We start from the raw sequence: 57199 nt of genomic DNA on the forward strand, positions 1-57199 counted from the left end.
GCTGGAGGTTATTGAAACGGTTGCTCACCGCACAATTGACAGGCCGAAGGGGAAGACGATGGGCGGCAAGGTGTGGTGGAAAGCCATCGAGAAAAAAGGCGAGTTCCGCTTGCAGCAGCATTTGATTTCCCATCATTACCGCATCCTTGATTCCTATGATGATCTGTGGTTCAGCAGTTTTGAAAAGGCAGAGGCTTTGGAGCGGCTTGATGAGCTGTTTTTGGAGGTGGAAGAAGCGAAGCGCTGACGCACCTCCGGTTGATGTATTTTCTGACAAGTGGGAAAATATATATAAATTCCAGCCAAAGGAGAGATTCGAATGAAGCCTGAAGATATCGTCCGAAGCGGCCCGAATCAGTACATATGCAAGGAAGGAATCGCAAAAGAACTTCCGGGGCTGCTGGAGACATTCAGAAAACCCGTTATTGTGACCGGAATCAAATCCTATCAGGCGTTCTCCGATTACAGCGGCGGTTCTTCCTGGGATGTGATTCAGCATAAAGGATACTGTTCACCTGAGGCGGTGCGTAAGGTCTGTGAGCAGGCGGAAGACGCGGATGTGATCATCGGTATCGGAGGCGGCACGATTTTGGATTTGGCAAAAGCGGCGGCAGACCGGCTTGATATTGAAGCTGTGATGGTTCCTTCTATTGCGGGGACGTGTGCGGCAAGTACGCCGTTGAGTGCCATATATGATGAGAGCGGCAATTTTATCAGAGTTGATTATCATAAGCGTTCAAGCTATTTGACGCTTGTTGATCCGCTGTTTTTGCTTTCCTCTCCCATTGAATATATGAAAAGCGGGATCGGTGATACGCTGGCGAAATGGTATGAGGCTGAGGCGGTCATCAGAAATACGGAGGAGGCGGCGCCGCTGATGGCGCAGGCGGGGCTGAGACAGGCGGAATATATCCGTAATCTGTTATTGCGTTACAGTGAAGCGGCCGTCGGAAGCATGGAGAAAGGCGAGCTGTCCGTACCGTTTATCCATACGGCGGAAACGATCATTATGCTTGCGGGAACGGTCGGCGGGTATGGCGGCCGTTTGTGCAGGATGGCAGGGGCGCATGCGGTCCACAACGGACTCAGTTTTCTTCAGGAGACACATCAGGTGCTGCATGGCCAGAAGGTTGCTTACGGCATATTGGTGCAGCTCGCGCTTGAGAATCGGAGACCTGAGATTGAAGAGCTGCTTCCGTTTTACCGCCGGCTCGGTTTCCCCGTCAGTCTCTGTGATCTCGGCATCCTTGACAATCATGAGGAAGCCAAGCGCTGTATTGCTTCTCACGCCTGCCGGGCGGAAGAATCGTTATGCTTAATGGGACAATATCGCGAAAAGGACGTGTCAGCTGCGATTGAATCGCTCGAATCAGCGCAAAAGACAGGATAGAGCTTGTCATCTATCTTGTCTTTATTTTTTGAATATTTCCGTTATAATGAGTGGGGTATAGAAAGGGAGGGGCCAAAGGACATGTATCAGGCGAAGAAGATGTTGTTATTAGGATCAGGCGAGCTGGGGAAAGAAGTCGTCATTGAAGCGCAGCGGCTCGGGGTTGTCACTGTAGCCGTTGACAGCTATGAGCATGCTCCCGCCATGCAGGCCGCGCACAAAAGCTATGTGATTGATATGCTTGATAAAGCGCAGGTCAGAGAAGTCATTGAGAAAGAAAAACCGGACTTGATCGTGCCGGAAGTGGAAGCCATTGCGACGGATGAGCTGCTGAAGCTTGAGGAAGAAGGTTTTCACGTCATTCCGAATGCCCGTGCGGCAAAGCTGACGATGGACCGTGAAGGCATCAGACGGCTTGCGGCAGAGACGCTTCATCTTCCGACTGCCGGCTATGAATTCGCGAATACATATGAAGAATTTAAAGAAGCGGCGGAAACAATCGGCTTTCCGTGCGTGGTAAAACCGCTGATGAGCTCTTCCGGAAAAGGGCAAAGCGTGTGCCGCTCGGCTTCCGGGCTGAAAAGCTGCTGGGACATGGCGATGGAAGGCGGCCGGGTGAAAAACGGCCGGGTCATCGTTGAGGAATTCATTCCGTTTGAATCAGAAATCACGCTTCTGACAGTGCGCGCGGCGAACGGTACGTCCTTTTGCGCGCCGATCGGACATGAACAAAAAGACGGTGACTATATTGAATCATGGCAGCCTCATCATATGACGGAACAGCAGATCAAAGAGGCGAAACACATTGCGAAAAGCATAACGGACGAGCTCGGCGGATACGGTTTGTTCGGGGTGGAGCTTTTCCTTACTGAAGATAAAGTATATTTCAGCGAGGTGTCTCCCCGTCCGCACGATACGGGACTCGTTACGCTTGTGACGCAAAATTTGTCAGAGTTTGCGCTGCATGTCCGCGCGGTCTTGGGATTCCCGATTCCGGAAATCACTCAGCTGTCGCCGGGAGCAAGCCGTCCGCTGAAGGCGCCAAAAGAGCTTGCTGATTATGCGCTTGAAGGTTTGGAGAAGGCTTTGGCGGTAAAAAGCACTCAGGTCCGCGTATTCGGTAAACCCGTCACGAAAGTAGGACGCCGTATGGCGGTTGCGCTTTCTGCAGCTGAGACCGTTGAAGAAGCCAGAGAAAGAGCGGCCGAAGCACTCAGTCATTTATCAATTACATAAAATGATCTTAAAAGGCGTTTTTACCGTAATGGTAAGGCGCCTTTTTTGTTTGGACAGACTATATACTGGAAAACGGGGTTGTGAGATAATGTATGAGGCCGTTTTGTGCCGGCTTTTTAATTATTGAAACTTTTTATGTCCGCAATCGTTATATGTAATGTTCTCATTTCACGGAGAAGGAAATAACAATACATCATACGGCTTTTCATTCATCAAGAACGGACAATCCGGATCGCAGCATGGAATATTTAAGCAGGGCAATCCGGAATAGAGGAAACCATGATTGCTTACCTTAATATGAACGGCGAAAAAACAAAAATCACCAGATTAGATTGTTCAAATAACACCAAATGCTGTATAATAAAAGAATTTGAATGATAGCATTGAAAGAATTTCATTTTATGTTTCCGTAAAATGGAGTCTTTATGCATACGCAGTCCGATTTGATATGGTTTTAATTGGAGGTTTGTGTAAACTGTGAATTATATACCTAGTATGATTACAATTGGAAATTTCATTTGCGGGCTCTTATCGATTCATTCCCTTTTGTATCATAATATACACTCTGCGGTGATCTTTATTTTCACCGGGATGTTTCTTGATTTCTTTGACGGTTTGGCCGCCCGTAAGCTGAACGCGGTATCGGAGATGGGAAGGGAGCTTGACTCTTTTGCTGATCTCGTGACGTTCGGCGTAGCGCCGTCAATGCTCGCTTACAGTGTTTCACTATATACGATTCCGTTCATCGGAATTTTAATCGCGCTTTCCTACAGTATCTGCGGGATGATCCGTCTTTCCAGATTTAATATTGAACAAAGCAAGCTGCCGACGTTTATCGGGATGCCGATTCCGTTTGCGGGTATGTGTCTTGTCATTTTGAGCTTTATCAATAACGCTTTTCTTCTGGGGGCGGGAACGATCGCGCTCGGTTATTTAATGGTCAGCAACATTAAATTTCCGCACTTTAAAAAACAGGCGCCTGAAAACCTGGAGAGCAGAAGATGGAATTAGTTCAGCAATTAATATCCGATTACGGATATATCGCGATTTTTCTTATGCTGACACTCGGTATTATCGGATTGCCTATTCCGGATGAAGTCATGATGACGCTTGTGGGCTACTTCGCTCATTTAAACGTGCTGAATTACGGGCTCTCCATTCTGATCAGCTTTATCGGAGCGCTCCTTGGGATGATTATCAGCTACTTCATCGGCAGAAAAGCCGGCCGGCCGTTTATTAATAAGTTCGGAAAATGGGTCGGCCTGAAGGAAAAGAGGATGGAGAAAGTAGACAGGTGGATGAAGAAGTACGGGCCGTACACCATTATTTTAGGTTATTTCATTCCCGGCATCAGACACGTGACCTGCTACTTTTCCGGAATCGGCAGAATGGAATTCAAAACCTACTTATGCTTCGCCGCCATCGGAGCGTTTTTATGGTGTTTTATTTTTATTACTATAGGAAAATTCATAGGAGTAATCAATGTTTAATACTGCCGCTAAAGTTCTTTACCGTTCATTGATTGAACTGACTAATAATCGATTGACGTCTTATCTCATTAAAAACTTCTGTGAATCGAAACTGAGCAAGCCGATGATTCCGCTGTTTTCCAAACACTATCGCATCAACTGGAATGAAACGGAACGTACGGCTTCTGACTTTGATTCACTGGCGTCATTTTTCATTCGTGATATTAATTTGAATCTCCGCCCCGTGGCAAAAGAGAAGAACGCCATCGTCAGCCCGGTGGACGGCGTCGTTCAGACGGTTGGCATGATTAAACCCAATCAAACTTTCATGGTAAAAGGGAAGGATTATTCGTTCGCCGAACTGACGGGGTTTAAAAGCGCCGATCACAAGTATAACGGCGGGTGTTTTGCCGTGCTTTATCTGAGCCCGAGACATTACCACCGCTTCCATTCTCCCGTCAGCTGCACGTATCAGAAGCTGGCCGAGCTAGGGAAACGCTCCTATCCCGTTAATACGATGGGATTGAAGTACGGGAAAGATGTGCTCTCAAAAAATTACCGTTATGTGTACGAGCTGACCCGTGCTGACCAGCAGATGCTCATGATTCCGGTAGGTGCGATGAATATTAACTCGATCGTTCAGACAAACACCGGAAACAGGCTTGAGACGGGGGAAGAGCTGGGCTATTTTTCATTTGGATCGACCGTTATTTTAGTATTCGAGAAAGATATGTTTACCCCTTCGGATAACCTGACTGAAGGCCGTGAATTACAGGTCGGTCAGATCATCGGTTATGCGGAGTCACAGGAGGAGGCGTCCGCTTTATAAAAGCTGCTCCTCTTTTTTATATGGTGTAAGGAAGTGAACATTATGGAAGAAAAGGATTTGGCAAAGCTGATAGAGCAGTACCAGCATACAGGGGATCAGCAAATTCTTGAAGCCGTGCGGGACGCATGCCGGCCTGTCGTTGAGGCGCTTATCTCAGAAATGGCTGAAGACAGCGCCGATCTTCTGCGGGCAAAAGGCCGTGACCGTTTTCCGTTTATTATCGGCAAGTATCAGACCGCGGCCGGCCTTTCGCTTGAGACCTTTTTGCGCAACACGTATCGGTTTTATTTTCAGCAGGTTTTAAAAGGCGAAGCGTGACTGGAAGAAAGAGTCCGGACGGAAATGTTCATCTTTCGCCCGTTTTCCTGTATGATATAGTAGAGTGTGCGATCATTAATTTAATTGAACAGGGTGTATAAATCATGGAAAAACAATATAGAGTTTTACTTTATTATAAATATGTAAAGATTGATGAGCCTGAGGAGTTCACGGCTCAGCATTTGAAGTTTTGTAAGGAGCTCGGTCTGTTAGGCCGTATTTTGATTTCTGAGGAAGGCATTAACGGTACGGTGTCCGGAACGGTTGAACAGACGGAACAATACATGAATGCGCTGAAAGCTGATCCGCGCTTTGCCGACATGCCGATCAAAATTGACGAGGCTGACGGACATGCATTCCGCAAAATGTTTGTGCGCCATAAAAAAGAATTGGTGACGCTTCGTCTCGAAGATGATGTTGATCCGAATGTCACGACGGGCAAGCATTTGAAACCGAAAGACTTTTATGAGCAAATGCAGGATCCTGACACGATCGTGATCGACGCCAGAAACGACTATGAGTATGACCTCGGTCATTTCCGCGGAGCGGTCAGACCTGATATTGAGGCGTTCCGTGAGCTGCCGGACTGGATTGAAGAGCACAAAGACATGCTTGAAGGCAAAAAAATCCTCACGTACTGCACAGGCGGCGTACGCTGTGAGAAATTTTCCGGCTGGCTGCTGAAGAAGGGCTTTGAAGACGTGTCCCAGCTTGACGGCGGTATCGTCACTTACGGTAAAGATCCTGAAGTGAAAGGGCAGCTGTGGGACGGACAGTGCTACGTGTTTGACGAAAGAATCAGCGTACCGGTCAACCGCGTAGAGCACGTTATCATCGGAAAAGATTATTTCACGGGCGAGCCGTGCGAGCGTTATGTGAACTGCGCAAATCCGGCATGTAATAAAAAAATGATCTGCACACCTGAGAATGAATACAAATACATGCGCAGCTGCAGTCACGAATGCCGTACGAACGAACGCAACATGTATGTGAAAGAGCACGAAATGACTCAGGAAGAAATCAATGAACGCCTTGCTTTGATTGAAAAAGAGGATCATGCGGCGATTGATTAATAGAAAAGACCACCAATGAGGTGGTCTTTTTTGTGTTTACATACTTTCTGTCCGGGCGGTCTGGTCTGCCGTGACGGGTCCTTTATATTTGAATGCTTTTTCCCACTTGGACACGACGATGCAGGCGACCGCATGGCCGGGCACGTTGACGCCGGTTCTCGCCATGTCCATGACGCGGTCGACACCGGCAATGATGGCGACGCCTTCCGCGGGGAGACCGACGGCGTTCGCTGTCGCCAGAAGCACGACGAGTGAGCCTGACGGGACGGCGGCAATGCCTTTGCTTGTCATGACGAGCACAAGCATCATCAGAAGCTGCTGAGAAAGCGGCATCTCCACATGAAACGCCTGCGCCAGAAAAATACAGGACACCGATAAATAGAGGCTTGAGCCGTCACAGTTCAGCGATAAACCTGACGGAACCACAAAGGAGACCACCCGCTTCGGACAGCCGTATTTCTCCATCCGATCCATCAGCTGAGGCAGAATGGTTTCTGTGCTTGTCGTGGAGAAAGCGATCAAAAACAGATCCCAAATCATTTTCAGCACTTCAAAGTACTTGATTTTAAAGATAAGCCCCACGATCGGAAACAGAACGAAGAGTATCAGGAACAGCCCGAGGAACACAGTGCCGATCAGCTTCAGCATCGGAAGCAAAAGCGCGATTCCGAATTGCCCGACGGAGGCGGCCATAAGGGCGAGAACGCCGATCGGAGCGGTGACCATCACCATCTGCGTCAGCTTGAACATAATATTTGCCGTGGATTCGAAGAAACTCATGACAGGTGCGGAGGCTTTGCCGATGCCGGCTGCGGCAACACCGAATAAAATCGCGAAAAAAATGACGGCGAGAAGATCGTTTTTCGCCATAACGTCAATGATATTAACGGGGATAATATCAAGAAGCATTTGTTTCAGGTCGACAACTTTTTCCGTATAGCCGGAAAGCTCGTGAATATCTTTTTTAGCAAGATGAGAAAGGTTAAGTCCGACTCCCGGCTTCAGCACGTTCGCCAATAACAGACCGAGCGCCAGAACAAGCGTCGTAATCACTTCGAACCAAATAATCGTTTTGATGCCGAGACTGCCCATTTTTTTCATACTGCCGCTGCCGGCGGCTCCGATGACAATGGTTGAAAACACGATCGGCACAACAATCATTTTAATCAGGCGGATAAATCCGTCTCCGACGGGCCGCAGCGCCATCCCGAAATCCGGGAAGAAATGGCCGATCAATGCTCCGATGGCTAAAGCGATCAAAATCTGGAATGCGATAAATTTTTTCAAGCGAATCCCCCTTTTACTTGCGCATTTCATACGTAATTCGTGAAGCAGGCGGCAACCACCTTCCTATCCGCCATAAATTTGTCACATTATTGACTGTGCGATAGAAAGGATTGTTTTACATTATGTAAGCGCAATCATTCAATATGACAGAAAGTCCTCATTGGAAAAAATGAAGGAGCATAAGAATAAAGAAAGATTTCCGATGAAAATATTAAAAATTTTGATAATTATCCTCTTATAAGTGGTATATTTGATATGATATGGTCAACTGCATTCTCATATATCTGTGCATACAAGATTCGGGACAGAAAAAACATGCAGCCTAGAAAAGACTGAAAATTTAAACAATTATAAGAAAGGTGTGCTTTTGTTGAATCAACTGATTGAAAGACGTAAGGTCACAGCAAGAAAAGAAAAACCGGATTCCGCTTCATTGGGATTTGGCAAGTACTTCACAGATTACATGTTTGTTATGGATTACGAAGAGGAGAGAGGGTGGCATGATCCGAGAATCACCCCTTATGAACCGGTCCATCTTGATCCGTCCGCATCCGTTTTCCATTACGGGCAGGCCGTATTTGAAGGGCTGAAGGCTTACAGGTCAGAAGACGGCCGGGTGTTGATGTTCCGTCCAGACCAAAATATAAAACGGCTGAATAAATCGTTACGGCGGATGAGCATGCCGCCTCTTGACGAGAAGCTGGCGCTGGAAGCATTGATACAATTGGTGGAGCTGGAGCAGGAATGGATACCGATAGAAAAAGGAACCTCTTTATATATCCGTCCGTTTGTAATTGCGACTGAGCCTTCTTTAGGCGTCCGGCCTTCAAAGCGTTACAAGTTCATGGTTGTTCTGACGCCTGTCGGTTCGTATTACGGCGATCAGCTGAAACCGATCCGTATTTATGTGGAGGATGAGTATGTGCGTGCCGTCACCGGCGGAGTGGGCGACGTCAAAACGTCCGGAAATTATGCGGCCAGCTTACAGGCTCAGCGGAAAGCCGAAGAACTGGGGTATGATCAGGTGCTTTGGCTTGACGGGGTGGAAAAGAAATATGCCGAAGAGGTAGGGAGTATGAATATCTTTTTCATCATAAACGGAGAGGCCGTAACACCGGCATTAAACGGAAGCATTCTCGGGGGCATCACACGCGCATCTGTGATAGAGCTGTTAAAAAGCTGGGGCATCCGCGTCAGGGAAGAACAGGTCGCCATTGATGATATCTATGAGGCTGCGATGAGAGGCGAGGTGTCAGAGGTATTCGGTACAGGAACCGCGGCCGTCATCTCGCCGGTCGGCGCGCTGCACATTCACGGAGAAACAATTGAACTGAATAACGGTTTGATCGGTGAAGTGTCAGAAAGGCTCTATGAAACGATTGCCGGCATCCAAGTCGGGAAGGTGCGGGATTCGTTCAGATGGGTGGTTGAAGTATAAATGAAAAAAGAACCCTTGCGCTGCAGGGTTCTTTTTTCGGTTATTGGGATTTTACGGCTTGCACGCGGGCTCTGCTTTTCCGGTTTTTCAAGTAATAAGCGCTGTAGCAAACGGCCATAAATGCAATTCCGCAATAAAGGGCGATGGCCTGGTTCGGATCAAAAGCGATGCCGATACAGGAGGCGAGGCATAGGAGAAAGGCCGCTATCGGTACGGCCGGATATCCCGGTGTCCTGTATTTCAAGTCTGAAAGCTGGTGCCCTTCTGTAAGAAACCGTCTTCGGAACAAAAATTGCGATGCGGCGATGCTCATCCACACAGCCACTACCGCAAATCCTGAGACGGAGACGAGAACAAGATAGACTGTATCCGCTGCAAATACGCTTGACAATAACGACAGAATGCCGCCGATCATACTGAAGATCAGAGCGTTAAAAGGAATGCCTTTAGAGGTCAGCCTGGCAAAGGCGGGATGAAGCTCCCCTTCTTTAGACAGGGACCACAGCATACGTGATGACGCGTACAGCCCTGAATTGGCCGCAGACAGAAGCGCCGTTAAAATGACGAAATTCATCAGATCGGCCGCATAAGGCACGCCGATTCTGTCAAATACCGTGACAAACGGGCTTTCAATCACACCGGCTTCCTTGATGGAGATCATCCCTGACAGCACAAAAATCGTTCCGATAAAGAAAAGCGCCAGCCGCCAGACTGTGGTCTTAATGGCGCGCGGAACGGTTTTTTCCGGATCGGCGCTTTCTCCTGCGGCGATTCCGATCAATTCCGTCCCTGAAAAAGCGAAGTTTACTGAAAGCATCGTCATTAGTATCGGGAAAAAGCCATTTGGAAAAAGGCTGCCGCCATCCGTAAAGTTCGACAGCATAGGTGCGGCCTCACCGCTTTTCATCGGGACGAGGCCGAACATCGCCGCTCCGCCCAATAAAATAAACAGTAAGATGGCTAAGACTTTAATGCTTGAGAACCAAAACTCCGATTCAGCAAAAAATTTCACGGAGAAGGCGTTTAATAAAAAGATGAAAAGAGCGAATACCGCACTCCACATCCAAACTGAAGTATGCGGGAACCAACGCTGCATGAAAAGCCCGGCCGCCGTGAATTCAGAGCCCAGCGCCACCGCCCACGTCAGCCAGTACAGCCATGCGACCGTAAAGCCCGTCGCGGGCCCGATATAGGTCTTCGCATAGGTGTGGAATGCGCCCGTCACCGGCATGGCCACTGACAGTTCGCCGAGGCAAAGCATGACAAGATAGACGATGCCCGCGCCCAAAAGGTAAGCGAAAATGGTGCCCGCCGGACCCGCCTGATGAATGGTATACCCAGAGCTTAAAAACAGCCCCGTTCCGATCACACCTCCGAGTGATAGCATAAAGAGGTGTCTGCTTTTCATACTTCTCTGAAAATTCGTCTCGTTCTTGTTGTTCATTGTTTTCCAACTTTCTGCGAGGGCCGTCTTAATAAAAAATCTCATGCCGGCGAACGGCACGAGATTCCGGCGAACCGGCTTTTTGAATAGAATATACAAACTATTCCGATTAGTCAAGTTGTTTTTAAGGTCTTGGCCCAATCGGCAATGGCTTGGATGTCCGCAGGTTTCGTCCGGCAGCAGCCTCCGATCAGGCTCACGCCGTTTTCGTACCAGCTTTGCGCGCTTTTTCCGAAATGGTTTTCGCACGCTGCGCCTTTCCAGGTTTTTGTCACTGGGTCATATTGTTCGCCGGAGTTCGGATAGGCGATAATCGGTTTGGACGTTGCCCGTTTGATTTCTTGTACCAGCTGCGGAATATGTTCGATCGGTGTGCAGTTGATGCCGATCGCTGCGATTTGGCTGCCGGAGCCGAGCAGGGCCGCGCATTCGGAAATAGGCGTGCCTTCGCTGATATGCCGTCCGTCTTTGGCGCTGAAGCTGATCCATGCATAAGTGCCGGGGAATTCCTCCAGCAGCCTTGTGATCGCTTTTGCTTCTGACAGGCACGGAATGGTCTCACAGGCCAAAAGATCGGCGCCGGATTCTATGAGGGCTTTCATCCGGGGGCGGTGAAAGCTGATCAGCTCATCCTCCGTCACTTCGTAATGCCCGCGATATTCTGAGCCGTCAGCGAGGCTCGCGCCGTAAGGTCCGATAGAAGCGGCGACCAAAGGTTTGGGCCGGTGTAAACGGTTTTCTTCATGCGCCCAAAATTCATCGCGTGCTTGCGCGGCAAGTTCAACAGATGTCTGAATGAGACGTATCGCATCGGTTTCAGGGATACCGCGCGCTGCAAATCCTTCGATTGTCGATTGATAACTGGCGGTGATCGCGCAATCAGCGCCGGCGGCAAAATATTCTGCATGCACCTGTTTGATCAGTTCCGGCCTCTCCAAAAGAATTTTGGCCGACCACAGATCGTCATGTAAATCACAGCCCATCCGCTCAAGCTCGGTTGCCATCGCGCCGTCTATGATCATCACCGGGTATTCATTTAATATTTGTGTAATGGGATTCATAGGCCTTCCTTTCTGACTTTACTGAAAATATATAAAAAGGGTAATGGACGCTATTCTCTTTGTCAATGAACCGGCAGAAAAAAGGTGTTCAGGACGCTGCCCGAACACCTTTTGTTTAGGAAATGTGTTTGCCTTTCGCACTTTTCGCGATGTCTGAATACTCCCAGCAGTCGATCCCGTCATCATCAGGGAGCACATCTCTGTAAAAGACGGGGTCCTTTCCGGCTTTCTTTTGCCGGACATAATCGCTCAAAGCGGCAAACGCTTTTTTCGACAGAAGGAAAATCGCGATTAAGTTCACGACCACCATTAAGCCCATGAACAAGTCAGCCATATCCCACACAAGCTGGACTTTGGAAATACAGCCGAACAGTACCATTCCGAGCACACAGATACGGTAAATGAACAGCCATTTTTTGTTCTGGCTTAAAAATCCGATATTGGTTTCTCCGTAATAATAGTTGCCCATCAGAGCGCTGAAGCCGAACAAAAGCATTAAGACGGCAAGGAAACCTGACGCCCACGCGCCGACATGGTCGCTCAAGGCGGCCTGAGAAAGCGCGATGCCGCTCAGTCCCGGCTGGTGATAAGCGTCTGAAAATAAAATGATAAGCGCCGTGCTTGTGCAAATGACGAGCGTATCCGTCAGGACGCCGAATGCCTGAATGAGCCCCTGTTTCACCGGGTGGCTCGTCGTAGCTGTCGCCGCCGCGTTCGGAGCGCTTCCCATACCCGCTTCATTTGAGAAAATCCCGCGTCTTACACCTTGCATCAAGGCCGCACCTAAAGCACCGCCCGCTGCCTGATCAATGCCGAACGCATTTTTTACGATTAGCGACAGAACGCCGGGCAATTGGGTGATGTTCGTCAGAATGACAAAGAAAGCGACACCGATATATAAAACGGCCAAAACGACTACGATGTATTCCGCCATTTTCGCAATCCGTTTGACGCCGCCGAAGATTACGCCGCCGAAAACCAAGATTAAAATAATGCCCAATGTAAGCCGGCTGGTGCCGAATGCGTTTTGAAAGGCGACGCTGATCGTATTGGATTGAACGGAATTAAAAACAACCCCGAATGACAGTGTGATTAATACGGCGAACAGCGCGCCCATCCAGCGTTTCTTCAGGCCCTTTTCCATGTAATAGGCCGGGCCCCCGCGGAATCCGTTTTGATCTTTTACTTTATAAATTTGGGCCAGCGTGCTTTCAACAAAGCTTGAAGCCGAACCGATGACTGCGATAATCCACATCCAGAAAATAGCGCCCGGACCGCCGAGTGAGATCGCAATGGCGATTCCGGTAATATTCCCGGTTCCGACACGCGCCGCCATACTGATGCAAAATGCCTGAAACGGGGAAATGCTGTTTTTTGTCCGGGCGGCCGCGCCTTCCTTCAAAACCCGGATCATTTCCTTCAGCATGCGGACTTGCAGACCCTTTGATCTGAACGTAAAAAACAGTCCCAGAGAAAGAAGCAGTACGATTAACAGTTTTGACCATAAAAAATCATTTGCCGAGCCGATTACATTTTCAAGGAATTCCTGCATCCAATCACCTCTTGGTTCGTTTGATTAAAAAATACTGAGCTCCCACTCCTGTGCGATATGTTTCAGCAGCATGCCGCCGGTCAGGCTGTTGCCGTATTCATCAATGGCCGGACCGTAAATGCCGATGCCGCAGCCGTTATGAAAAGGCTGTTCTCTTCTGGCGCTTGGGGGAACCAATGCCATAATGCCGCCGGATACCCCGCTTTTGGCAGGGACGCCGACGAAAGCCGCATATTTGCCTGACGCATTGTACATCCCGCACGTCAGCATCAGGGCTTTGGCGAGTTTCGCGACATCTTTCGGAATGACCTGTTCCCGTCGGATCGGATGGTAGCCGTCATGCGCAAGTATCAATCCGATTAAAGCGATGTCCTCGGTTGTACCCTCCATGGCGCACTGCTTTAAATACACTTCAAGTGTTTCTTCCACATCCGCCTCGAGAAAGTTCGTTTCTTTTAAATAGTAGGCGAGCGCTCGGTTCCGATGCGCGGTCTGCCATTCAGAACGGAAGACCTCCTCGTGAATGTGAGGCCGTTTTCCTATTAATTTTTCAAAAACGGAAAAGAGATATTCTAATTTATCATGCGCCGTTTCACCCGGAAGCAGCGAGGCGACGGTAATGGCGCCGGCATTGATCATCGGGTTGAAGGGCTTCCCGGGTTTATGGATTTCAAGCCGGATGATAGAATTAAACGCATCACCCGTCGGCTCCACATCCACACGATCCAGCACGTAAGAAATGCCTCTGTTCATACAGGCGGCAATAAAGCTGATGACTTTTGAGATGCTCTGCAATGTGAAAGGGACATTCCATTCACCGGCATGAATCATTGAGCCATCCGGCTCTAATATGCAAATGCCCAGCTGAGAGTCGTTGATTTCTCCGAGGGCGGGTATATAATTTGCGCTTTTTCCATTGACGGAAAACGGTCGGTAATGCTCCACCCAATCTTGTAAAAGTGAAGCCAGTTCCTCTTTTTCAAGGCGCTCTCTGACCATATCTTTCATAACATTCCTCCTCTATTGCAAGCCTGTCCGAAGCGGAACCCGGTCTTGGAAAACGTTTTCAAAAATAGCGTGTTCCATGTTAATGTATAATGACATCTACAGAATCATACAAAATACGACAAAATCATTCTTAAAATAAGCCGATAGATTTATAAATCAGCCGGAGTGTCCCGCCATTCGGGTCTAAAGAAATTTGCGGACTGTATCGGTCTTGTTCAAAATAGACAGAAGAAGGAAGTGATTATGATCAGGCTCGACTATTTACTGAAAAAAGACGGCTACCTTTTCGCCCTTATGCTGATCACCGTGCCGCTGGCGGGGGAACTGAAATTTTACCCCCTGAATGAGGTATATCGGATCAGCTTCGGCGCCCCGGCTTTTTTCTTTTTTCTGCTGCTGCTTCGGCATGTGCCGGCAGTATTGTCAGGGCTGTTGACAGGTGCAGCCGTTGTGGCATTCCGGATCGGCCTGGCGTGCTGGGGAGGAGAGCATGCCGGCTTTACGGAGGCTTTTTTCAGCCAATATCCCAGTTTCTTTTTTTACTTTACATATGCCTGCTTGTTTTATGTGCTGAAGGTCAGGCTTTTTTGGGATCGGCCGCTGATGATCGGGTTTCTCGGTTTTCTCATTGAAATTGCGTCCGATGCAGTTGAAATGACGGTTCAGTTTTCCGGCGGCCGGCAGATTGTGATGCCGGACAAGCTGGCGGATATCGCAGTTATCGCTGTTTCTCACACATTTATTGTGCTGAGTTTTTTCAATGTGATGAAGCTGCACGAATCTCAGGTCAGGGAAAAACAAACGAGAAAGCAGCATGAGCACATGCTGATGATTGTGTCTAACTTATATGAAGAAACGATTCATTTGAAAAAAACGCTGAAAACGACAGAGCATGTGACGAAAGAATCCTATCAGCTGTATCGGGAAATGAGCGGGAACGACCGGGAGCTCGGGAGCCGAATGCTGCGCCTTGCGGGAGAAATTCATGAAGTGAAAAAAGACAATCAGCGAATATTCGCCGGCCTGTCGAAGCTGATTTCCAATGAGAGATTCCGGGATTACATGAATGCCGCCGCTCTGGTCGGCATCGTCATCCGAATCAATGAAAAATACGCCGAATCTTTAGGCAAGGACATTCAATTCCGGAGCGTGATTGAAGGAGAACATCCCGATTATCACGTCTTTACCGTCCTGTCGATCTTAAATAATCTGACCGCCAATGCCGTCGAAGCCATGGGAGACAGGGGTGAGATCCGCCTCGCACTGCGCAGGGCTGAGGGGGAGATGGCCGAATTTCAGGCTGAAGATGACGGTCCCGGCATTCCGGAAAAAATCGGAGAGGTCGTTTATGATCCCGGGTTTACATCCAAATACGATGAATTCGGCACACCTTCAACGGGCATCGGGCTTACTTACGTGAAGGAAATCGTAACTGAACTTGACGGAGACATTTCCTTTCACAACAAGCCAAAAGGCGTCATATTTACGATTAGACTGCCGGTGAAGCATTTGATTGCAGAAAGGATGAACTCATAATATGCGTTTTTTTATAGCTGATGATGACCGGGCGATCCGTTCCATTTTAAAACAGATGATCGAGGACGAGGACTTAGGCGAAGTCGTCGGTGAGGCAGAGGACGGAAGCCAGATTGAAGGGCATTATCTCCATTTTAAGCAAGTCGATATTTTATTAATTGATCTGCTGATGCCGGGGCGGGACGGGATTGAGACGATCCGGCATCTTCAGGGCTCGTACAACGGAAAAGCGGTGATGATATCGCAGGTGGAGGCAAAGGAAATGGTGGGAGAAGCTTATTCTCTCGGCATCGAATACTTTATCCACAAACCGATCAACAAAATCGAGATCGTCACCGTTTTGCGAAAAGTAAAAGAGCGGATTGAACTGGAAACCTCGATCGGCGACATCCAACACTCGTTAAGCCGCCTTATTCAGCGGAATGAGCCGAAAAAAAACGGGCCGGGGGGGATGCACGAGAAATCAATCAAAGAAACAGGAAAATTTCTTTTATCGGAATTAGGCATCGTGGGAGAAAGCGGGGCGCATGACCTCATGGCCGTCCTTCACTATTTATTTGAGGATGAACAGGCGGAAAGAAACATCCCGTCTTTAAAGCAGATGTTTACAAACACCGCCATCCGGAAGCTGGGGCCTGCGGCGGCACAAGCCGAGGTTAACAGGGAAATCAAAGCCTCGGAACAGCGGATCAGAAGGGCCGTCATTCATTCGTTAAACCATTTTGCTTCATTGGGCACAACGGATTTTTCAAACCCCAAATTTGAATATTACGCCTCGAAATTCTTTGATTTCCCCGCTGTCAGCAAGAGAATGAAAGAAATGCAGGCTAAGGAAACCGTGCCGCTTTCTCCGGTTAAAGTGAATATGAAAAAATTCATTCACGTCTTTTTTTTGGAGGCGAAAGATTTACGCGAAGGATCAAAATTTGTCAGCGGAGGCAGCCGGTAAGCTGGCTTTGGAATAGATGGCAAACGTGGATAAATGACAGTTCGTACTGGCCTGATTTTTCCGCGCTGATCCATGGCTTGCACCCTCCGCATATTTTTGTAAACGAAAATCAGCATGTGACAGAATGGCAGGCCGCTTACCCTGTGGAAACGGCGAAGTTCGCGCTTCAGACGGGGCAAGAGGAGCATATGCAAATGGCGCGGGACATGCTCGGCCTGTCCGATCCGAAAGGTTATTGACTTCCGCCGGATGACAGCGTATGATACATTTTAAAATAAAAGAACGGATGAACAATGCTGAGGAAGAGTAAGTACGCATCAGCGCGCGGGGTTCAGAGAGTCGGTGGCCGCTGTGAACCGATCCCCGTCCGGTGCCGAATGGGCTTCTGAATTGCTGCGCTGAAATGACAGTAGGCGGTGCCGGGATTCTTTCCCCGTTATCAAGAAAGGAGTATTGAAACCGTGTGTTTCTGTACTTTTTGAGAGAATGGCTTTTCAGCCGTTAATAAAGGTGGCACCGCGAAAACCTCGTCCTTTGATGGACGGGGTTTTTTTGTGTTTTTAAGGAGGTGATGGCCATGGAAAGTGACTGGAGACGGACAGACAATCAAAAAAGGAGGGATATTCATGGTGATCGCAACCGACGATCTTGAGCTCACGTGTCCGCATTGTGAAGGAACCGGCGAGGAGAAGGAAGGGATGCCCTGTCCGAAGTGCGGCGCGAAGGGCGTCATATTGACCGCTCAAGGAAACACGCTGCTGCATTTTATCAGAAAGCATATTGATCAGTGAAATCAAACGAAAAAGGCCGTTATCCGGCCTTCAGGCTGTCGAGAAAATCTCGACAGCCTTTATTTTTCCCTTAAGATATCCATTCCCCCTGTTATAAAATAAAAGAAAGACTGAAAAAATGGCTTTCTCATGTTCCGCACAAGAAATTTTTCTCAAAACACAGCCGAAGTCGTTCTGTTTGACCAACTCGTCGAAGAGGATCACCTTCTTCGAAAAATTGATAAATACATAGACTTCTCTTTCATCGTTGAAAAGGTCAAACCTTACTGCAGCGCTCACTTGATCCGCTGATCTTATTCAAAATGATGAAGAAGATTGCCACATACCCAGCCAAGCAAGGCTAGGCATGTGGGAGTGCTTTTTCTGCACCTGAAATCAAATGAATATGTAAAGAAACAGCACGAAACAAAAAAGCTTGCAGAAAAAACATCATTTTCTCTACAAGCTGCTTTTTCATTCTTCAAAATAAGGATTCACATGGATGAGCACTTCTTCAACATCTGAAAAGTGTCTTTTGATTTCATTTCGGATTTCGCGGGCAATATCGTGTCCCTGCTTAATCGTCAAATCATGATCCAAAGATAACCGGACATCAAGCAATTTATAGTGGCCGTGTTCTCTTGCTCGGATTTTATCGAGCCGTTTGACTTGAGGGCAATGCAAAATAATCGCTTTATATTCCTCTATCAGTTCGGGATCAACACTTTTTTCCATGAGAACGTCAACAGACGGCCTGATTAATTCCATTGAAATCTTAAAAATGAGGTACGCCACGATGACACTGGCAATTGCATCGGCGTACAACAGATAGGACCATCCGTATGTGTTCCCGATAATCGCCAATAGGACGCCGATAAAAGCGGCAAGAGAGGCAACGATATCGCCTTTATGATCGTATGCAATCGCTATAATCGCTTTACTGTTCCATTTTTCCCCTTGTTTGATCGAATAACGATATAAGATCTGCTTAGCCGCGTAGGATATCAGAGCCGCAAACAATGCGCTGTATTGCGGGATGCTTGGGCCCTCAACAAAGGACGAAATCGCTTCTATTAGAATATACACGGAAACGAGCACTAATATTATTCCTACAATCGCTTCGCTGATGACCTCAGCTTTGCCATGCCCGAAAGGATGGTCTTGATCGGGCGGCTTATTAGAAATGCCGATGACGGCCAGGACAGCAATTGAAGCCACGACATCCGCTGCAGAATGTATACCGTCGGCAAAAACTGCTTCACTATCGCCTATCAGTCCAAAAAAGATCTTTCCTGCCATTAAGATCAGATTGGCTATCAATGCAATCAAAGCAACTTTTTTGCTTATTTGTTCTCTTTCACTTGTCATTTTTTCCTCCTATAAAACTGCACAAAAAAAATAGGGGCGCTTTTGATTCGCTCTCCGTATCCTTTCTTGTGTAATCACTTTGCTTATCGTACCAATTCAGTTTCGAGTGGGTCTATAGCAAGGTTGTTTCCTGTTTCCTAATAAATAAGGTGACAGAAAAAAAGTTGGAGCAGGGCTAAACAGTACACAGACAAAATGGCGCTGAATTTATAAATGAACTGTTGACATTTGAGTATTTATCTTTTATTATTATCTCGAATTCAAGATTTTTTAATTCGAGATAATTTAATTAGAGTGCAGGATAAGAACCTGCCGATCGTTTGATTCACGAAAAGATCAGTGAAGAGAACGTTTCGTTTTTTAATCATACGTTATTTGATTTTTTATACTATAATATCTCGAATTCGAGATAAAAGGGGTACGAGAAAAATGGCTGAATTTGTACAGCTAGTGAATGAAAGAAGATCTGCAAGCAACTTTCTTCCAGAACATCCAATCACAAGAGATGAGCTCAACGAAATGTTTGAATTGGTTGCGCTGGCTCCATCAGCTTTTAATTTGCAGCATACAAAATATGTGACGGTTCTTGACCCGGATGTAAAAGAAAAGCTGAAGCATGCCGCAAACGGACAATATAAAGTGTTTAGCTCATCAGCGGTTCTTTTGGTTTTAGGGGATAAGCAGGCATATCAGCAAGCGGCTGACATCTATGAAGGATTGAAGCTGCTTGGGGTATTAAATAAACAAGAGTATGATCACATGGTTCAAGACACCGTTTCGTTTTATGAAAACAAGGGAGAACCATTTAAGAGAGATGAGGCGATAAGAAATGCTTCACTTTCTGCGATGATGTTTATGCTGAGTGCTAAGGAAAAAGGCTGGGACACCTGTCCGATGATAGGGTTTGATCCTGAAGCCGTGAAACAGATTTTGAAGATAGATGATCAATTTGAAGTTGTCATGATGATTACAATCGGTAAAGAAAAAATAGAAAGCAGAAGGCCGCGCGGCTACCGAAAGCCTGTGAATGAGTTTGTGGAGTATATTTAAATATTTGTAAAGGAGCGGATAAAAATGGCTAAAAAAACGATGGGAATCCATCATATTACAGCAATTGTCGGTCACCCTCAAGAGAATGCTGATTTCTACGCTGGAGTGCTGGGGCTGCGATTGGTCAAGCAAACGGTCAATTTTGATGATCCGGGTACGTATCACCTTTATTTTGGGGATGAAGGCGGGAAGCCGGGAACAATCATCACATTCTTTCCGTGGGCGGACGCCCGTCAAGGCATCATTGGAGACGGACAGGTTGGCGTGACATCTTACGTCGTGCCGAGAGGTGCTATGGCATTTTGGGAAAAGAGACTTGAAAAGTTCAACGTGCCATACACAAAAATCGAGCGTTTTGGAGAACAATATATAGAATTTGATGACCCGCATGGCCTGCATTTAGAAATCGTGGAAAGAGAAGCAGGGGACGCGAATACGTGGACTTTCGGAGATGTAACCCCGGATGTTGCCATTAAAGGCTTTGGCGGTGCAACCCTGTTATCAGCACAGCCTGAAAAAACAGGTGAATTGCTGGAAAACATCATGGGGCTTGAGCGAGTCGGCAAAGAAGGAGACTTCGTTCGTTATCGTTCTGCCGGTGATATCGGAAATGTGATTGATCTTAAATTAACGCCTATCGGCCGCGGGCAAATGGGTGTCGGCACGGTCCATCACATTGCTTGGCGGGCTCAGGATGACGAAGATCAATTAGATTGGCAAAGATTCATTGCTGCGAACGGATATGGTGTGACTCCTGTTCAGGATAGAAACTATTTTAATGCGGTTTACTTCAGAGAACACGGGGAAATCTTATTTGAGATCGCAACTGATCCGCCGGGCTTTGCCCATGATGAGTCACAAGAAACAATGGGCGGAAAATTGATGCTCCCTGAGCAGTATGAACCGCACCGGGCTCATATTGAACAAGGGCTGCTGCCGTTTGAAGTGAGAGAATTAGATTGATTGATAGATGAACGTGAAGCATGAAGAAAAATAATAAGACATACATTTAACAGATGTTTGCTGGAAGCGACTGTTGGTAAACAAGCTGCCTTGCAGCACATTATATAATATGAAAAATAAGGAGAGATAAAAATGGAAGATGCAGGACTATTACTTATTCGAATCATGATTGGTGTGGTGTTTCTGTTTTATGGATCACAAAAATTATTCGGCTGGTTTGGCGGATACGGGATTAAAGGAACCGGACAATGGTTCGAGTCAATTGGAGTTAAACCAGGCAATGCCGCGGCTGCTTTATCAGGTCTCGGGGAACTCGCAAGCGGAATTTTATTTATTTTAGGTTTATTCCTCCCGCTTGGAGCTGCTATTATAACGATCATTATGTTAGGTGCCATTGTAAAAGTTCATGGAGCGAAAGGGTTTGCGAACGGTGCCGGCGGTTTTGAATATAACTTGGTGCTGATTGCAGTCTCCATCGGAGTTGCACTCATCGGTTCAGGGGCGTACGCTTTGCATTTTTAATATAAGTATCTAAGAACAGTTACTGAAAAGCGGTAACTGTTCTTTTATTTTTCAAGCACAACGTTAAGGAATAGCAAAAAAGCGGATATGATCAATATAAATGTGTATAGTGAATGTACGAGTATTGATGAGCTTGGTCATGGAAGACGAGCCGATTTGAAGGAGGATTTTGATGAAAGAGCTGACAGACTTACATTCATTAGATTCTATCGAGAATTTTATTAAGCAGCATCAATTCAGTTTTATCTACATTTCAAGACCCGCCTGTACAGTATGTCACGCTGTTCTGCCGCAGCTCAGAAAAGTATTGGATCAGTTTCCGAATATCAAATTGGGGCATACCAACGCTGACGAGGTAGAAGAGGTTGCCGGCAGATTTTCAGTCTTCACTGTCCCCGTGCTTCTTTTGTTCATTGATGGGACTGAGTTTCTGAGAGAAGCCCGCTTTGTTCATTTTGAACAGCTCGAAGAAAGGCTGAAAAGGGTTTATCAGTTATATCAAGATGTATAAAATGTTTATACTTTACAAATAAAAAGCCCCCTTTAAGGGGCTCAGGCTGTCGAGAAAATCTCGACAGCCTTTATTTTCCCCTTAAAATATCCATTCCCCTGTCATAAAATAAAAGAAAGTCAGAAAAGGACGGTGTCTTTCTCATGTTCCGCACAAGAAACGCTTGCAGAAAAAACATCATTTTTTCTACAAGCTGAAGGCCGTTATCCGGCCTTTTTTACGTTATTCGGACCGGGGTTCTAAAAAACGGGACCCGCCCAAGTCTTTTCTCATCAGATAAATATGGAAAAAATATTCTCCGACGGCGATGATGACGGCGGAAATAAGAGCGGCAAACGCCAGTCTTCCTCCGGAAATGCCCATGGACAGCGGCATTCCCATCAGCCAGACAACAAGAAACGCGATTCCGAAATCAGCGGACGCCGCCGTGATATTATTCCATCTCGGAAGCACGTACAGGTCGCCCGTAAAGTAGGAAACGGCTCCCAGCACAATGGTCATCAGCAGCACGTCGCCGAATGTAAAGCGAAAACCTAAGCCGAGTATCAGATACAGAATAATGATGGTCATAATGCCTTTAATGGCAAGCGCTTTAATGTGTTCCATGCGAATTCCTCCTTATGGAAATCATGTTAGTATGTTTCCTCATAACGTGAAATATAAACCCTTTTTTCGTGAACATTTGTTTTCTGGCTTTTGTCTGTCATCACTGGGCCGCTGCTGAATATGATGAAGGGAGAAAATACGGGAGGTGTCATGATGGCAGTCGTAAAAGCATCGAGCGCCGATTTGGATCTAATGGCAAGGCTGCTCAGGGCGGAAGCGGAAGGCGAAGGGAAGCAGGGAATGCTTTTGGTCGGCAATGTGGGAATCAATCGGCTGCGTGCAAATTGTTCTGATTTTAAAGGTCTGCGCACCATCAGGCAGATGGTGTTTCAGCCGCACGCGTTTGAAGCGGTGACTCACGGATATTTTTATCAAAGACCGCGCGAATCAGAGCGGAGGCTTGCCCGCCGGACGATTAACGGAGAGCGGTTTTGGCCGGCTAAGTTCAGCCTGTGGTATTTTAAGCCGCCGGGAAACTGCCCGCCGACTTGGTATGATCAGCCGTTTGTCGCCAGATTCAAATCCCACTGCTTCTATCAGCCGACAGGTGAAACGTGCGAAAACGTGTACAATACATTTTAATCCCGGGCGCACCGTTCTTAGAATGAACGGTGTTTTTTTAATTTTTTGTGAAGAAAAATAGGAAAAAAGTGTGCTTGACGGATGACAAGCCAAAAAGAAACAGAGGGGGGTTTTCTCCCGGCGGGGCAAGGTTTGTCGAAACAATGTGAAAAATGTCTCCCGCCGTCCATTTTTCAGCCTTACAAACCCTTCACACTTCTTCATAGCGGTTTAACATTTCTTTTTTATAATAAGGGCGATCAATGAGACGAAAGGGGAACTGACATGACACATGACGGCCGTTTAGATGAATGGATCAAGGAATTGGAGAACAAAAGCTTTCAGAACAATACGTTTGACCGACGCGCATTTATACAGGGCGCCGGGAAAATCGCCGGTCTTTCCCTCGGGTTAGCGATCGCGCAATCCATCGGCGCGTTTGAAGTGAATGCAGCTCCGAAATTTTCAAACTATCCGTTCACCCTCGGCGTAGCCTCCGGCGACCCGCTGTCTGACAGCGTCATTCTCTGGACGCGTCTTGCCCCTGACCCGCTGAATGGGGGCGGCATGCCGAAGCAGGCCGTGCCGGTAAAATGGGAAATCGCCGCTGATGAACATTTCCGTCACATCGTCAAACGCGGAACGGAAATGGCCAAGCCGAATCTCGGACACTCCGTCCATGTCGAGGCGGACGGGCTCAAGCCCAATAAAGTGTACTATTACCGGTTTAAAAGCGGGCATGAGCTCAGTCCCGTCGGCCGGACGAAAACGCTGCCCGCTCCCGGTGCTGACGTATCCGCCATGACGTTTGCATTTGCCTCATGCCAGCAGTATGAACACGGCTATTATACGGCGTATAAACATATGGCGAAGGAAAAGCTTGATCTCGTGTTCCATCTCGGAGATTACATTTATGAATACGGACCGAACGAATATGTGTCAAAAACGGGAAATGTCAGGACGCACAGCAGCGCTGAAGTGTATACACTGTCAGATTACCGCAACCGTCATGCCCAATACCGCTCTGATGCCAATCTGAAAGCCGCCCACGCCGCATTTCCGTGGGTCGTGACGTGGGACGATCATGAGGTGGAAAACAATTATGCCAGTATTATCCCTGAAAAAGGCCAATCCGTTGAAGCGTTTGTGCTCAGGAGGGCCGCAGCTTATCAGGCTTATTATGAACACATGCCGCTCAGGCGCATGTCATTGCCGAACGGTCCTGATATGCGGCTGTACAGGCAATTTTCTTATGGCAATTTAGCATCGTTCAATGTGCTTGATACAAGACAGTACAGAGATGATCAGGCCAACGGCGACGGGAATAAGCCGCCTTCTGATGAGTGGAGAGACCCGAAGCGCACATTGATGGGGACAGAACAGGAGCAATGGCTGTTCGGAAATTTAGCCGCTTCAAAAGCGAAGTGGAATGTGCTGGCGCAGCAAATCTTTTTCGCGCAATGGAATTTCGGAACAACCGCCAATCCGATATACAGCATGGATTCATGGGACGGCTACCCGGCTCAGCGGGAGCGGGTCATCAATTTTATAAAAAGCAAAAACCTGAACAATGTCATCGTGCTGACGGGTGATGTTCACGCAAGCTGGGCGTCAAACCTGCATACCGATTTTAATCAAACGAATTCAAAGATTTTCGGAGCCGAATTCGTCGGGACTTCCATTACATCTGGAGGAAACGGGGCGGATAAACGGGCCGATACGGATCAGATCTTAAAACAAAACCCGCATATTAAGTTTTTCAACGATTACCGCGGCTATGTCCGCTGTACGGTGACCCCTGCCCAATGGAGAGCGGATTACAGAGTGGTGCCGTACGTGACGGAGCCGGGGGCTGAGGTATCCACGCGGGCTTCATTCATTTATCAGAAAGACCAGACGGGGATTCGGAAGGTCTCTCAAGCTGCGGTTGCAGGCGGTTTAAAGCAGTCAAACGAGGTGGAAGAGGATCGTTTCTTCGCCCATAACAATGCGCATGAAAAGCAAATGAGAAAGAAACGGGCCAAAATCTCACAATAAGGAGGCACACTCATGTTTTCAAATATCGGCATTCCCGGGTTGATCCTGATCTTCGTCATCGCTCTCATCATTTTCGGACCTTCAAAGCTTCCGGAAATCGGCCGTGCCGCCGGCCGCACGCTGCTTGAATTTAAAAGCGCCGCAAAAACATTGGTCTCAAATGAAGAGCCGGACAAGCAGACAGCTGAGAAAGACAAAACGGCAGGCTGAATCCTGACATGGAGGCAGACGAATCCGCTTCTGCCTCTTTCTCTATAAGGAGGATGTACGATTGGATAAAAAAGAAACCCACTTGATCGGGCATTTAGAGGAAGTCCGGCAGCGTCTTATTAAAACCGTTATCGCCTTTCTTCTATTATTTATCGGCGCCTGCTGGTTTGTGCAGGACATTTATGACTGGCTGATCAAGGATTTGGATGGAAGGCTGGCCGTTTTAGGGCCGAGCGAGATTTTATGGGTGTATATGATGATTGCGGGAATATGCGCCCTTACGGCAACGATTCCGGTTGCCGCTTTTCAGCTCTGGCGTTTTACGGCGCCGGCTTTGACCCTGTTTGAACGCCGCGCCGCTTTGCTTTACATTCCGGGGCTTTCGGTTTTGTTTGTTATCGGAATTTCCTTCGGGTATTTTGTGCTGTTTCCGATTGTGCTCGAATTTTTAACACAATTATCCGCCGGCCATTTTGACATGGTGTTTACGGCGGACAAGTATTTTACCTTTATGCTGAATCTTACATTGCCGTTCGGATTTTTGTTTGAAATGCCTCTGGCCGTCATGTTTTTGACACGGCTCGGAATCGTGAATCCAACCCGGCTGGCAAAGGCGCGGAAGCTTTCGTATTTTGTGCTGATCGTCGTCTCGGTGCTGATTACGCCTCCGGATTTTATGTCTGACTTTCTCGTCATGATTCCGCTGCTCGTCCTCTATGAAATCAGTGTGACGCTGTCCCGCATCGTTTACCGGAAGAAATGGGCCGAGGCGCCGTCTGCAGCTTAGTGAAGTTCGCCTCCGCCGGTCTCAATATCGTCCTCATGCGCCGCGGCGGTCACCGCGGCGATTTTGAGCGCTTTTGTCACGAGATCCAGGCTGAGGCTCGGCGCAGACTTCTGCAAGGTTTGCTCCGGGATGTACGGGATGTGTATAAACCCGCCGCGGATGTGCGGATGATGGCAGGCGATTTCATCCATCAGGCCGTAAAAGAGGTGATTGCATACAAACGTCCCCGCCGTGTAGGATACAGCCGCGGGAATGCCTTCCTTTTTGATTTCCTCAACGATCCGTTTGATCGGAAGGCCGGTCCAATAGGCCGCGGGACCGTCTTGAGAAATGTTTTCCCCGACAGGCTGGTTTCCTTCGTTATCCGGTATGCGCGCCTCATTGAGATTGATCGCGACCCGTTCCGGCGTGATCTGCATTCTGCCGCCTGCCTGTCCGACACAGAGGATAATGTCAGGCTGATGCTTTTTGATCGACTCGCGCAGCACGGCAAGAGACTTATAAAAAACGGTCGGCACTTGTTCAGATACGATAGAGACGGGGCCTTCAGCGGCACCGTTCAGCCGTTTGACCGCTTCCCATGAAGGATTGACCGTTTCCCCGCCGAAGGGGTCAAAGCCTGTCAGCAATACTTTTTTCTCCATATAAAACCCTCCTTTTCTTTTTACCATACTCTATAATGGACATATATTCCTGCCGAAGGGGGAAACACGTCTTGAATTCGCCTCTGGTGCAATACCGATCTTTATTTCCGGCGCTCCGCACACATACGATGCTCGCCAGCTGCTCTCAAAGCGCTCTTGCCCTGCCGGTTTCAAAAGCGATCAATGACTACCAGGAAAGCCTGCTTCAGCATGGCGGAAACTGGGAAGAAGCCATTGGACGAACGGAGCAGGCAAGGTGTGAATTTGCGAAATTGATCGGCGCCCATCCTGAAGAAATTGCCGTTTTACCTTCAGTAACGGCTGCTGTCTCTGCCGTCGTTTCCGCTTTACCGGATTGCCGAAAGAAACAGGCGGTGTATACGGAATTGGATTTTCCGGCGATCGCCCACATTTTGAAGGCACAGACTGAGATGGAGCTTTCACTCGTGCCGTCTGAAAATGGAATGATCCCGTTAGAGCGGTATGAGACGTACATATCGGAACAGACGCTTTTCACCTGTGTGCCCCATGTGTCATATACGTCGGGTTTTGTCCAGGATATGAAGCGCATTGCCGAGATATCCGCAAAGAAGGGATCGCTTCTTTTTGTCGATGCTTATCAATCGGCGGGGCACATCCCGATTGATGTAAAAGAATGGGGAGTTGATATGCTGGCCGCGGGTGCGAGAAAGTATATGTTCGGCATACCGGGAACGGCGTTTCTTTATGTCAGAAAGGAACTTGCCGAACGGCTGAAGCCGAAAGTCACCGGGTGGTTCGGGCAGCAGCGGGCGTCGATGCTGGATTTAACCCGTTTTTCTTATGCGGACGGAGCCAAACGCTTTGAGACCGGAACCCCGGCATTTATCAGCATATATGCGGCACAGGCGGCTTTATCTCTATTAAACGATGCCGGCACAGATCGCATTCACCAAGAAGTAAAAAAACTCAGCGCATTTGCGTATGAATACGCTTCTGAAAAAGGACTGAATCTCACAGGGCCGCCGTCTGCCGATGACAGACCCGGCATGATTTCCATACGGGATGAAAAAGCGGCGGAAACGGCTGCGCTGTTGAGGCGGAAAAACATCGTATGCGCCCCCAGCGGACAAATCATCCGGCTGGCGCCTCATTTCTATAACACGGCTGACGATCTGATCTATGCGATTGATGAACTGGCTGAAGCGCGCGGTATATAAAAAAACAGCAGACTCACGGGGAGCCTGCTGTTTTTCTTATGAGTGATTCACTTTGACCCGTTTCATAAAGAAAGCGCTGATCAAGCCGATAACGGCGACAATCATTGCGAAGATAAAGGCGTGCTGGACGCCCGCAATCAGCGCGTGAGAGTATGCGGAAGGATCATTCGGGTTTTTCGCGGTGCTCATATAATTCTTCTGGCCGGCAGCCATGATGCTGACCGCCACCGCAGTGCCGATTGCGCCGGCCATCTGCTGGAGCGTATTCATAATGGCCGTTCCGTCCGGATAAAATTCCGGCGGCAGCTGGTTTAAGCCATTCGTTTGCGCCGGCATCATGATCATGGAAATGCCGATCATCAGGCATGTGTGGAGCACGACGATGAGAATGGCCGTTGAAGCGCCGGTAATGTTTGAGAAAAACCAAAGCACCGCGGCCGTGATGATAAACCCGGGAATGACAAGCCACTTCGGTCCGTATTTATCAAACAGACGCCCCGTCACCGGAGACATAAAGCCGTTTAAAATACCGCCCGGCAGCAGGATGAGCCCGGACGTAAATGCCGTCAGCATCAGTCCGCTTTGTAAATACATTGGCAATAGAAGCATTGTTGATAAGATAACCATCATACAGATAAATACAATCACGACACCGAGAACAAACATCGGATAGCGGAAAGCGCGCAGATTCATCATCGGCTGCTTCATTGTCAGCTGCCTGATGGAAAATAAGATGAGCGCGATCGCACCGACAGTGAGCGAACCGATAACCGTCGGGCTTGACCAGCCGTCTGATCCTTCGCCCGCATTGCTGAATCCGAATACGATGCCGCCGAACCCGATCGTAGACAGAATAATAGAAAGCACGTCAATTTTCGGTTTTGTAATGTCAGACACGTTCTGCATGTAGGCGATGCCGAATAAAAGAGCCAACACAAGAAACGGCAGGGAAATCCAGAAAATCCAATGCCAGTTCAAATGCTCTAACACAAGCCCTGAAAATGTCGGACCAATCGCAGGAGCGAACATGATGACAAGCCCGATCGTCCCCATCGCCGCTCCGCGCTTATGCGGCGGAAAGATGACGAGGATTGTATTAAACATCAGCGGCAGCAGCAGCCCGGTTCCTAAAGCCTGCACGATTCTTGCCGCCAAAAGAAACGGAAAGCTCGGCGCAAGCGCTGCAATCAGCGTACCGATAATGGAAAAAGCAAGTGAAACGATAAACAGCTGTCTCGTCGTAAACCATTGCAAAAGCAGACCTGATACCGGGACAAGAATACCGAGAACGAGCAGATAGCCCGTCGTCAGCCACTGGACGGTCGCAGGAGTGATATGTAACTCCTTCATCAGGTCAGTCAGGGCGATATTCAGCGCCGTTTCACTGAACATGCCGATAAACCCTGCCGTCAGTAAAGAAATCATGATCGGCATGACTTTATATTGTTTGGAAGGCTGAGTATTTTCCAAAATCATTCTCCTCTCTTTCTATACGTACATGTCTCTCGTATTTTATGTCTTCAGCAGGTTGGGGATTTGTTTAGAAATATGGAGGATCGGCATTTTGTCTTTTTTGGCTAAGGACACAATGATGCCGCCTTCTATCATGGCATTTAAAACAGTGCTGATTTCCGCCGCTTTCTCATCAGAAAAACCGGCTGATCTTAATTTGCCCGCGAACAGATTCTCCCATTCCTGATAAGCGTTTTGACAGGCCTGCCGGAGCTTTTCGCTCTTTAAAGCAGTCTCGGCAGCCAGTAAACCGACAGGAAACCCTTCAAAATTCTCCGGACATGTGAATTGGCTTGATAAGTCCTGTAAAAACGCTTGAATGCTTTCCGCCGGATCAAGATGAGCATCAAGGCTTTCTTTTATTTTCATACGGATATAATGGCTCATTTCATTGACAGCCTCAATGGCGAGCTGCTCTTTGCCGTCCGGAAAATGATAGTAAAGAGAACCTTTCGGCGCCCCGCTTTCTTTAATAATCTGATTCAGTCCCGTGCCGTAATACCCCTGAAGCTGAAACAGCCTGGTTGCTGCGGCGAGGATTTTTTCACGAGAATCTCCATAGCTCATAATGTTCCCACCTTACTGATTTGTGACAAATTTAAAATATAGTGACTGGTCTATTATCTTGATTTCGCATGGCGGTGTCAAGGTTTTTTAACGGTTATTTTCTTCGGAAGGTTGCCTGACAAGCGCGTTGACCGGTGAGAGGAAAATCTTCATAAATAAAGAAAAGGAGAGAAAAGAATGAAAAAACAATTCATGCCCTTCATTACATTTATCACGGCTCTGCTCTTCATCGCGGCCGGCTGCTCCCAATCTCCTCAAACGAAAGAAGCGCCGCCCCAGATGGCAGCCGCAGCCTCTGCGAAAAAAGACGGACTTCCGAATGTTAAAATTCTTGCCACCGGCGGCACAATTGCAGGCGCTGCTCCTTCAAAGACGTCCGCTACGGAGTACAGGGCGGGGGCAATCGGAGTTGATGCCCTGATTCAGGCCGTTCCGGAGATAAAAGAGGCCGCGCATGTGAGCGGAGAACAGGTTGTGAATATCGGCAGCCAGAATATGAATAACGAGACACTGCTGAAACTTGCAAAACGGGTAAACAAGCTGCTCAAGTCTGATGATACAGACGGCATTGTCATTACACATGGAACAGACACACTTGAGGAAACCGCCTACTTTCTCAATCTGACGGTCAAGAGTGACAAACCCGTTGTTGTCGCCGGGTCAATGCGGCCGTCCACGGCGATCGGAGCGGACGGGCCGTCCAACTTATATAACGCTGTAAAAACAGCGGCTGCGCCTGAGGCGAAAGGCAAGGGGACGCTTGTCGTATTAAATGACAGAATCGCTTCGGCGCGTTATGTGACAAAAACCAATACAACCGCGACCGACACTTTCAAATCGGAAGAAATGGGTTATATCGGAACAATTGCTGATGACGTCTATTTTAATAACGTCATCACCCGAAAGCATACGAAGGATACAGATTTCCAGATAGATAAACTTGATAAACTGCCGCAGGTCGATATTATATACGGCTATCAAAATGACGGAAGCTATCTCTTTGAAGCCGCCGTAAAATCAGGAGCGCAAGGCATTATTTTTGCAGGCTCGGGAAACGGCTCAATGTCTGATGCGGCGCAAAAAGGCGCCGTAAAGTCGGTCAAAAGCGGGCTGGCGGTCGTCCGCTCCACAAGGACGGGAAACGGAACGGTAACACCTAATCGGGATTATGAAAAAGACCATTTGACAGCTTCAAACTCTCTCAACCCTCAAAAAGCGCGGATTCTTCTGATGCTTGCGCTGACAAAAACGCATGACCCTAAGCGGATTCAAACCTATTTCAATGAGTACTAGGAGTAGAGAACCGGGTGTTCTCTCCTTTGTCGGTATGCCGTATTAAAGCATAAGCGTGCTTTCGGGAAAGGGGCGTCTTTCTCATTTTTCCGCTCTTTTTTAATTGTTGAAAACAGTAAAAAATACACTATTTTTTCCTTTTCTTCTCTAATAGAATGAAAACTGCAAAAATATTACATAGCAGGAGGAAAGTTCATGAAACATATAAAAAGCAAAATCCTAGTCATCCTTACAGTTTGTATGCTGTCCGTCATTTCCGTATTTGCCTTCCAGCCGACCGTATCGAAAGCCTCCTCAGGGCATAACCCTGTTGTCATGGTTCACGGAATCGGCGGGGCGTCTTTTAACTTTGCGGGAATTAAAACATACTTGGCATCCCAAGGCTGGTCAAGAAAAGAGATGTACGCTATTGATTTCTTAGACAAAACCGGAAACAACAGACACAATGCGCCGAGACTGTCCAATTACGTGAAAAAAGTGCTCAGCGAAACAGGTGCGAAAAAAGTCGATATCGTCGCGCACAGCATGGGCGGAGCCAACACACTCTATTACATTAAAAATCTTGACGGCGGAGACAAAATCGCAAACGTCGTCACACTCGGCGGAGCGAACGGCCTTGTGACCAACCGGGCGCTTCCGGGGACTGATCCGAACCAAAAGATTTTATATACATCGATTTACAGCTCAGCGGACTTAATCGTCCTGAACCCGCTGTCACGGCTGATCGGCGGGAAAAACGTGCAGATTCACGGTGTCGGACACATCGGACTTTTGATGAACAGCCAAGTAAACGGGCTGATTAAAGAAGGTCTGAACGGCGGCGGACAAAATACAAATTAATAGTTTCAAAGCCCCGGAGAATGAGAATATCCCGGGGTCTTTTTTTTCTTCCATATTCTTTTTTCGCCGTAAACCAAGCCCTCTGAAGTTATTTTTGTTAAAATAATAAAGTTATATCAGAATTCGGAGGGTTTATTGTGGGAAAAGTGAAAAGAAATGCCCCTTGCCCATGCGGCAGCGGGAAGAAATATAAAAAATGCTGCGGAAGCAAAGAAGCTGCCATTCCGGCAGACATCGCGGCAAAAGAAGCGAAACAGATTCAGGAAAGCCTAATGGAGTACGCCTTTACAGCACATAGAGACGGCATATCATCATTTATTAACCAGCACGCGTTCATTACGGAGCTGGACAGACAGACAAAAGACATCGGAGTCTTCAACCTCGGCATCTGGGGAATTTTCTTCCGTCCGCTGGCAGGCGGCAAGACGATTTTTGAAGAATATCTTCAGAAAAAAGCCGGCGGCATCAACCGCCCGAAAACACGGGAAATCGTTGAATCATGGAAAAGCATGACACCTGCCGTTATGGTTCTTGAAGATGTGAAAGAAGGAATGATTCACTTTGAAGATGTGATGACGAAAAAACAATTCAAAGTGGAAATGGACGTCAGCCAGCAGGATCTTCCGCCGGCGGGAAGCCTGATTCTCGGCTATCCGATCCACGAAGCGGAAAAAGCGGAGTTCTTCATGCAGTTTACGATCTTCCCTGTGAAGCGGACCGAAGCTCTAATCAGCAAAGTGAAAAAGGCGGCTGCCCCGGCCCTTGCGGAAGGAAAATCGCCTGAGCGCTTTATGCAGGAAAACTTCGACACTGTGCTGGCCGCTCTTTTAGGATCGGCGGAAGAGCCTGAGCAGGCTGCTGAAGAAAAACAGACAGAGTGGGCGAACGACATGGAGAAGGAAACGGCGGACGCTATTGAAAAAGGCCTGAGCGGGGATGAATACCCGGCTGAGCTGGTTCCGGCCGTAATTGATCTGTGGAAAACGTTCTGTGTCAAAAAAACACCGACGATCAGAAAGCCTGAAGCTTTCGCGGCGGCGGTCGAATATTACGTGAACAGCATTTCTCTGAACGGCGCGTCCGTTTCTCAAGCGAAGCTGGCGAAGAAGTACGGCGTCAGCGCCTCAACGATTTCCAGCCGCTATAAGGAAATCGAGGGTGCTCTCACGGATGAAGCCGAACGCTTCGCCGCAGCTCTGACATCTTAATACACAGCAAAAAAACCTTGAAGGGCAAACGCTTTTCAAGGTTTTTTCTATAGATAGGCTCTCAGGCAGGATAATTCTTACCGTCTATCTAATACTAAACAGAGCGATAAAAGGAAGGGAGCCTGAGCCATGGATGAGACACGTACGCTGGGCAGGACGGATTTACGGGTAAAGCGTATCGGCTTTGGCGCTAATGCGGTCGGAGGACATAATCTGTTTCCGAATCTTAATGATGAAACGGGAAAAGAACTCATCCGCACAGCGTTGGACGGCGGCGTCAATTTTATTGATACGGCGTTTATATACGGTTTGGGACGTTCCGAAGAGTTAATCGGTGAAGTTGTCGCAGAGCGCGGCGTGCGGGACAGCCTCGTGATTGCGTCAAAAGGCGCGCATAAAGAAGTCAACGGACAAATCGAGCTGGACAACAGCCGTGAATTTCTCCGGAGTGAGGCGGAAAACAGCCTGAAGCGGCTGAAAACAGACGTGATTGATTTGTATTACGTCCACTTCCCTGACGGCAAAACACCGCTCTCCGAAGTGGCGGGCACGCTAAAAGAACTGAAGGACGAAGGGAAAATCAGAGCAATCGGCGCGTCCAACCTCAGCTTCCGGCAACTGCAGGAGTTTAACGCCGACGGCTATTTAGAGGTTTTTCAATCGGAATATTCACTGATTCAGCGTGAGGCGGAGCATGATCTGCTGCCTTATTGTGAAAAGAACGGCATTTCCTTTATTCCTTATTTTCCGCTTGCTTCCGGCTTGCTGACGGGAAAGTTTACAAAAGACACAGTCTTTGAGGACAGCCGAAAGAACAGGCCGCCGTTTCAGGGAGAAGCTTTTCGCCAAAATCTGGATCGAGTGGATAAGCTTCGGGCCGTTGCGGCGGAAAAAGGGGCGCAGACAGCGCATATCGCACTCGCATGGCTTCTGTCGCAGCCGGCGGTGGATGCGATCATTCCCGGAGCCAAACGCCCTGACCAGCTGAAACACAATCTGGACGCGCTTCATGTGCAGTTAACCGAGGATGAGGTTCAATATATCAGTGACATCTTTAAGTGAAAATAAAAAAAGGAAATAGCCTGCGCTATTTCCTTTCTTGTTGTCAGGACGTTTTCAAAAACGCTTCTGTCAATCCTTCCAGATCGGCGTCTGTATCCAGATACCACTGGCCGCGGGCGTTTTTCTTCATCTCGATTTCTCTTGTAACGGAAGAAGAAGCCGGTTTCAGGCGCATAAACTCTTCCGGATAGACAGAAAGCAGGTGGCTGACAATTTCGTTTTCATCCGCATCGGGGTGCTTTCCGGCATAGTCTTGCACGCGGTCTTGCAGCTGGCCCGCAAGCGGAGACATATCAAGCGGCGTCACTTTTGCTTCAAGGACGGCTTTTTTGCCTGACATGGATTTGGTATGCACCTTGAGCTCTGTGTTATCCCGCAGCGCTGATGACATGGCGTCAATAATAGCGGAAATGGCTTTTGGATCCGCCTGTTCTTGTGAAATGCCTGCTGAGGTGATAAAGCTGGCTTTCGCCGATTCCTGATATGCGGCGGCCGTCATTTTTTCATTTACCCCGGTCAGGCGGGTGAAATCTTTATTGTGTTTGCCGTACAGCATCACATCAATGTAGGCGGATAATGCGTCCGCCGGGTCAGGTACTGCTTTTGAGGCTGTGCCTTTGACTTTCAGTTTATAAGATAAAGGCTTCGCGTCTTTTGCCTGCGGCTGATATACCAATTCATATGATTTGCCTTCGTCAGCCGTGAAGTACAGATTGCCTGTCACTGTCTTACCCGCATGAAGCGTGCCGCTCTGCATCAAATCTTCCTTATCGGCCTTGGCTGTTTTCGCGTCATCCTGATAAAGCGAGAAGTCGCTGCTTTTGACGGTAAGCGGGTCTTTGCCCGTATTTTTGACAGTGACCGTTACTTTCAGCGCGGCCGGATGTTCAGTATCGTCTGAAGCGGCCCATGCCGTCTCTTTTATTTTCACTTTCGCCGTGCTGCTTTCCTGGCCGCCGCTCGTTTCGCTGCTGCATGCGGCGGTAAATGCCGTGAGAAGCAGAATGAAAAACACGGCGCTCATTTTTTTGATGGACATCTGGTTTACCCCCTGTTGTTAATGATTAATTCGATAGTCATGAAGATGGACAGGTTAATTATACTAGTTTTGTATAAAAGAGTCTTGGTAATCATCAATCTTTTTGGAAGAAAAGGAAGTGTTATGATGAAAAAAGAAGAGTTGAAACAGCTGGCTCTCCGAATCGGAAACGTACCTGCCCGCTACGAGACTAATGTGGAAGAATACCAGGAAGATGAGGTTCTGTTTTGGTGGGAAGATAAGAATGATCCGGAAGCCGGCATCATGGTCGAATTAGACCGGGACGGAAAACTGAAATACTTATCCCGTCCGGCTTTCCAGACTGATCTGCCGCCTCTTTCAGAATCGGACATAGAAAAACGGATGCGGGCGTTTTTAGAAACCCATCGTCCTGGGGCATTGGCTGAGTTCGAATTGGAAAACAGCGGCTCCGCCAATGATGGCGATGTGAGATATTCCTATGTTCAGATGGCTGACGGTCTGCCGCTTCCGCTGACCGGGTTTTACGTCGACCTGTCTTTGACAGGGGAAGTAACCGGTTTTTCTTACCATGGGAAGGCCGATGATCTTGTAAGGCCCGGGACAATTGCGGACAAGCGGGAAGCATTGGCTCACTTTGTCAAACATATTGAAGCAGAGCTGTTGTTCACCGTCCTGCATCAGTCCGTCTATATGCAGGGGGATGACAAGCCCCATCTCGTCTATGAAATCGTGTCTCCGACGCGGCCGATATCGGCCGACCTGAAGGAAGAGAATGCAGAATTAGACGAATATGAAGAGCTGGAAGACGGCACGCGGCCGTATGTCCCGATTTCACGCCCTGCACCTGAAGCGGAAAAGATGAGCATCAATGACATGATCGGGTTGCACGACGGTTTTTATAAAGAGAGGGAAAGCGATCTTGGAGAGGGCTGTATCGGCATTGCCTGGCGTCCTGAAAAAACAAAATCCGTACGGGAAGATAAAAGCTTTGAAAGTCTGTTTAAAGAACGGAATGAACACGTATTGAAAACAAGGTATGATAAAGAATCGGGCCGGCTCGCCGGAGTGATGTCATTTATACATAGTGAAGGCGAACCGGAGTTTTCCGAGGAAGAATGCCATCACATGGCCATCCGCTTTTTATTCGCCATGTTTCCGGAAGCGGATCAGTATTTCCGGGTTCAATATGATGAACCGGATGATGAAGGAGAAAACGCAGGGCTTACATATAAGGCTTGTTCGGGCGGCGTTGATTTGCGATTCGGAGAGGGGAGAATCTGTGTCAGCAAAAAGACGGGTCTTGTCACTGTATATATGCCGCCGGAAATTGATCCGAAAGAGCTCGAGGAAATCGATCCCGTTCCTTCATTGACAATGGAAGAGGCGAAGGATGCGATCCGCCGGGCCATCAAAGCAGAGCTCGCTTGGGATCGTTGTTACGATGACGACAGCTGCGGAAAAGTGTACAGGCTCGTATACAAGCCGGTTTTCCCGCGGTTTATTGAGGCTCATACGGGAGAAGCGATCACGAGTTTAATAGGCTGAAGGTCATGGGCGTTCGTCCCGGGGCTTTCACGGGGAGTGTGACATTTGTATGAAAAAGAGCCGCTCTGAATACGGCTCTTTTCCCTCTTTGCTAAAAATAGACACATAAAAGGCACTTTCTTCCCTTTAAAAGGATAAGGACGTTTTTATATAATAAAAAACAGTTCTTTTTTATACACTCTTCTGAAAGGATGACCCCATTGCTGAAAGAACATCTGAGAAAAAAAGCGCTGGAAATCGGGAACATACCGCCGCACTATGAGCTTGAAATAGAAGATTATGATGAAAAACAAAAAACGAAAGCCTATTATATATGGAAAAATCGTAACCAGCCGGATAAAACGGTCACGATTGAGCTGGGCGACGACGGATCTTTGCTTACTTATTCACGCAACGACTGTCCGAGTTCAGACATGCAGCTGTCAGACGCCGAATTAAAGCTGACGGCTCTTCGGTTTGCGGCGAGACACCGCCCGCTTACTTTTATGAATTTCATCTTTCAGGCGAGGGAAGAACGCAATGGGTGCATCCGATTTATCTATACAAAAAAAGTGCTCGGCCGGCCGCTTCCCGATTCAGGTTTTTTCGTTGATGTAACCAGGAGCGGCTTCGTCGTGCAGTTTATCTATTACGGGGATAAGGGTGAAGCGCCCGTTCCGGAAACATTCGTCGATCGGGAAAAAGTGGTCTCGCATTATATGAGTGTGCTGACATTCAGTCTCGTCTATGATGTGGTCAATTTTGAGAACATACCGCGTCTCGTCTATGAACCGATTCTGCCGGCTTACAGCTATCCGGCCGGTGAAGATGATATCGTGCCGGATCAGCAGCTTTGCGAAGACAGGAATGAGCCGGCAAAACCGCTTCCCGTGTTTGAACATAAACGGGAAATCAGCCTGGATGAATTAATGGGGTTTACCGCGGATATGGTTCAGACGCGCCGGCGCGATCTCGGGGATGAGATCGGAACGACATGGCGGAAAGGGTCGGTTCCGGAACGGAAAGATTTGAGTATCGAAAGCTATTTTGAAAGCAGCAACAAAAATACAATGAAGATGAAAACGGACAAAAAGACAGGGAAAATGACAGCCTTTAAATCTTTTATTGAGCATCAGGGCCCGGCCTTTTATTCTGCGGAAGAGTGTGAGGCCGTCGCGCTTCAATTTTTATACAAGCTTTATCCGAGAGCGGACGAGTTTTTTAAAATGAACCCGCTGAAAACGGACGGAAGGGGCAGGTTCCGCTTCCATTTTTCCATATGGCATCAGGATATTCCGCTGCGGTTCGGCGCTGCGAGAATACTTGTCAGTCCCGTAACGGGGCTTGTGGAAGCTTACATGGCGCCTGACATTGACCCGGAGCAGCTGGAGAAGATCAATCCGGTGCCGGCCGTTACTCCCGAAGAAGCAAAGGCCGCTTTTTTATCCGATTTCCATCTGCGGCTGGAGTGGCAGCGCGATTTTACGCCGTCCGGCAATGAAGGATATAAGCTTGTGTACAGGCCTGTCTATCCTCCGTACATTGATGCGCAAAAGCGAAAAAAGAAAAGGTTTTATTAGCCAGGGATCATTTGTAAATGAGGATAATCTTTAAAGCCTCTCCAATCGCCTCCCCAATCAAAACCGAGCGTTTTGGCAATCGATACGACCTCAAGCCAATCGGGCGTGCCGTTTCGGTTTCCGTCGTACGTCATATCCCAAATCAGGCTTCCATCCTTTTTTTGCAGGGCGAAGTCGATCGCAAGGCCGTAATTGTGGTAAGATTCCCCGCCTTTTGCGTAGGTGACGATATTTCCTTTTTTTGAACGTCCTTGACGGTACAATTCGTTTTGTTCCTCAATTGATCTGAAACCCTCTGTGATAACGACGGTGATGCCTTTTTTCAGAGCGGCCGTCTGCAATAGCTCCGCATTCTGCCTCACGAGCGGGTGAAGAGCGCTTGGAATGGCTCTATCTTGTAATGCCGTCTGCGGCCTCAATTCTTTCTGCACATAGGAAAAACATAGGTCTGCGGAAAAGAAGAGGATCAAAAGCAGCGCAATTCTGACTGGTCGTTTCATGGTGAATTCTCTCTTTCTTTAATAGATTAAAATCTTTGTTTGCTCACTGCCATAAATTTGCTATGATAAAATATAACATAATTAGTAGCCGGAGGAAGGAGGCAAATCTATGAAATCCAAGATTCCATCTGAAGAAGTGGCCGTAAAGATGAATGAATGGTATAAGCTGATCCGCGCGTTTGAAGCCGATAAAGCTGAAGCGCTGAAGCGGGAGATTCAATATGAACTCGAAGATATGGAAGAGAACCAGGATTTATTGTTGTATTTTTCATTGATGGAATTTAGGCACCGCATCATGCTGGATAAATTAAAACCCATGAAAGACGGCGACTGCCAGCCTCCGTTCTCTGAAATGCTCACTGAGATTGAGATGAACCAGCAAAAGCTGACCGGCTTACTGGAATATTATTTTTACTATTTCAGGGGAATGTATGAATTTAAGCAGAAAAACTTCATCTCAGCGATTTCTCATTATAAGCGGGCTGAGGAAAAGCTTGAATATGTGGAAGATGACATAGAGAAAGCCGAGTTTCTGTATAAAATTTCTGAGGTGTACTATCATATCAAGCAGACTTTCTTTTCGATGAATTACGCGGGGCAGGCGCTTGATATTTACAAGAAATATGAATTATACGGAATGAGAAGGGTGCAGTGCAAATTTATCATTGCCGGAAATCTGATGGACGCCCAGCAGCATAAAAAAGCGCTGGAATACCTCGAATGCGCCTTGGAACACGCGGAGCGGCTTGATGATCAATATATGATTGCTGCGGCCTATTATAATATCGGGCACTGTATGTACAGTCTGGGTGACTTTTGCAAGGCGGCGGAGGATTTTGAACGGGCGGCTGCCGGATTTGAAGCACACAGCTTCCGACAGGTCATCCAGGCTGTTTTTTCACTCACGCATATCTACTTTAAAACGGAAAAATACAGTGAAGCCGCCGCCAGCTGCGCGCGGGGCATGAGAAGCGCTGCGGAGTGGGAAGATGAGATCTATATGACAAAATTCCGTCTGATTAAAGAGCTTTATCAGGGGGAAGGCGGACAGGATTCGCTCAAAGAGTATTTTGACATTCTGGAATCAAAAGAGCTGTTGGCTGACACAGAGGAACTGCTTCAGGACGCGGCTCATTTCTTTCATAAACGGGAGAACTACAAAGCGGCATCTTATTTTTTCAGCAGGCTTGTCGGCGTGCAAAAAAGGCTGCAAATGAACAACTACGCATAATGAAAAAAAAGAACGAGGGAGCTTCGGTTTCATCGTTCTTTTTATGATTCCTTTTGTTTTCAGCCGATTAAAACCGGGTACATGCTCTGTATTAACATCAGGGAGGAAATGAGACAATGTATCAGGATTTACAGGGAAAAACAGCGATTGTAACAGGTTCTTCGAAAGGAATCGGAAAAGCCATTGCCGAACGCTTCGGCAAGGAGCGGATGAATGTGGTTGTGAATTACCTTGGTGATTCCTCCGGAGCGGAAGAAGCGGCGGACATCATTGAGAAAGCGGGAGGCAGAGCCGTCACCGTAAAAGCCGATGTATCCTCAGAAGAAGGGATTCAGGCGCTGTTTCATGCCGCGCAGGAGCATTTCGGGGGTGTGGACGTGATGGTCAACAATTCCGGCTTTAACGGGACCGAAGCGATGCCCCATGAAATGAGCCTGGAGGATTGGCAAAGGGTCATCGACGTCAATGTGACCGGCACCTTTTTGGGGGCGAAAGCGGCACTGAAACATATGCTCGAGCGCGGCAAAAAAGGAACGGTCTTAAACATATCGAGCGTTCATCAGCAAATACCCCGCCCTGAAAACGTGCAGTACTCGGCATCCAAAGGCGGGATCAAAATGATGACGGAAACGATGGCGCTCAATTACGCAGACAAAGGCATCCGGGTGAATGCCATCGCTCCCGGCACGATCGCCACGGAGTCCAATAAGGATCTGGAAGATGAAACACATAAGCAAGCCCAGCTGAAAAAAATTCCGATGAACGCCTTCGGAAAACCGGAAGAAGTCGCCGCGGCCGCCGCATGGATGGTGTCGGAAGAAGCGAGTTACGTGACCGGAACGACACTTTTCGTCGACGGAGGCATGACGCTTTATCCGTCTCAGCTGGAGTGAAAATTATACTAATTTCTCGTTTTTAACGTCACTTTCTTCCTTTAGGAGACGCCAGTCTTCGTGTCGAAGTGAAGTGAACAGAAAAACAATATTTGTCAATATTATAATAAATGAGCCTGCCTGGAACACATGCAAAGTACCATGTTTATGAGAAAAATAGCCTGCGGCTAAAACGCTAAGGGGAGCCAGTAATGTTGAGATGAGCCTTGAACCGCTAAAAACTCGTCCTAAATAATCAGCAGGGACATGAGTCTGAAAAAGCAAACTTACAAGTCTGGAATTCAAACCTATGCTCCCCATTAAAACGGAATTAAGAATTCCGATTGTCAGCCAATGATCGCTGTGTGCAAGAATCAGTAAAGACAATGCAGTCATGAAAGATGAAATAAACAATGCATGTGCTGACTTGAAAAAACGGTGCACGTAGGGAAGAATAAGACCGCTAATGATTCCGCCTGCAGCACTTAGCGTATAAATGAAACCGATTTGTGTTTCTGTGATATGAAGCTCTTCTTTTAGTTTGAACATAATCATGAGAACCGCACCTGTTAACCCTAAATTTATAAATAGGTTCCATAACGTCAGCAGCTTGTAGACTTTAATCGAGAGGGTATATTTAAGACCCTCAAAACTTTTCCTGAGAATTTCCTTAGGAGTTGCAGCAGCTGTTATCTCTTTATCTGAGTAGTTTATTAATCTAAGCGAGAAGATAAGGATCAAAAAACCTAAAAACGTAAACCATAGGCTATTAAATAATCCAAATATGGTTAATGATAAACCGGCTATTGAAGGGCCGATTGAAGTAGCTATTGATAAAGCGATCTGAGAAAAAGAATTAGCTGAGGGCAGATCACTCTTTTTCACAATTTCAGGAATGATAGATATGTCAGTTAAACCATACATCGCGATCAGCAGATCAATAAAAAAAGCAATAAATAAGACGAGGGGTGCCGTTAGGATCTGTAATTCATGGAAGATTGGAATGAAAGAAATGAGGAATGCCTGTGATATTGAAATGAAGATAAGCACCTTTTTTCTATTATATGAATCTATAACGGCACCGCCAAAATAGGCTGCAAGAAAATCCGCCAAAAAACCTAAAGCGTAGCAAACCCCCATTAAAATTGGAGAGTTTGTGAAATAAAGTATTAATAAGGGGAGAACGAGGTCATATATATTTTCAGTTAATTTGTGTATAAAATTACTGCTGACAACAAAAAGAAGCGCTCTGTTTTTAATCATGATTTAATCCTTTCCGATAATGTTAAATATAATAAAGAGAAGAACTTAGGACAGCTAAGTTCTTCTCGATTACTCTACTCAATCGTAACTTCGTAATTGTCCCCTATTTCTTCCAGTAAGTCTTTGGCGCTTTTTGCTTCAATTGAGGCAGCACCATAAGGTGTTTGAGCAATTTTTCCAAGCAATGCAATCGAGGCTTCATCCATAAGCTGAGGAGTAATACAATTGATGAACGCCTTTAGTCCTTCTTTTTCTAAAGGATTATCAATTTTGTTTACTAGATCTTCCAGCTCATTCAGGGAAGTATATATATCTTCCATTACAGTTGTCATTTATATCACCTCCTTTCAATTTCCCTTTGGTTTCATTTGTATTCGTTTCAGTTCCCCGTCAATATAAGCTTCATAAGAAAATGAAGGTTTTTTACCGGTTTTCAGAACTTCTTGCTCCTTTTTTAACAGGAATTGCAACGCCTCTTTGGGCAGAGGGAGTTTATTGATATTTACTTTAGGGAATTCCTTCGCATTTGTTTTTTCAGAAAAAATTAAGCGGTCATTTCCTACGATATAACCATTATTTTCGTTTGTTGCAAAAAGTATTGGTTCGGAACGGATGGTTGTATTTTTTAATCCAAGGAATCTCTTTGCAATGCCTCTTTCTATAACTAAATGTTTTCGGGGGTCAGGCGTGAATTCCATTGTTAATTTTTGATGAAGTGTAGGGGAGTTCTCTCTGCAATCAATAAATTCAGCTGTTATCGTTTGATTTTCGTCTCCGATAAAAGTGAATCTGTCAATTTGTCCAATATGCAAATAAAAGTTCTTATAATGGGTATCATCCTCAAAAAAGAATACATCGGTAACAATCGGCCCCTCATTTGCCACCAAAGTATAACTGCGGATTCCGGTTCCTACATAATAATTTTTTTTCCAATACAGTCCCTGTATATCGGTTTTTTCGATTGTATTCATGCTACACCTCACTTCTTTTTTTAGGTTTTAAATTTACATAGCGCATTTTGCCATCTAATTGAATTTGAAATCTATGAGGGAATTCCTGGAGATCTTTCATATTGTGTTGTTGAACCTTAAGAGCAAATTCATAGGCTTCTTTTGGGATAGGATACTTGTTTACTTCTAAAATAGGAAAATGTTCAATGCTTTCGTTTCTATCTACATTAACGACATCATTTGCCATATTATAATGAATATTTCCAGTTGAGAGGTACCAAATAGGCTCGTCTCTGGTTAATACATTTTCCAGTCCATCAAAAGTATGTGCAATGCCTCTGTCAATATAAAGCATTTTTTTAGGATCTGGATAATATTCAAGTACTACTTTTTTATGAAGTGTTGGCGAACCCTTTCTGCAATCAACAAAATGACCGATGATTTTTTGTGTTCTATCACCAAAAAAAGTTAATCTATCTACTTGGGCTATGTGAATGCCGTAATGTTGATAGGAAAATTGATTACTATGAGTAACCATATCGGAAATCCCAGGCCCATCGCTTGCTATTACGTGGGAGTATTTTTCATCAGGAGAACAAGTATATAGATTCTTTTGGAAAAACAATCCTTCAATTTCGGTTTTCTCGATCTCTTCCTCTTTCATGCGTACCACTTCCTCTCATTCGTTTTAAATACTTATTAGTTTGAATAATCAAATAATAACCAATTTTTAGAATGTTGTAAACATATTTTGTAATAATTGGATTTTTTATTTTTCGGTCTGTGGCTCAAGTGGTCATATCGCGTTTGGGGAATATAGGGAAGACCTTGTTTACGTTTAATAAAAATAAGGAAATAATCTACTAAAAATAAAGGAGATTAAACTTTATGGCGAATGACTGGTGGAAAGACGCCGTTGTCTATCAAATCTATCCGCGAAGCTTTCAAGATACGAACGGCGACGGCATAGGCGACCTGCGGGGGATTATCGCGCGTCTCGATTATATAAAAGAACTTGGCGCTGATGTGATATGGATCTGCCCGATTTACCCGTCGCCAAACGTTGATAACGGCTACGACGTGACGGATCATCAAGCAATTATGGAATCTTACGGAACGATGGAGGACTTTCACGATCTGCTTACAGAATGCCGCAGCCGCGGATTAAAGCTTGTGATGGATTTCGTCTTAAATCATACCTCCACGGAGCATCCTTGGTTCAAAGAGGCGGAAATGAATCCGGACAGCAAATACCGCGATTATTATATTTGGCGGCCGGGCACCGGGGACGGACCGCCGACCGATTGGGTGTCGGATTACGGACAATCCGTCTGGCAGTACGAAGAACATACGGGCGAATATTACCTGCATATGAACGCCGTCAAACAAGCCGATCTGAATTGGGAAAATCCCGAGGTTCGGCAATCAGTGTACGAGATGATGAGATTTTGGCTCGATAAAGGCGTGGACGGATTGCGTATAGACCAGCTCCATCTCCTGTCAAAAAAAGAATATTTGCCGCCATATGAAGATTACATCGCCCGCCGGGCCGATCCGAAGCCTTTCCGGCCAAACGGGGCACGGATACATGATTACTTAAAAGAAATGACGAAAGAGGTATTTTCCAAATATGACGTGATGTCGGTCGGCGAGGCCGGATCAGTGACGCCTGAGGAAGGGCTGGTCTACACGGGAACCGATGAGCATGAACTGAATATGATTTTTCATTTTCAGCATATGGAGCTTGATCAAAAGCCGGGCCAAGAGCATTGGGATGTAAAACCGCTTGAGCTGTCCGATTTAAAGAAAGTGCTCACAGACTGGCAGGAAAAACTGGAACATCGAGGCTGGAATACGCTGTATTGGTGCAATCATGACCAGCCCCGGATCGTATCCCGTTTCGGAGACGAAGGCACATACCGCAAAGCATCCGCCAAAATGCTTGCCGCCCTGCTTTATTACATGAAAGGCACGCCGTACATTTACCAGGGGGAAGAAATCGGCATGACAAACGCTCCGTTTGACAGAATAGAGGATTATCAAGATATTCAGACCGTCAATATGTATCATAAAAGGGTATTTGAAATGGGCCGCAACAGGGAAGAAGTCATGGCGTCCATTATGGCGAAAAGCCGGGATCATGCCCGTACACCGATGCAGTGGGACGGCAGCAAGAATGCCGGATTTACGGAGGGCGAACCGTGGCTCAAGGTCAATCCCAATTACAAAACCGTCAATGCGGCCGAGGCTCAGGATGATCCCGATTCTATATTGAACTTTTACAAAAAACTGATCCGCCTGCGAAAACAGTATGCTGATATCATAAAAGGCAGCTACACGCTGCTGCTTCCTGATGACCCGCAGCTGTTTGTGTATGAAAGACAGGCAAACGGACAAAAACTCATGTCCATCAGCAACGTATCGGAAGAAGAAGCCGTCTTTTATTGGCCGGACGGCTCCGAACCTGAAAGCGCCGAGCTGCTTCTCAGCAACTATGAAAATGACGGCGGCACGGAATCCCGCATCACATTCCGTCCTTATGAAACAAGAGTTTATCTGCTTGCCTGATATGTGATATGAAGCCCTCGTCCATACATGGCGGGGGTTTTTTAGGTAAATCGGATATCAATTTAGAAAAAATATCTTGCAAAACGTAATTACTTCGTTTTATTATGGTATAGGTAACAAATGAACGAGAAAGTACGCTTTGGAAATCGTCATCATTCTGATTTACAGAACAGGGGGAAACGGCTTGTTTAAAAAATGGAGCGGAATCATTGTCATTGCGGCATGCTTTTTAATCGCGGCGGGCTGCGGCAATTCATCTTCAAAAGGTTCGTCAGGTTCTTCGAAAAGCGGCAAACTGCACGTCGTGACGACCTTTTATCCTATGTACGAATTCACGAAACAAATTGTCAAAGACAAAGGCGATGTAGACATTCTCATCCCGTCTTCGGTCGAACCCCATGATTGGGAGCCGACGCCGAAGGATATCGCCGGCATTCAAAACGCCGATCTTTTCGTATACAACAGCGAATATATGGAGACATGGGTTCCTTCAGCGGAAAAAAGCATGGGCTCTGATCATGCGAAGTTTGTAAAGGCGTCAAAAGGAATTGACTTACTCGAAGGTTCGGATGAAGAGGAAGAGGAACATGGACACGGCGGTCATGACCACAGCCACAGCATGGACCCTCACGTGTGGCTCAGCCCGGTTCTTGCGCAAAAAGAGGTCAAAACCATTACGGCACAGATCGTAAAACAGGACCCGAAGAATAAAGCATACTATGAGAAAAATAGTAAAGAATATATTGCAAAACTGCAGGATCTTGATAAACTATACCGTACAACATTAAATAAAGCGGCGAAAAAAGAACTGATCACACAGCACGCGGCATTCAGCTATCTCGCTAAAGAATACGGCTTAAAACAAGTCGCGATTGCAGGCCTTTCTCCTGAAGAAGAGCCGAGTGCGGCCAAACTGGCGGATCTCAAAACGTTTGCCAAAAAGCATGATGTGAAGATCATCTACTTTGAAGAAGTTGCATCGCCTAAAGTTGCAGATACACTTGCCGGTGAAATCGGCGCGAAAACGGAAGTGCTCAATACACTGGAAGGTTTAAGCCAAAAAGAACGGGACAAAGGCATCGGTTATATCGACATTATGGAGAAAAACCTTGATGCACTGAAAGATTCGCTATTGGTTAAATAACATAGTGTGCGCCGCGGGGTGCACACTATTTCTATGCGGGAAAGGAAGGTCAGCATGAATCTCGTTACATTACAGGATATCGTTTTTGGTTATTCGCATACACCGGTGCTTGACGGCGTGTCGCTGGAAATCAAAAGCGGCGAATTCGTCGGCATTACAGGGCCGAACGGCGCGTCAAAATCGACGCTCATGAAAGTCATGCTCGGCATGCTCAGACCTTGGGAAGGAACGGCCGAGATCAGTAAAAAAAACGCAGCCGGAAAACGCCTGACAATCGGCTATGTTCCCCAGCAGATTTCTTCATTTAACGCAGGATTCCCAAGCACGGTTCTGGAGCTTGTGCAATCAGGCCGTTATACGAAAGGAAAATGGTTTAAACGATTGAACGTAACGGATCACCACGAGGTGGAAAACGCGCTGAAGATGGTGGAAATGTGGGATTTCCGCCACCGAAAAATCGGCGATTTATCCGGCGGACAGAAGCAGAAAATCTGCATTGCGAGAATGCTTGCGAGCAATCCGGATCTGCTGATGCTTGATGAGCCGACAACCGCGGTTGATTATGAAAGCAGACAGGGTTTCTACGAATTTATGCACCATCAGGTGAAAAATCACAACCGCACCGTCGTCATGGTGACACACGAACAAAACGAAGTACAGCAGTATCTGGATAAAGTCATACGGCTTGAGAGGGGGGAAAAAGGCGGATGGAAATGTTTGACTTGGAATTCATGCGACGAGCTTTTCTAGCGGGAAGCATGATCGGAATTATGGCGCCGATATTAGGCGTATATCTCGTGCTGAGAAGACAGGCGCTGATGGCGGATACGCTGTCTCATATTTCATTGTCGGGCGTGGCCATCGGTTTTTTTCTCAGTACCAATATTACGGCGGCGAGCATCGTTGTCGTCACGATCGGAGCGATCGGCATTGAATACATGCGGCGGGCGTACCGTACATATTCAGAGGTATCTATCGCAATCTTAATGGCGGCCGGGCTGTCGTTTGCGATGTTTCTGATCAGCCTGTCAAAAGGCGGCGCGTCAATGAGCATCGATCAATATTTATTTGGATCGCTTGTCACGGTCAGCCAGCAGCAGGTCTATATTATCGGCGGAATTACCCTGTTGATCCTGCTTTATTTCATTATATTAAACAGACCGCTCTATCTGCTTACCTTTGACGAGGCGACGGCAAAGACATCAGGCATTAACACAAACCTCCTGTCAATGTCATTCAGCATCGTGACGGGGCTGGCGATTTCGGTCATTATTCCGATTATCGGCGTGCTGCTCGTTTCCGCGCTCCTCGTACTGCCCGCGGCTTTTGCAATCCGTATCGCCAAAGGGTTTAAATGGGTGTTTGCGGCAGCCATTATTATTTCTCTTTTCAGTGTGTTCATGGGGCTGACGTCTTCGTACCAGCTCGGAACGCCTCCGGGGCCGTCAATCACTTTACTGTTAATCATTCTGCTTCTGCTCGGGTTTACGCTGCAGGGGATTTGGAATGCGTTTAAAAAAGGAAAAGAACGAAAAAATCGCCGTTAAGCGGTGCAGCAGTCTCATCTGCTGCTCCGTTTGACGGCTTTTTTTTTTACAGAAATATATCAGCAAGACGCTCATATGACTCTTTTTTTGCTTCGAAATCAAAGACGTTGCACAGCACCATCATCTCTTTTGTCTGATACCGCTCGGAAAGTTCAAGCAGACGGCGTTTCACTGCGGCAGGAGAGCCGATCACCATCCGCTTCCTGTTTTCTTCTATCTGTTTACGGTCCTCCGGCGAATACGGATAAGCCTTCGCTTCTTCCACACTCGGCACGCGGCTGTCGGCGCCTTTTCCGACACGAAGAAGCCATAAATCCTGGCTTAAGGCGAGTTCTTCCGCTTTCTCATCCGTAGCCGCGCATATGACGAAAATGGCACAGAGCGAGGCGGGAGCGGAAAAGTGGGCGGAGGCCCGGAAATGGTCCCGATAGATCTGAAAAGCTTTTTCCCCGCGTTCCGGATTAATGAAATGGCCGAAGACATAGCCCGCACCTTGAAGAGCGGCGCGTCTGGCGCTGTTTTCCCCGAGGCCGAGCACCCAAAGCTGCAGGGCTGTTTCAATTAAAGGCGCTGTTTTTATTCCTGCATAAGCATGGTCCGAGGGAACTGAATCTGTCAGAAAGGATGATAAATCCTGAAGCTGCCTGTTAAACTCGGTCATGCTTTTCTTTACCCCGTCTGTGAGGGCGAGCCGGATTTTCGTTGTGCCGCCCGGTGAGCGTCCGACCCCAAGGTCAATCCGGTTCGGGTGCAGCGCCTCAAGCTGACGGAAAGTTTCCGCGACTTTATAGGGGCTGTACTGCGGCAGCAGCACGCCGCCTGATCCGACACGGATGGATGTTGTAGCTGCGGCGGTATGAGCGATCATAATTTCCGGCGAAACGCTTGCGAGCCCTCTTGTGCCGTGATGCTCGGCAAACCAGTACCGCTTATAGCCCCAACCTTCGCTGAGGCGGGCGAGCTCCGCGGAACGGCGGAGCGTCTCGTGCGGCCCGTTTCCTTTGGATACGGGCGCCTGATCAAGTATGCTTAAATCAATCACTCGTCTGCCCCTTTCCTGACATGTTTTGATACAAGGATAGGAAAAATGTTCAGTCCCCGTCAATTTCTTTGTTTTCTCTATTCTCTCCGGAACGAAGGAGAATATAGGAAGTAATTTTTCGCCGTTTTTCGCCAAAAATTCTTATGTTTTATGAAACTTTGATATAATAAAAGACGTATATCTTAATAAACACCGGGATTCTTGTCCCGGAATTTAGTAAAAATGCGCACTTGCGGCGTGCTTAGCGGCACCCTTACAGAATAGGAGTGAATCATATGGCGATCTCTTTACAAAAAGGACAGCGGATTGATTTAACAAAAGGAAAAGCCGGCCTGTCAAAACTGCTGGTCGGACTCGGCTGGGACCCTGTATCATCCGGAGGCTTTTTCGGAAAACTGTTCGGCGGAGGCGGTGCCAATATCGACTGTGACGCTTCCGTACTGATGCTTGAAAATGATAAAATGACAGACAGTAAAAACGTCATCTATTTCGGCAATCTGAAAAGCCGATGCGGCGGTGTCGTACACACGGGTGACAACCTGACGGGAGAAGGCGACGGCGATGATGAACAAATTCTCATCGATTTGGCGAAAGTGCCCGCTCAGATTAATAAACTTGTGTTTGTCGTCAATATTTACGACTGCGTCAGACGAAAACAGGACTTCGGTATGATTCAAAACGCGTTCATCCGCGTCGTTGATCAGGCTAACCGCGAAGAACTGGTGACTTACAATTTAAGAGATAACTATTCAGGCAGAACGAGCCTGATCGCGGCTGAAATCTACCGCGAGGACGGCGAGTGGAAATTCGCCGCAGTAGGAGAAGGCACAAACGATACAAAAATCGGCGATATCGTTAACCGATACGCCTAAACGATAAAAAGGAGAGTGCTCACATGGCAATTTCATTGGCAAAAGGACAAAAAGTAGATTTGACTAAAACAAATCCGGGTCTTTCTAAAGTCGTTGTCGGCCTTGGCTGGGATACAAACAAATACGACGGCGGACATGATTTTGATTTAGATTCCAGCGTCTTTCTATTAAATGAAGCAGGAAGATGCGCGTCGCCCGATGATTTCATTTTCTATAATCAGCTTGAAGGCGGAAACGGCTCTGTCGCACATTCAGGCGACAACCTGACAGGCCAGGGCGAGGGCGATGACGAAAGCGTAAGAGTCAACCTGAGCGCGGTGCCTGCGGCTATTGACAAAATTTCATTCGTCATCACGATTCATGAAGCGGAAGCGCGCGGCCAAAACTTCGGACAAGTTTCCAACGCGTTCGTGCGCATTGTCAATGAAGAGACAAATGAAGAGCTGATCCGCTACGATCTGGCTGAAGATTTCTCAATTGAAACAGCCATTATCGCAGGGGAGCTTTACAGACATAACGGCGAATGGAAATTTTCCGCGATCGGTTCAGGCTACCAAGGCGGACTGGCCCGTATTGCGACAGATTACGGCCTGCAAATCGGCTGAACCATATCAAACACAGAAGGGAGAGGACGGCACATGGCTATTCAATTATCGAAAGGACAGCGTGTTGATCTGACAAAAACGAACCCAGGCCTTACAAAAGCGGTGATCGGCTTAGGCTGGGATACGAACAAGTACTCCGGAGGGCATGACTTTGACCTTGACGCGTCGGCTTTTCTTGTCGATGCCCATGACAACTGTGTAAATGATCTTGATTTTGTTTTCTACAATAACCTGGAACACCCAAGCGGGGGCGTCATCCATACGGGAGACAACCGGACGGGCGAGGGCGAGGGAGACGATGAACAAATTATCGTCGATTTCTCAAAAATACCCGCAAATATTGAAAAGATCGGCATCACCGTCACGATTCATGATGCGGAAGCGCGCGGCCAAAATTTCGGACAAGTGTCTAACGCGTTCGTGCGCGTCGTCGATGAAAACAGCCAGAATGAACTGCTTCGTTTCGATTTAGGGGAAGACTTCTCGATTGAAACGGCGGTTGTCGTTTGTGAGCTTTACCGCCATGGGGCTGAGTGGAAGTTTAACGCCATCGGCAGCGGGTTTTCCGGCGGTCTGGCATCACTTTGCCGGAATTACGGCTTGCAGGTGTAAGCAGGAAATTACCGTTTTACTAAATAGGAGGAAAAAACTTGGATTTTCTACATCATATTATGTCGACCTACGCTTCCTTTTTTGATTGGAAAATGTGGGGTGAGGTGCTGACTGACCCTGTATCATGGGGGCTGATCGGTTCCTTGGTTCTGCTGGAAGGGCTGCTGTCGGCCGACAATGCGTTAGTGCTTGCGGTTATGGTAAGGCATCTGCCTGAAAAACAGCGGAAGAAAGCATTAACATACGGATTGTTCGGGGCATATATTTTCCGTTTTATCTTTATCGGGATCGGAATGCTGCTCATTAAGTTCTGGTGGATCAAAGTGCTTGGCGCGCTGTACCTGGCTTGGCTCGTCATTAAGCATTTCTGGATCGGAGAAGGTGATGACGATACGGAAGGCATGAAGAAAAATTCATGGATGGTCCGTACGTTCGGAATTTTCTGGGCCACTGTCGTTTCAGTTGAGTTAATGGATCTGGCCTTCTCTGTTGACAGCATTTTGGCCGCGTTTGCGGTATCGGAAAAAGTGTGGGTGCTCTTGATCGGCGGTATGCTTGGCATTCTCATGATGCGTACAGTCGCAAAAGTATTCCTTGTTTTAATTGATAAAATCCCTGAGCTTGAAAACACGGCTTTCGTGCTGATCGGGATTATCGCCGTGAAAATGGCGGCGAGCGCCTTTGATTATGAAATGCCGCACGTTGTGTTCTTCGGAATCATCATCGCTGCGTTTGTGGTAACGTTTATTATCCACTATTTCAACAAACAAAAGCAGGTTCAGGAGCAAACGGCTGCATCTAAAGAAGAATAAAACAAAAAAGGAGGGAGAGTTCATTTCCTTCCTTTTTTGTACCGATAATCATGAAGAGAAAGGAGGAAGATGATGAGGCAGGAAGAATTGGTGATCCGAAAGGCCGAGCCGGAAAACGATGACTGGGAAACGTTTCTGATGCGGCCGCTGCCGGAACGTCCCGGTTACGAGCGGGAAAACGGGCTGGCGTTTACCCGGCTTGCCGTCCGGATTTTGGGCACTCCTTATGATGAGACGGAGTATTACAATAAGCTTTTCGAGCTGTCTTCTCATGAAAACATCCATGTGTTAAGCGAGACGCTGGATAAGACCATCGCGCCTGAAACGTTTCAGGCGCTCCAGCACATCCATTCGGTCAATCAAAAAGAGAAAGGGCTTTCGGTTTCCAGATTTGTCGCGTTTCTCGATGGGGGCAGGCTGCTTGCCAAACACTCTGATCCGCTTATGCACCGCCGGCTGAGAACCGCGTTTATGACGCTTTTGGAAACCTTTGCGGACCGGCATGAAAACGGGCTGAATCACCCCGATTTCCGGCGTGTGCTCTTGGATGTGTCAAAGTTTTCGCTGAACCACCTGAATCCATGGCTCGAACAAGCCGATATAGAGCGTGAGATGCCGAAGGTGGTGTGGTATGGAGACGCTACCAAAAGCCAGCTCTATTTTCTCTATTATCTCATGCTGATCGGCTGTGACGTCCTATTGTTTCATCCGGCTGCGGAAGATCCGTTCAGCTTGATTGATCCGGATGAGGAACTCAGCTTTGTGATAAAGCTCCCCGCAACAGGCGGCCTTGAGCCATTCCCGAAAGAAAAGCCGGACAGAACGTCCACGACGGCCTACCGGTCAACGAAAGAAATTGAGCATGTGCTGAACCATGAGGAATCTATGATGTATAAGCCTTGGCAGTTCAGGGATCATACCCCGCAGTCCGTGACATTAAAAACGACGTATGATGAGTTATTTCTCATTGCGAAGGAGCGGGCGTTTATCCGGCCGCAATTTAAAGCGGACAGGGAGCGGGTGGCCGTTCCGAACCTTTTTGCGAAAGTGATGGGGGTTTCCAAAGATACGAAAGAATATTGGAACAGACTCCATACCGCCGCGGACTATCAGGAGACACACATGATCCGCAGTTTTCCGTTTACGGAAGAGCTGAAAGCCAACTACCAGTATCACTACAGTCAGGTTTTGAACGAAGAAGGAGCGATTGACGCGGACAGGCTGAAAAGAAGCAACATCTGGCAGTACAAGCATCTGCCTTCAGGTGTGCAGAGCGCCATCGCCAATGTGATTTCTGACATGTGCAGAAACCCAGGGCTGAAGGCTTTGCCCGGGGAGCAGTCAAGGGATGCCGCAATCTATTTGTTCCGCCAGGCGACGAATCTGCCCGCTTCGCTGCTGCAATTGATTCAGACGTTTGATTACGCCCAAACCGTTCCGAAACTCGTTTTATATCATACGGAACAAAATGGCGAACTCACACGTTCTGATGCCGCCGCTCTTTTGTTTTTAAATAAATTCGGCGTCGATATCATCTTGTATAATCCGCCGGGCCATCAGGACATTGAGCATTATATTGAAGAAAGCCAATTCGATGTCCATTGGCTGGAGGACATGGTGTTTCGGCAGGAATATAAGGAGCCGTCACTCGTAAGAAAGCTGTTTAGAACCATTACGCAAAAGCAGGGAGAGTAAATAAATATGACAGAAAATCAAAATCCGCTTGTTCTTGATAAAAATGAAGAGATTTCTGAACAAAAAGCAGATGACATCAGGGTGCAGCTGCGCCAAGACCCTGAGGTGCAGCGCATTTCGCAGCAGATTGATGTGAAAAACCAAATGGAGCTGCTGGAGTACGGAAAAGAACCGGCAGTTGAAATCTCGAAGTTCTCCGACCGCATCTTAAATATGATGAAAACAACAAGTGTCACGGATTCAGGCACAATGCTGACGCAGCTCGGAAAAATCATGGATCGTTTTGACAAAAATGATTTCGATGAACCAAAAGGATTTCTCGCTAAAATGTTCAAACGCGGCAACAGCATGATTGAAAAGATTTTTCAAAAGTACCGCACTCTGGGCGGAGAAATTGAAAAAATCCACGTCGAAATTTCAAAATACAAAGATGAAATGGCAAAGACGAACCATACGCTAGAAGAGATGTATGAAAACAACATTAACTACTACATGGAGCTTGAAAAGTATGTCGTCGCCGGGCAGATGAAGCTTGAGGAAATGCAGGCGCTCATTCCTTCTTATGAAGAAAAAGCGGCCGGCGGAAACCAGCTTGCGCAAATGCAGCTTGATACGCTTCGTGACGGGCTTCAGGCGCTTGAGGAGCGTGTGTATGATTTAGATATGGCGCGGATGGTGGCGCTGCAAACGGCGCCGCAGATCCGCCTCCTTCAGCGCGGGAATACGAAGCTCATCGGGAAAATCAATTCCGCTTTCGTCATTACGATTCCGATTTTCAAAAACGGCATCATTCAGGCTGTCACAGTCAAACGGCAAAAGCTTGTGGCTGATTCAATGAGCGAGCTGGACCGCCGCACGAATGAAATGCTGAAGCGCAACGCTGAAAATATTTCAAACCAAAGCGTGGAGATCGCCCGTATGGCAGGCCGTCCGAGCATTGACATTGAGACGATTGAAACGTCTTGGAACACGATCGTCAGCGGTATGCAGGAAACGAAACAGATCGAGGAAGAGAACAGACGTATCAGAGAAGACGGCGCGAAACGGATTCAACAGCTTCAGGATAATATTAAAAACGCAGTTTTAAAGAATTAACACACACCCCGCTTGCTTACGGCAAGCGGGGTTTTTTTGCGAAAAAAGATAATGACAATGTGTAAAGACAGGTGTAAACTTATACGGTAATCATTTTCGATTTGAGGTGCTGCTTATGAACAAACAACCTGCCGTCACTCCGCGAAAACTTCTGGCGATTGCCGGAATGGGCTGGCTGTTTGATGCGATGGATGTCGGAATTTTATCGTTTATTATCGCCGCGCTTCACACTGATTGGAATTTAACGCCCGATCAAATGAAATGGATCGGAAGCGTCAATTCCATCGGTATGGCAGCGGGTGCGTTTGTATTCGGAATGCTGGCCGACAGGATCGGCCGGAAAAAAGTGTTTATGATCACGCTGTTATTCTTTTCTGTCGGAAGCGGCATATCCGCTTTCGCAACGGGATTGACGGTTTTTCTCATATTGCGTTTTCTGATCGGAATGGGGCTTGGCGGGGAACTGCCTGTCGCCTCAACGCTCGTGTCAGAAGCGTCCCCTCCTGAAAAGCGGGGACGGATCATCGTGCTGCTTGAGAGCTTTTGGGCCGCGGGCTGGCTTCTTGCGGCGGTGATTTCCTACTTTGTCATACCGTCATTCGGCTGGCAGGCCGCGCTGCTCTTAACGGCGCTGGCCGCGTTTTATGCGCTGTACTTGCGGAAAAGCCTTCCGGAATCACCGGCGCATCAGGCATTGCCGCAGAAAAAAAGCATACGCGGGCAGGCGGGAAGTGTCTGGACGAAACCGTATATCCGGCCGACGGTGCTGCTGTCTGTCGTTTGGTTCTGCGTCGTCTTTTCTTATTACGGCATGTTTTTATGGCTGCCGAGCGTGATGCTGATGAAAGGCTACAGCATGATTGAGAGCTTCGAATACGTCCTTCTGATGACACTTGCCCAGCTTCCCGGATATTTCTCTGCGGCGTGGCTGATCGAAAAAGCGGGGCGAAAGACCGTCTTAGTCATCTATTTGCTCGGAACGGCGGGCAGCGCTTATTTCTTCGGTGCCGCGGATTCATTGGCCATGCTGCTCACAGCCGGCATGCTTCTGTCCTTCTTCAATCTCGGCGCATGGGGCGTGCTTTACGCCTATACACCGGAGCAGTATCCTGCGGAGATCCGTGCGACCGGTTCCGGCACAACGGCGGCCGTCGGCAGAATCGGCGGCATTTTCGGTCCGCTTCTCGTCGGATCGCTTGCAGCCCGGAATGTTTCGTTTACAGCGATTTTCGCCGTCTTTTGTGCGGCTATCCTGATTGCCGTCATCACCATTCTTATTCTCGGAAAAGAAACGAAACAGACAGAGCTTGCGCAATGAGCACCCTTTTGGGGTGCTTTTTTAGTGAGTTGTCTGTTGGCAGACCTATATTTTTCCTTAATATTCCTTGTTTTCAGGAGGCGAAAACTTCTTTTTCCGGGACAATGTCGCAAAAAAATTCTTGTATTTGTAAAAAAAGGATAGGAAATCAGTTTGCAGCACATTCGATGGAAACGTTCTCAAGCCTGATAAAAGCCCGATTTCCTTTATAATTTATCCTCAATAAGGAGGATTAGAGAGTATTTAGAAGCATACCAGAGGAAAATAAGACACAGGGATGTTTTTAAAGTAATGATACAAAATAAAAAGGGATTATGATGTTTGTTTGACTTATTACAAACGTGTTACGGTATTAAAGATTGCTTATTATGGAGGGAAAATATGAATTTGGATGAGAAACCAATTAAGATAAAAGTCGAAAATGTATCTAAGGTTTTCGGAAAACAGACAAAAAAAGCCATTCAGATGCTGTCCAGCGGAAAAAACAAAAAAGAGATCCTGAAAGCGACCGGATCAACCGTTGGTGTCAATCAAGCAAACTTTGATGTATATGATGGGGAGATATTTGTCATCATGGGTCTATCGGGGAGCGGTAAATCAACTTTAGTTCGGCTGTTAAACCGGCTTATTGAACCGACTGCCGGGAAT

58 protein-coding genes, 2 pseudogenes and 1 other annotated feature (2 of these 61 only partly in view) are annotated in these 57199 nt (G+C 47.4%); of the genes and pseudogenes, 43 read left to right on the forward strand and 17 right to left on the reverse strand.

All coding sequences use genetic code 11. The features are described from left to right. From HWY38_RS06960 to HWY38_RS06995, 8 genes are all read left to right on the forward strand, one after another. On the forward strand, positions 1 to 247 hold the 3' portion of the coding sequence (locus tag HWY38_RS06960) for a helix-turn-helix transcriptional regulator (RefSeq protein ID WP_224181528.1). The gene continues 224 nt to the left of window position 1, outside the view; the window shows 247 of its 471 coding nt (coding positions 225-471); the start codon falls outside the window, past its left edge; its stop codon occupies positions 245 to 247. 72 nt (positions 248 to 319) lie between these two features. Next, positions 320 to 1390: an iron-containing alcohol dehydrogenase family protein gene (locus tag HWY38_RS06965; RefSeq protein WP_224181529.1), complete on the forward strand. Its 1071-nt coding sequence runs from the start codon at positions 320 to 322 to the stop codon at positions 1388 to 1390. 81 nt (positions 1391 to 1471) lie between these two features. Next, positions 1472 to 2626 carry a phosphoribosylglycinamide formyltransferase 2 gene (gene purT / locus HWY38_RS06970; RefSeq protein WP_130571661.1) on the forward strand — a complete coding sequence of 385 codons (1155 nt, stop codon included), beginning with the start codon at positions 1472 to 1474 and terminating at the stop codon, positions 2624 to 2626. A gap of 477 nt (positions 2627 to 3103) precedes the next feature. Further along, complete coding sequence (gene pssA / locus HWY38_RS06975; protein WP_007409002.1) at positions 3104 to 3637, forward strand: CDP-diacylglycerol--serine O-phosphatidyltransferase; 534 nt, start codon at positions 3104 to 3106, stop codon at positions 3635 to 3637. Further along, positions 3628 to 4116 (forward strand): DedA family protein, encoded by a 489-nt coding sequence (locus HWY38_RS06980; RefSeq protein WP_003156711.1) that lies wholly within the window; start codon positions 3628 to 3630, stop codon positions 4114 to 4116. Before pssA ends, HWY38_RS06980 begins: the two co-directional genes overlap by 10 nt. Further along, positions 4109 to 4924 carry a phosphatidylserine decarboxylase gene (locus tag HWY38_RS06985; protein ID WP_007409003.1) on the forward strand — a complete coding sequence of 272 codons (816 nt, stop codon included), beginning with the start codon at positions 4109 to 4111 and terminating at the stop codon, positions 4922 to 4924. Before HWY38_RS06980 ends, HWY38_RS06985 begins: the two co-directional genes overlap by 8 nt. Before the next feature lie 42 nt (positions 4925 to 4966). Next, entirely contained in the window at positions 4967 to 5242 is a 276-nt protein-coding gene (locus HWY38_RS06990; RefSeq protein WP_088461494.1) for a hypothetical protein, read from the forward strand. Between the two features lie 104 nt (positions 5243 to 5346). After that, positions 5347 to 6315 carry a rhodanese-related sulfurtransferase gene (locus tag HWY38_RS06995; RefSeq protein ID WP_007609165.1) on the forward strand — a complete coding sequence of 323 codons (969 nt, stop codon included), beginning with the start codon at positions 5347 to 5349 and terminating at the stop codon, positions 6313 to 6315. A 36-nt stretch (positions 6316 to 6351) separates the two neighbouring features. Here the strand turns inward: HWY38_RS06995 and gltP are convergent, their stop codons facing one another. Beyond that, positions 6352 to 7602 carry a glutamate-aspartate/proton symporter GltP gene (gene gltP, locus HWY38_RS07000; RefSeq protein ID WP_007409006.1) on the reverse strand — a complete coding sequence of 417 codons (1251 nt, stop codon included), beginning with the start codon at positions 7600 to 7602 and terminating at the stop codon, positions 6352 to 6354. 370 nt (positions 7603 to 7972) lie between these two features. Here gltP and HWY38_RS07005 point away from each other — a divergent pair, with 370 nt between their 5' ends. Next, the gene (locus tag HWY38_RS07005) at positions 7973 to 9040 is read left to right on the forward strand and encodes a branched-chain amino acid aminotransferase (protein WP_015416722.1); all 1068 of its coding nucleotides are present in this window, start codon (positions 7973 to 7975) and stop codon (positions 9038 to 9040) included. A gap of 40 nt (positions 9041 to 9080) precedes the next feature. Here HWY38_RS07005 and HWY38_RS07010 read toward each other — a convergent pair whose 3' ends face one another. The 4 genes from HWY38_RS07010 to HWY38_RS07025 all read right to left on the reverse strand — a co-directional run bounded on the left by HWY38_RS07010 (position 9081) and on the right by HWY38_RS07025 (position 14105). Then, entirely contained in the window at positions 9081 to 10484 is a 1404-nt protein-coding gene (locus HWY38_RS07010; RefSeq protein ID WP_224181530.1) for an amino acid permease, read from the reverse strand. A gap of 113 nt (positions 10485 to 10597) precedes the next feature. Further along, entirely contained in the window at positions 10598 to 11545 is a 948-nt protein-coding gene (gene mmuM, locus HWY38_RS07015; RefSeq protein ID WP_224181531.1) for a homocysteine S-methyltransferase, read from the reverse strand. Between the two features lie 115 nt (positions 11546 to 11660). Further along, positions 11661 to 13097, reverse strand: coding sequence for an alanine/glycine:cation symporter family protein (locus HWY38_RS07020; protein WP_032872708.1), 1437 nt, complete (start codon positions 13095 to 13097; stop codon positions 11661 to 11663). Between the two features lie 24 nt (positions 13098 to 13121). Then, entirely contained in the window at positions 13122 to 14105 is a 984-nt protein-coding gene (locus HWY38_RS07025; RefSeq protein WP_007409011.1) for a glutaminase, read from the reverse strand. Positions 14106 to 14348: 243 nt separating this feature from the next. Here HWY38_RS07025 and HWY38_RS07030 point away from each other — a divergent pair, with 243 nt between their 5' ends. The 5 genes and pseudogenes from HWY38_RS07030 to HWY38_RS07050 form a co-directional block, all read left to right on the forward strand. Further along, positions 14349 to 15641, forward strand: a complete 1293-nt coding sequence (locus HWY38_RS07030; RefSeq protein ID WP_317986213.1) for a sensor histidine kinase — start codon at positions 14349 to 14351, stop codon at positions 15639 to 15641. Position 15642: 1 nt separating this feature from the next. Beyond that, entirely contained in the window at positions 15643 to 16590 is a 948-nt protein-coding gene (locus HWY38_RS07035) for a DNA-binding domain-containing protein (RefSeq protein WP_224181532.1), read from the forward strand. 5 nt (positions 16591 to 16595) lie between these two features. Continuing rightward, positions 16596 to 16829: pseudogene (locus HWY38_RS07040) on the forward strand (hypothetical protein); the annotation flags it as partial. A 48-nt stretch (positions 16830 to 16877) separates the two neighbouring features. Next, positions 16878 to 17128: a binding site (T-box leader), on the forward strand. 88 nt (positions 17129 to 17216) lie between these two features. Then, positions 17217 to 17381 (forward strand): tryptophan RNA-binding attenuation protein, encoded by a 165-nt coding sequence (locus HWY38_RS07045; RefSeq protein ID WP_224181533.1) that lies wholly within the window; start codon positions 17217 to 17219, stop codon positions 17379 to 17381. A 129-nt stretch (positions 17382 to 17510) separates the two neighbouring features. Next, positions 17511 to 17689: pseudogene (locus HWY38_RS07050) on the forward strand (IS5/IS1182 family transposase); the annotation flags it as partial. 145 nt (positions 17690 to 17834) lie between these two features. On the opposite strand, the gene HWY38_RS07055 reads toward HWY38_RS07050, so the two are convergent. Continuing rightward, positions 17835 to 18728 carry a cation diffusion facilitator family transporter gene (locus HWY38_RS07055; protein WP_224181534.1) on the reverse strand — a complete coding sequence of 298 codons (894 nt, stop codon included), beginning with the start codon at positions 18726 to 18728 and terminating at the stop codon, positions 17835 to 17837. A gap of 429 nt (positions 18729 to 19157) precedes the next feature. Here HWY38_RS07055 and HWY38_RS07060 point away from each other — a divergent pair, with 429 nt between their 5' ends. The 4 genes from HWY38_RS07060 to HWY38_RS07075 all read left to right on the forward strand — a co-directional run bounded on the left by HWY38_RS07060 (position 19158) and on the right by HWY38_RS07075 (position 21774). Further along, on the forward strand, positions 19158 to 19778 hold the full coding sequence (locus HWY38_RS07060; RefSeq protein WP_224181535.1) for a nitroreductase family protein: 621 nt from the start codon (positions 19158 to 19160) through the stop codon (positions 19776 to 19778). Positions 19779 to 19802: 24 nt separating this feature from the next. Continuing rightward, complete coding sequence (locus HWY38_RS07065) at positions 19803 to 20741, forward strand: ring-cleaving dioxygenase (protein WP_224181536.1); 939 nt, start codon at positions 19803 to 19805, stop codon at positions 20739 to 20741. A 132-nt stretch (positions 20742 to 20873) separates the two neighbouring features. Beyond that, positions 20874 to 21263 (forward strand): DoxX family protein, encoded by a 390-nt coding sequence (locus HWY38_RS07070; protein ID WP_224181537.1) that lies wholly within the window; start codon positions 20874 to 20876, stop codon positions 21261 to 21263. A gap of 172 nt (positions 21264 to 21435) precedes the next feature. Then, the gene (locus tag HWY38_RS07075) at positions 21436 to 21774 is read left to right on the forward strand and encodes a thioredoxin family protein (RefSeq protein WP_057080017.1); all 339 of its coding nucleotides are present in this window, start codon (positions 21436 to 21438) and stop codon (positions 21772 to 21774) included. A gap of 222 nt (positions 21775 to 21996) precedes the next feature. Here the strand turns inward: HWY38_RS07075 and HWY38_RS07080 are convergent, their stop codons facing one another. After that, positions 21997 to 22380 (reverse strand): DUF2512 family protein, encoded by a 384-nt coding sequence (locus tag HWY38_RS07080; RefSeq protein WP_003156684.1) that lies wholly within the window; start codon positions 22378 to 22380, stop codon positions 21997 to 21999. A 153-nt stretch (positions 22381 to 22533) separates the two neighbouring features. On the opposite strand from HWY38_RS07080, the gene HWY38_RS07085 reads away from it, so the two are divergent. The 4 genes from HWY38_RS07085 (at position 22534) to tatC (ending at position 25975) form a co-directional block, all read left to right on the forward strand. After that, on the forward strand, positions 22534 to 22962 hold the full coding sequence (locus HWY38_RS07085) for a cell wall hydrolase (protein ID WP_224181575.1): 429 nt from the start codon (positions 22534 to 22536) through the stop codon (positions 22960 to 22962). Positions 22963 to 23226: 264 nt separating this feature from the next. After that, the gene (locus tag HWY38_RS07090) at positions 23227 to 24978 is read left to right on the forward strand and encodes an alkaline phosphatase D family protein (protein WP_224181538.1); all 1752 of its coding nucleotides are present in this window, start codon (positions 23227 to 23229) and stop codon (positions 24976 to 24978) included. Positions 24979 to 24990: 12 nt separating this feature from the next. Beyond that, a complete protein-coding gene (locus HWY38_RS07095; protein WP_003156681.1) occupies positions 24991 to 25188 on the forward strand; it encodes a twin-arginine translocase TatA/TatE family subunit in 198 nt (65 codons plus the stop codon). 61 nt (positions 25189 to 25249) lie between these two features. Then, on the forward strand, positions 25250 to 25975 hold the full coding sequence (gene tatC, locus HWY38_RS07100; RefSeq protein ID WP_224181539.1) for a twin-arginine translocase subunit TatC: 726 nt from the start codon (positions 25250 to 25252) through the stop codon (positions 25973 to 25975). Here the strand turns inward: tatC and pcp are convergent. Next, the gene (gene pcp / locus HWY38_RS07105; protein ID WP_224181540.1) at positions 25972 to 26619 is read right to left on the reverse strand and encodes a pyroglutamyl-peptidase I; all 648 of its coding nucleotides are present in this window, start codon (positions 26617 to 26619) and stop codon (positions 25972 to 25974) included. The two genes, tatC and pcp, sit on opposite strands and share 4 nt — an antisense overlap. A 71-nt stretch (positions 26620 to 26690) precedes the next feature. Here pcp and HWY38_RS07110 point away from each other — a divergent pair, with 71 nt between their 5' ends. Beyond that, complete coding sequence (locus tag HWY38_RS07110; RefSeq protein WP_224181541.1) at positions 26691 to 27818, forward strand: aminotransferase class V-fold PLP-dependent enzyme; 1128 nt, start codon at positions 26691 to 26693, stop codon at positions 27816 to 27818. A gap of 36 nt (positions 27819 to 27854) precedes the next feature. Here HWY38_RS07110 and lmr(B) read toward each other — a convergent pair whose 3' ends face one another. Together lmr(B) and HWY38_RS07120 are read right to left on the reverse strand one after the other, a co-directional pair. Beyond that, positions 27855 to 29294 carry a lincomycin efflux MFS transporter Lmr(B) gene (gene lmr(B), locus HWY38_RS07115; RefSeq protein WP_224181542.1) on the reverse strand — a complete coding sequence of 480 codons (1440 nt, stop codon included), beginning with the start codon at positions 29292 to 29294 and terminating at the stop codon, positions 27855 to 27857. 36 nt (positions 29295 to 29330) lie between these two features. Further along, complete coding sequence (locus tag HWY38_RS07120; protein WP_014304279.1) at positions 29331 to 29897, reverse strand: TetR/AcrR family transcriptional regulator; 567 nt, start codon at positions 29895 to 29897, stop codon at positions 29331 to 29333. Between the two features lie 177 nt (positions 29898 to 30074). Here HWY38_RS07120 and HWY38_RS07125 point away from each other — a divergent pair, with 177 nt between their 5' ends. The 4 genes from HWY38_RS07125 to HWY38_RS07140 all read left to right on the forward strand — a co-directional run bounded on the left by HWY38_RS07125 (position 30075) and on the right by HWY38_RS07140 (position 34300). Continuing rightward, positions 30075 to 31190, forward strand: a complete 1116-nt coding sequence (locus tag HWY38_RS07125; RefSeq protein ID WP_224181543.1) for a type II asparaginase — start codon at positions 30075 to 30077, stop codon at positions 31188 to 31190. 195 nt (positions 31191 to 31385) lie between these two features. Next, a complete protein-coding gene (locus HWY38_RS07130) occupies positions 31386 to 32030 on the forward strand; it encodes an esterase/lipase family protein (protein ID WP_003156672.1) in 645 nt (214 codons plus the stop codon). A gap of 137 nt (positions 32031 to 32167) precedes the next feature. Next, a complete protein-coding gene (locus tag HWY38_RS07135) occupies positions 32168 to 33238 on the forward strand; it encodes a helix-turn-helix domain-containing protein (protein ID WP_224181544.1) in 1071 nt (356 codons plus the stop codon). A 129-nt stretch (positions 33239 to 33367) separates the two neighbouring features. Then, positions 33368 to 34300, forward strand: coding sequence for an aldo/keto reductase (locus HWY38_RS07140; protein ID WP_224181545.1), 933 nt, complete (start codon positions 33368 to 33370; stop codon positions 34298 to 34300). 43 nt (positions 34301 to 34343) lie between these two features. Here the strand turns inward: HWY38_RS07140 and HWY38_RS07145 are convergent, their stop codons facing one another. Beyond that, positions 34344 to 35339, reverse strand: a complete 996-nt coding sequence (locus HWY38_RS07145) for a DUF5105 domain-containing protein (RefSeq protein ID WP_038456882.1) — start codon at positions 35337 to 35339, stop codon at positions 34344 to 34346. A gap of 126 nt (positions 35340 to 35465) precedes the next feature. Between HWY38_RS07145 and HWY38_RS07150 the strand changes: the two genes are divergently transcribed. Then, on the forward strand, positions 35466 to 36866 hold the full coding sequence (locus tag HWY38_RS07150; protein WP_224181576.1) for a YcdB/YcdC domain-containing protein: 1401 nt from the start codon (positions 35466 to 35468) through the stop codon (positions 36864 to 36866). Positions 36867 to 37066: 200 nt separating this feature from the next. Beyond that, a complete protein-coding gene (locus tag HWY38_RS07155; RefSeq protein WP_224181546.1) occupies positions 37067 to 38425 on the forward strand; it encodes a YcdB/YcdC domain-containing protein in 1359 nt (452 codons plus the stop codon). Here the strand turns inward: HWY38_RS07155 and HWY38_RS07160 are convergent. Beyond that, positions 38422 to 38925, reverse strand: a complete 504-nt coding sequence (locus HWY38_RS07160) for a M15 family metallopeptidase (RefSeq protein ID WP_032872745.1) — start codon at positions 38923 to 38925, stop codon at positions 38422 to 38424. The genes HWY38_RS07155 and HWY38_RS07160 overlap by 4 nt on opposite strands. Positions 38926 to 39034: 109 nt before the next feature. Between HWY38_RS07160 and HWY38_RS07165 the strand changes: the two genes are divergently transcribed. Continuing rightward, positions 39035 to 40156, forward strand: a complete 1122-nt coding sequence (locus HWY38_RS07165; RefSeq protein ID WP_003156660.1) for a tetratricopeptide repeat protein — start codon at positions 39035 to 39037, stop codon at positions 40154 to 40156. Positions 40157 to 40272: 116 nt separating this feature from the next. Continuing rightward, positions 40273 to 41049, forward strand: a complete 777-nt coding sequence (locus tag HWY38_RS07170; protein ID WP_224181547.1) for a glucose 1-dehydrogenase — start codon at positions 40273 to 40275, stop codon at positions 41047 to 41049. A gap of 3 nt (positions 41050 to 41052) precedes the next feature. Here the strand turns inward: HWY38_RS07170 and HWY38_RS07175 are convergent, their stop codons facing one another. The 4 genes from HWY38_RS07175 to HWY38_RS07190 all read right to left on the reverse strand — a co-directional run bounded on the left by HWY38_RS07175 (position 41053) and on the right by HWY38_RS07190 (position 43905). Then, the gene (locus tag HWY38_RS07175) at positions 41053 to 42291 is read right to left on the reverse strand and encodes an MFS transporter (protein ID WP_224181548.1); all 1239 of its coding nucleotides are present in this window, start codon (positions 42289 to 42291) and stop codon (positions 41053 to 41055) included. 74 nt (positions 42292 to 42365) lie between these two features. Further along, positions 42366 to 42623 carry a histidine kinase gene (locus HWY38_RS07180; protein ID WP_224181549.1) on the reverse strand — a complete coding sequence of 86 codons (258 nt, stop codon included), beginning with the start codon at positions 42621 to 42623 and terminating at the stop codon, positions 42366 to 42368. A 15-nt stretch (positions 42624 to 42638) separates the two neighbouring features. Then, complete coding sequence (locus HWY38_RS07185) at positions 42639 to 43262, reverse strand: dTDP-4-dehydrorhamnose 3,5-epimerase (RefSeq protein WP_224181550.1); 624 nt, start codon at positions 43260 to 43262, stop codon at positions 42639 to 42641. Between the two features lies 1 nt (position 43263). Further along, the gene (locus tag HWY38_RS07190; RefSeq protein WP_015416749.1) at positions 43264 to 43905 is read right to left on the reverse strand and encodes a dTDP-4-dehydrorhamnose 3,5-epimerase family protein; all 642 of its coding nucleotides are present in this window, start codon (positions 43903 to 43905) and stop codon (positions 43264 to 43266) included. A gap of 224 nt (positions 43906 to 44129) precedes the next feature. On the opposite strand from HWY38_RS07190, the gene HWY38_RS07195 reads away from it, so the two are divergent. The 4 genes from HWY38_RS07195 (at position 44130) to HWY38_RS07210 (ending at position 48500) form a co-directional block, all read left to right on the forward strand. Continuing rightward, complete coding sequence (locus HWY38_RS07195) at positions 44130 to 45809, forward strand: glycoside hydrolase family 13 protein (RefSeq protein WP_224181551.1); 1680 nt, start codon at positions 44130 to 44132, stop codon at positions 45807 to 45809. Between the two features lie 184 nt (positions 45810 to 45993). After that, on the forward strand, positions 45994 to 46953 hold the full coding sequence (locus HWY38_RS07200) for a metal ABC transporter substrate-binding protein (RefSeq protein WP_011996284.1): 960 nt from the start codon (positions 45994 to 45996) through the stop codon (positions 46951 to 46953). A gap of 54 nt (positions 46954 to 47007) precedes the next feature. Then, positions 47008 to 47703: a metal ABC transporter ATP-binding protein gene (locus tag HWY38_RS07205; RefSeq protein WP_224181552.1), complete on the forward strand. Its 696-nt coding sequence runs from the start codon at positions 47008 to 47010 to the stop codon at positions 47701 to 47703. Continuing rightward, positions 47661 to 48500 (forward strand): metal ABC transporter permease, encoded by an 840-nt coding sequence (locus HWY38_RS07210; RefSeq protein ID WP_007409044.1) that lies wholly within the window; start codon positions 47661 to 47663, stop codon positions 48498 to 48500. Before HWY38_RS07205 ends, HWY38_RS07210 begins: the two co-directional genes overlap by 43 nt. Positions 48501 to 48546: 46 nt before the next feature. Here HWY38_RS07210 and HWY38_RS07215 read toward each other — a convergent pair whose 3' ends face one another. After that, positions 48547 to 49542 carry an LLM class flavin-dependent oxidoreductase gene (locus HWY38_RS07215; protein WP_224181553.1) on the reverse strand — a complete coding sequence of 332 codons (996 nt, stop codon included), beginning with the start codon at positions 49540 to 49542 and terminating at the stop codon, positions 48547 to 48549. Positions 49543 to 49817: 275 nt separating this feature from the next. Between HWY38_RS07215 and HWY38_RS07220 the strand changes: the two genes are divergently transcribed. From HWY38_RS07220 to opuAA, 8 genes are all read left to right on the forward strand, one after another. Further along, entirely contained in the window at positions 49818 to 50414 is a 597-nt protein-coding gene (locus HWY38_RS07220; protein WP_003156649.1) for a TerD family protein, read from the forward strand. 23 nt (positions 50415 to 50437) lie between these two features. After that, positions 50438 to 51019, forward strand: coding sequence for a TerD family protein (locus tag HWY38_RS07225; RefSeq protein WP_003156648.1), 582 nt, complete (start codon positions 50438 to 50440; stop codon positions 51017 to 51019). A gap of 33 nt (positions 51020 to 51052) precedes the next feature. Beyond that, positions 51053 to 51631, forward strand: a complete 579-nt coding sequence (locus tag HWY38_RS07230) for a TerD family protein (protein ID WP_032872756.1) — start codon at positions 51053 to 51055, stop codon at positions 51629 to 51631. 38 nt (positions 51632 to 51669) lie between these two features. Further along, entirely contained in the window at positions 51670 to 52443 is a 774-nt protein-coding gene (locus HWY38_RS07235) for a TerC family protein (protein WP_003156644.1), read from the forward strand. Positions 52444 to 52515: 72 nt separating this feature from the next. Next, positions 52516 to 54138, forward strand: coding sequence for a YceG family protein (locus HWY38_RS07240; RefSeq protein WP_224181577.1), 1623 nt, complete (start codon positions 52516 to 52518; stop codon positions 54136 to 54138). A 6-nt stretch (positions 54139 to 54144) separates the two neighbouring features. After that, a complete protein-coding gene (locus HWY38_RS07245; protein ID WP_007609246.1) occupies positions 54145 to 55233 on the forward strand; it encodes a toxic anion resistance protein in 1089 nt (362 codons plus the stop codon). Between the two features lie 115 nt (positions 55234 to 55348). Then, positions 55349 to 56551 (forward strand): MFS transporter, encoded by a 1203-nt coding sequence (locus HWY38_RS07250; protein WP_224181554.1) that lies wholly within the window; start codon positions 55349 to 55351, stop codon positions 56549 to 56551. A gap of 381 nt (positions 56552 to 56932) precedes the next feature. Further along, positions 56933 to 57199: the beginning of a glycine/proline betaine ABC transporter ATP-binding protein OpuAA gene (opuAA, locus tag HWY38_RS07255; RefSeq protein ID WP_015416756.1), read on the forward strand. Its footprint extends 990 nt past the window's final position; only the first 267 of its 1257 coding nucleotides appear in the window; the start codon lies at positions 56933 to 56935; the stop codon falls past the right edge of the window.

Source organism: Bacillus sp. KS1 (genome assembly GCF_020075515.1).
In the GTDB taxonomy this organism is placed as follows: Bacteria; Bacillota; Bacilli; order Bacillales; family Bacillaceae; genus Bacillus; species Bacillus velezensis.

What these genes read in the sequence shown, in the direction of transcription:
- HWY38_RS06965 (WP_224181529.1), top strand. Translation starts at nt 320, where the DNA reads ATGAAGCCTGAAGATATCGTCCGAAGCGGCCCGAATCAGTACATATGC.
- purT (WP_130571661.1), top strand. Translation starts at nt 1,472, where the DNA reads ATGTATCAGGCGAAGAAGATGTTGTTATTAGGATCAGGCGAGCTGGGG.
- HWY38_RS06980 (WP_003156711.1), top strand. Translation starts at nt 3,628, where the DNA reads ATGGAATTAGTTCAGCAATTAATATCCGATTACGGATATATCGCGATT.
- HWY38_RS06985 (WP_007409003.1), top strand. Translation starts at nt 4,109, where the DNA reads ATGTTTAATACTGCCGCTAAAGTTCTTTACCGTTCATTGATTGAACTG.
- HWY38_RS06990 (WP_088461494.1), top strand. Translation starts at nt 4,967, where the DNA reads ATGGAAGAAAAGGATTTGGCAAAGCTGATAGAGCAGTACCAGCATACA.
- HWY38_RS06995 (WP_007609165.1), top strand. Translation starts at nt 5,347, where the DNA reads ATGGAAAAACAATATAGAGTTTTACTTTATTATAAATATGTAAAGATT.
- HWY38_RS07010 (WP_224181530.1), bottom strand. Translation starts at nt 10,484, where the DNA reads ATGAACAACAAGAACGAGACGAATTTTCAGAGAAGTATGAAAAGCAGA.
- mmuM (WP_224181531.1), bottom strand. Translation starts at nt 11,545, where the DNA reads ATGAATCCCATTACACAAATATTAAATGAATACCCGGTGATGATCATA.
- HWY38_RS07020 (WP_032872708.1), bottom strand. Translation starts at nt 13,097, where the DNA reads ATGCAGGAATTCCTTGAAAATGTAATCGGCTCGGCAAATGATTTTTTA.
- HWY38_RS07025 (WP_007409011.1), bottom strand. Translation starts at nt 14,105, where the DNA reads ATGAAAGATATGGTCAGAGAGCGCCTTGAAAAAGAGGAACTGGCTTCA.
- HWY38_RS07030 (WP_317986213.1), top strand. Translation starts at nt 14,349, where the DNA reads ATGATCAGGCTCGACTATTTACTGAAAAAAGACGGCTACCTTTTCGCC.
- HWY38_RS07035 (WP_224181532.1), top strand. Translation starts at nt 15,643, where the DNA reads ATGCGTTTTTTTATAGCTGATGATGACCGGGCGATCCGTTCCATTTTA.
- HWY38_RS07045 (WP_224181533.1), top strand. Translation starts at nt 17,217, where the DNA reads ATGGTGATCGCAACCGACGATCTTGAGCTCACGTGTCCGCATTGTGAA.
- HWY38_RS07055 (WP_224181534.1), bottom strand. Translation starts at nt 18,728, where the DNA reads ATGACAAGTGAAAGAGAACAAATAAGCAAAAAAGTTGCTTTGATTGCA.
- HWY38_RS07060 (WP_224181535.1), top strand. Translation starts at nt 19,158, where the DNA reads ATGGCTGAATTTGTACAGCTAGTGAATGAAAGAAGATCTGCAAGCAAC.
- HWY38_RS07065 (WP_224181536.1), top strand. Translation starts at nt 19,803, where the DNA reads ATGGCTAAAAAAACGATGGGAATCCATCATATTACAGCAATTGTCGGT.
- HWY38_RS07070 (WP_224181537.1), top strand. Translation starts at nt 20,874, where the DNA reads ATGGAAGATGCAGGACTATTACTTATTCGAATCATGATTGGTGTGGTG.
- HWY38_RS07075 (WP_057080017.1), top strand. Translation starts at nt 21,436, where the DNA reads ATGAAAGAGCTGACAGACTTACATTCATTAGATTCTATCGAGAATTTT.
- HWY38_RS07080 (WP_003156684.1), bottom strand. Translation starts at nt 22,380, where the DNA reads ATGGAACACATTAAAGCGCTTGCCATTAAAGGCATTATGACCATCATT.
- HWY38_RS07085 (WP_224181575.1), top strand. Translation starts at nt 22,534, where the DNA reads ATGGCAGTCGTAAAAGCATCGAGCGCCGATTTGGATCTAATGGCAAGG.
- HWY38_RS07090 (WP_224181538.1), top strand. Translation starts at nt 23,227, where the DNA reads ATGACACATGACGGCCGTTTAGATGAATGGATCAAGGAATTGGAGAAC.
- HWY38_RS07095 (WP_003156681.1), top strand. Translation starts at nt 24,991, where the DNA reads ATGTTTTCAAATATCGGCATTCCCGGGTTGATCCTGATCTTCGTCATC.
- pcp (WP_224181540.1), bottom strand. Translation starts at nt 26,619, where the DNA reads ATGGAGAAAAAAGTATTGCTGACAGGCTTTGACCCCTTCGGCGGGGAA.
- HWY38_RS07120 (WP_014304279.1), bottom strand. Translation starts at nt 29,897, where the DNA reads ATGAGCTATGGAGATTCTCGTGAAAAAATCCTCGCCGCAGCAACCAGG.
- HWY38_RS07125 (WP_224181543.1), top strand. Translation starts at nt 30,075, where the DNA reads ATGAAAAAACAATTCATGCCCTTCATTACATTTATCACGGCTCTGCTC.
- HWY38_RS07130 (WP_003156672.1), top strand. Translation starts at nt 31,386, where the DNA reads ATGAAACATATAAAAAGCAAAATCCTAGTCATCCTTACAGTTTGTATG.
- HWY38_RS07140 (WP_224181545.1), top strand. Translation starts at nt 33,368, where the DNA reads ATGGATGAGACACGTACGCTGGGCAGGACGGATTTACGGGTAAAGCGT.
- HWY38_RS07145 (WP_038456882.1), bottom strand. Translation starts at nt 35,339, where the DNA reads ATGTCCATCAAAAAAATGAGCGCCGTGTTTTTCATTCTGCTTCTCACG.
- HWY38_RS07150 (WP_224181576.1), top strand. Translation starts at nt 35,466, where the DNA reads ATGAAAAAAGAAGAGTTGAAACAGCTGGCTCTCCGAATCGGAAACGTA.
- HWY38_RS07160 (WP_032872745.1), bottom strand. Translation starts at nt 38,925, where the DNA reads ATGAAACGACCAGTCAGAATTGCGCTGCTTTTGATCCTCTTCTTTTCC.
- HWY38_RS07165 (WP_003156660.1), top strand. Translation starts at nt 39,035, where the DNA reads ATGAAATCCAAGATTCCATCTGAAGAAGTGGCCGTAAAGATGAATGAA.
- HWY38_RS07170 (WP_224181547.1), top strand. Translation starts at nt 40,273, where the DNA reads ATGTATCAGGATTTACAGGGAAAAACAGCGATTGTAACAGGTTCTTCG.
- HWY38_RS07175 (WP_224181548.1), bottom strand. Translation starts at nt 42,291, where the DNA reads ATGATTAAAAACAGAGCGCTTCTTTTTGTTGTCAGCAGTAATTTTATA.
- HWY38_RS07180 (WP_224181549.1), bottom strand. Translation starts at nt 42,623, where the DNA reads ATGACAACTGTAATGGAAGATATATATACTTCCCTGAATGAGCTGGAA.
- HWY38_RS07185 (WP_224181550.1), bottom strand. Translation starts at nt 43,262, where the DNA reads ATGAATACAATCGAAAAAACCGATATACAGGGACTGTATTGGAAAAAA.
- HWY38_RS07190 (WP_015416749.1), bottom strand. Translation starts at nt 43,905, where the DNA reads ATGAAAGAGGAAGAGATCGAGAAAACCGAAATTGAAGGATTGTTTTTC.
- HWY38_RS07195 (WP_224181551.1), top strand. Translation starts at nt 44,130, where the DNA reads ATGGCGAATGACTGGTGGAAAGACGCCGTTGTCTATCAAATCTATCCG.
- HWY38_RS07205 (WP_224181552.1), top strand. Translation starts at nt 47,008, where the DNA reads ATGAATCTCGTTACATTACAGGATATCGTTTTTGGTTATTCGCATACA.
- HWY38_RS07210 (WP_007409044.1), top strand. Translation starts at nt 47,661, where the DNA reads ATGGAAATGTTTGACTTGGAATTCATGCGACGAGCTTTTCTAGCGGGA.
- HWY38_RS07220 (WP_003156649.1), top strand. Translation starts at nt 49,818, where the DNA reads ATGGCGATCTCTTTACAAAAAGGACAGCGGATTGATTTAACAAAAGGA.
- HWY38_RS07225 (WP_003156648.1), top strand. Translation starts at nt 50,438, where the DNA reads ATGGCAATTTCATTGGCAAAAGGACAAAAAGTAGATTTGACTAAAACA.
- HWY38_RS07230 (WP_032872756.1), top strand. Translation starts at nt 51,053, where the DNA reads ATGGCTATTCAATTATCGAAAGGACAGCGTGTTGATCTGACAAAAACG.
- HWY38_RS07240 (WP_224181577.1), top strand. Translation starts at nt 52,516, where the DNA reads ATGAGGCAGGAAGAATTGGTGATCCGAAAGGCCGAGCCGGAAAACGAT.
- HWY38_RS07245 (WP_007609246.1), top strand. Translation starts at nt 54,145, where the DNA reads ATGACAGAAAATCAAAATCCGCTTGTTCTTGATAAAAATGAAGAGATT.
- HWY38_RS07250 (WP_224181554.1), top strand. Translation starts at nt 55,349, where the DNA reads ATGAACAAACAACCTGCCGTCACTCCGCGAAAACTTCTGGCGATTGCC.